Here is a 57,671-nt window from a genome sequence, read left to right as displayed (position 1 = left end):
TACTGGGCGCTGAACCAGCAGTTCGGGCCCGTCGTCGAAGGCACGCGCCGCGGCATCCGCTACCGCCCGGGCGACATCACGACGATCGCCGCGTCGGTCAGCAACGGCGGCGGCGCGGCGCTCGCGGCGGCCGAGCAGGATACGCGCGGCTGGATCACCGCGGTCGTCGTCGGCGAGCCGCAGATCAACGTGCGCCTGAGCTCCGGCGTGACGGTCGAGCAGGGCGGCGTGCCCGTGCCGTCGTTCGGCCGGCCGCTCGCCGATTACGCGACGCTCGCGAACCTGCTGCAGCCGTGCGCGGCCGCGGCGCCCGCCGCGACGGGCGCGCCTTATCTCAGCGCGCTGCCGACGGGCGTCACGCAGTCGATCCGCATCCAGCGCTGCGCGACGCTCGCCGCGGCCGGGCTCGTGTCGGGCGCGGATACGCAGAGCCAGGCGAACGACGCGCTCGCGCAGCTTCACGCGGCCGGCTATCTCGCTGACTCGGACCTGCTGCAGGCGCCGATGTGGGATTCGCAGGCGACGCCGGCGATCGCGGTCACGTACGCGAACGCGTACACGCGCTCGCGCGTCAGCGACAACCTGTGCAACTTCAGTTTCGCGACGACGAACCCGGCGACGGGCGCCGTCGCCGCGCCCGCCACGTCGCCGATGACGAACCTGTTCGGCGCGGGCAACGGCGTGCCGCCGACGAACGGCATCAATCTCGTGTTCAACGGCGCGTCGGGCGGCGTCGACCACCGGCTCGCGACGCCGGACGCGAGCTTCGCGGGCGCGTTTTGCCTGCGTCAGCTCTGGAGCGCGAACCAGCTCGGCATCGGCGCGAACGTCGACGCGGTGCGCGTGAACGCGAACCTGCAGCACAAGCCGGCGATCATCGTGCACGGCCGCAGCGACGCGCTCGTGCCCGTCAACCACGCGTCGCGCGCGTATGTCGCGCAGAACAGCGCGACCGAGGGCAACGCGAGCCAGCTGTCGTTCTACGAAGTGACGAACGGCCAGCATTTCGACGCGTTCCTGCCCGTGCCCGGCTTCGACACGCGCTTCGTGCCCGTTCACTACTACGACGAGCAGGCGCTCAACCTGATGTGGAACCACCTGAAGAACGGCGCGCCGCTGCCGCCGTCGCAGGTGATTCGCACGGTGCCGCGCGGCGGCGTGCCGGGGGCCGCGCCCGCGCTGTCGACGGCGAATCTGCCGCCCATCGTCCAGTCGCCCGGCGCGAACGCGATCACGGTGAGCGCGGGGGCGATCGACGTGCCGCTCTGACGCGGCGTCGCACGCACCTGATTGCCCGCGACGGCCGGCCCGCACGCACGTGCGGCCGGCCGTTTTTCATTGGCGAACCGCATCGGCCGGATCGCCGCGATTCGTCATTTTTCCTGTAACAAATTCTTACTTTACGTTGCAGACCGGCGCTTCTAATATGCGCCGATATTTGCTCATATTTTTAAAAATTACATGTGACTAATATATTTCTGTTTCATTAATTAATCCTTTCTGGAATATTTTTCGGTCCTCGAAAAATCGGATTCCGTTGGCGGATGATGATTAATCGAAAATCGGGTGGGGATTATTTTTTGTAAAAGAACAATGCCCGCGGCCGCTTGGCTGCTGGCAGTGGGGCGGGCTTGTCTGCTCGGAACGCAGGGGGCGTCCCGCGCGGTCGGCATTTCGATTGCCGATTTTATTCTGGAGTTGATTCCAGTGCGTCGAACCGGAAATTCGAGCGGGTAAATAATTCCGTGCGCCAATGCTGCGCATGGCGAAAATGCTCGGGTGCGCGTCGCATAACGGTCGCATTCCAAGCGAGGAACGTCGATGAAATCATCCGTTTCAATCGGCGGAATTTATCGTTCTATTCGAGAGGGCAATAATGAAGACACAGAAGTCCTTGAAAGACGGTTTCGCGCTCAGATTGGGCAGGGCGGCGCGACCGGTCGCCGCTGCCGCCCTTGCCGCGCTGTTCGTCGCCGCGTGCGGCGGCGATGACGGAGGCGGTGGCAGCCCGTCGCTCGCGGCCGCGAACGTCGCGAACTCGGCGACGTCCGCGAACGCGACGACGGCCGCCGACGCGACGACCAACGCCGCGCTGCCGCCCGATCAGCCGTACATCGACAACGACGTCTACGGCACCGGCCCGAACGATTCCGTGACGGACGCGACGGAAGGCGCGGCGCTCGTGCACCGGCAGGTGAAGCTCGGCGACCAGACCCTCACCTACACGGCGACGGCCGGCCACCTCGTGACGATCGATCCGATCACGTCGAAGCCGAACGCGAAGATGTTCTACGTCGCGTACACGCTCGACAATCCCGATCCGAAGAAGCCGCGCCCCGTCACGTTCTTCTACAACGGCGGCCCGGGTTCGTCGGCGGTTTACCTGCTGCTCGGCTCGTTCGGGCCGAAGCGGCTGCAGTCGTCGTTCCCGAACTTCACGCCGCCCGCGCCGTACCGGCTGCGCGACAACCCGGAGAGCCTGCTCGACCGCTCGGATCTCGTGTTCATCAACCCGGTCGGCACCGGCTACTCGGCCGCGATCGCGCCGGCGAAGAACAAGGATTTCTGGGGCGTCGACCAGGACGCGCACTCGATCGACCGCTTCATCCAGCGCTACCTGACGAAGTACGCGCGCTGGAACTCGCCGAAGTTCCTGTTCGGCGAATCGTACGGCACGGCGCGCAGCGCGGTGACGTCATGGGTGCTGCATGAGGACGGCATCGAGCTGAACGGGATCACGTTGCAATCGTCGATCCTCGACTACTCGAACGCGGTGAGCGCGATCGGCATCTTCCCGACGCTCGCGGCCGACGCGTTCTACTGGAACAAGACGACCGTCAGCCCGAAACCGGCCGATCTCGACGCGTACATGGCGCAGGCGCGCAGTTATGCGGACAACGTGCTCACGCCGCTCGCGCAGGCGCCGAATCCGCAGGACGGGGGCTTCGTCAACGTGCGCCTGAACCTGAACCTCGCGGCCGCGCAGCAGATGGGCGCATACATCGGCACCGATCCCGTCTCGCTGATCCAGACGTTCGGCAATCCGGCCGCGCTCGGCAACGTGCCGTCGTCGGACGACAACCCGCCGTACACGTTCTTCCTGACGCTCGTGCCGGGCATCCAGATCGGCCAGTACGACGGACGCGCGAACTACACGGGCAAGGGCATCGCGCCGTACATCCTGCCGAACTCGGGCAGCAACGATCCGTCGATCAGCAACGTCGGCGGCGCGTACACGGTGCTGTGGAACGACTACATCAACAACGACCTGAAGTACGTGTCGACGTCGTCGTTCGTCGATCTGAACGACCAGGTGTTCAACAACTGGGACTTCAGCCACACCGATCCGACGGGCGCGAGCCGCGGCGGCGGCAATACGCTGTACACGGCGGGCGACCTTGCCGCGACGATGAGCCTGAACCCGGACCTCAAGGTGCTGTCGGCGAACGGCTACTTCGATGCGGTGACGCCGTTCCATCAGACTGAGCTCACGCTACAGCAGATGCCGCTCGATCCGTCGCTCAAGTCGGCGAACCTGACGATGAAATACTATCCGTCGGGCCACATGATCTATCTGAACGATCATTCGCGGATCGCGATGAAGGCGGATCTCGCCACGTTCTACGACGGCGTCCTGGCGGACCGCACGGCGTTGCAGCGCGTGCTGCTGCGTCAGCAGAAGGCGCTGCAGTTGAAGCAGCAGAAGCAACAGCAGGGGCAGTGACGCGGGGCTAGCCGTTTTCGGCCAGGCCGCTCGCCGTCGTCTCGCGACGGCGGGCGGCCAACGCTAGGGGGCGGCGGCTTCGCGGCGATCGTTGCCTCGCGGGCGCATCGCGCTCGCGAGGTTTTTTTGCGTGGCGGTTGCGCGAAGGCTGAGTGGCTGCGTCGAGCCGCGTCGGAGACAGCGAAGGGACGAAGGGACGAGGGGACGAGGGGACGAGGAGACGACGGCTGCGAAGGGTGGCGAGGCGCAGCGATGGGCTGCGATGGCCGGCGCGGCACCGCACCGCGCGATCGCGGCGCGCCCGACCAACGCCTGGCGCGCGCGATGCGGGTCAGGAAAGCACGAGCTTCGCGCCGACCGCGACGAGCGTCGTCGCGAGAAGCCGGCGCAGCAGCCCTTCGGGCGCGCGCGCCGACAGATGGCTGCCGGCGACGATGCCCGGCACCGAGCCGATCAGCAGCGACACCAGCATCGACCAGTCGACCGAGCCGAGCATCCAGTGCCCGATGCCGGCGACGAGCGTGAGCGGAACCGCGTGCGCGATGTCGGAGCCGACGATGCGCGTCGTCGACAGCGCCGGGTACAGCAACAGCAGGACCGTCACGCCGATCGCGCCCGCGCCGACGGACGTCAGCGACACGAGCACGCCGAGCACGGCGCCCGTGAGCACGGTCGCGGCGAGCGTGCGCGCCGGGCTTGGCGGCAGCGCGCGCGTGCGCCGCGCGGCGAATGCGGCGAGTTGCGGGCGAAACAGCAGAGACAGCGACGTGAGGAGCAGCGCGGCGCCGAGCACGAGCTGGATCATCCGGCTCGTTTCCTGCGAGTGCATGCCGTGCGAATGCAGGAACCACAGCGTGATCGCGGCGGCGGGCACGCTGCCCGCCGCGAGGCGCCCGGTGATCCGCCATTCGACCGTGCCCTTGAGCCCGTGCACGAAGGTGCCCGTCGCCTTCGTGATCGCCGCGTACAGCAGATCGGTGCCGACTGCGGTTGCCGGATGCACGTTGAACAGCAGGACGAGGATCGGCGTCATCAGCGAGCCGCCGCCGACGCCCGTCAGACCGACGAGGAAACCGACGAGGAGGCCGGACAGGGAGTAGAGCGGATCGATATGAGGCAACGACATCGGCGGAGAACGTTAGGCGTTTGAAAGCGACGGCGCGAGGCGAATCCGACATTGTCGCAAAACTCGCGAGTCGATGCGGAAATGCGCAAAAAGATCGGGGAAGAACCGCGAGGGCGTCGAGCGGACGAAGGCAGTCAGCCGCGCGCGGCATGCGATGCGAGATCGGGCGTGAAGAGGGCGGCGGCGGACGGCGCGGCCGCACCCCGCCGCCCGCGCGAAGCCGCCGGCGCCGGAGCTCGATCGCCAGCCGCGAACGATGCGCTCGGAAGGTGTCGCGCGGCGGTGCGCTCGAAGGCGAGCACGCACGGCGCAACGCTTAACCGGCGACCGGCGACCGACAACCGACAACCGACAACCGACAACCGACAACCGGCGACCGGCGACCGACAACCGACAACCGACAACCGGCAACCGGCAACCGGCGACCGGCAACCGACAACCGACAATCGGCAACAGGCGAGCCGCACCCCGCCGCGAGCGATGCGCGCCGCCGGCGCAGCCCGCGTGTTTCGCGCCACTCAATGCGCTGCGCCGCGCAGCTCGGCCGCGGCGTTCGACTGCGCGCGGATGCGCAGCGCGAACGCGAGGCACGCGGCGGCGGCGGCGAACACGGCGCCGCACGCGAACGCGACGCGATAGCCGCCGTTGAGCGCGACGGGCAGCGCCGCGTGCGCGGCGACGAGCGAATCGGTGCGCGCGGACGCGACGCTCGCGAGCACCGCGAGGCCGAGCGCGCCGCCCATCATGAACGAGGTGTTGACGATCCCCGACGCGAGCCCCGAATCGCTCGGCGCGACGTCGCTCATCGCGGCGAGCAGCACCGGATTGAACGCGACGCCCGCGCCGATGCCGAGGAGCGCCATGCCCGGCAGCACGTGCGCGACGAAGCCGCCGTCGGCGGGCGCGCGCGCGAAGAGCGCGAGGCCGATCGCGGCGGCCACGAGCCCCGCCGCGATCGGGCCGCGGATGCCGAAGCGCATCACGATCTTCGCGGACAAGCCGAGCGAGAACGCGGCCATGATGAGGTTCGCGGGCAGGAATGCGAGGCCCACCTCGAGCGGCCCGTAGCCGAGCACGCGCTGCATGTAGAGCGCGGACAGGAAGAACCACGCGAACATCGCGGCCGCCCACAGCACGCCGATCGCGTTCGCGGCCGCGACGTTGCGCTTCGCGACGAGCACGAGCGGCATCAGCGGATGCGCGACGCGCGCCTCGATCGCGACGAACGCCGCAAAGAGCGCGGCGGCGCCGGCGAGGAGCGAGACCGTTTGCGTCGACAGCCAGCCGGCCTCGTTGCCGTTCACGACGCCGTAGACCGCGAGCATCAGCGAAGCCGTCACCGCGACGGCGCCCGCGACGTCGAGCCGCGCGTCGGCCGCCTGCGCGCGCGCCTTCGGCAGCAGCGCGGCGGACAGCGCGTAGACCACGACGCCGATCGGCAGGTTCACGAGGAAGATCCAGTGCCAGCTGAGCACGCTCGTGAGGAAGCCGCCGAGCAGCACGCCGAGGCTGCCGCCGCCCGCGCAGACGAAGCCGTAGACGCCCATCGCCCTCGCGCGCTCGCCCGGCTCGATGAACAGATTCATGATGAGCGACAGCGCGACGGCCGACACGACCGCGCCGCCGAGCCCCTGCACCGCGCGCGCGGCGATCAGCACGGCCTGCGTCTGCGCGAGCCCGCACGCGAGCGATGCGAGCGTGAAGAGCGTGAGGCCCGCGAGGAACATCCGGCGGTGGCCGTACAGGTCGCCGAGGCGGCCGCCCAGCAGCAGGCAGCCGCCGAACGTCAGCATATAGGCGTTCACGATCCAGACGAGTGCGGTTTCGGCGAAGCGCAGGTCCGCGCCGATCGACGGCAGCGCGACGTTGACGATCGTCGAGTCGAGCACGATCATCAGCACGCCCAGACAGAGAACGACGAGCGCGTACCAGCGCTTCGGGCCGTGCAGGCCGTGTGTCATGGGGAGGCCTCCGAAGGAAGGGAGGCTGCATTGTAAGCTCGCTGTGAGGCGTCTTGCTGCCGGTTGCTGACAGGCGACGCGTCGTTCGCGCGCGGGCCGCGGCGACGCGCGGCCCGCGCGCGCAGGCTCACCGGCGGAACGTGTCGACGGCGGCGCGGCCGACCGCGGGATCGTCGGTGAAGAAGCCGTCGATGCCCGCGCGCAGATACGCCTGGATCTCGCGCACCGAGCCCGCCGTGTTGCGCGCACTCGGCGCGCCGCCGTCCTTCAGCGAGCCCGGCAGGAAGTTGTTTTCCGGCCGGAACGTGTACGGATGCACGAGCAACCCCGCCTCGTGCGCGTCGCGCACATAGTTCGTCGGCTGCTGCAGCGCGCCGTCGGCGCCCACCGGAATGATCGAGGTCTTGTACGGCCCGAGCGCGTTCGCATACGTCGCGATCTCGCGCATCCCGCTTTGCGTCGACAGATCGCCGTAGGTGCGCGCATCGCCCGCCTTCACGAAGTCGTACGGCCGTTGCTTCGGCTCGTCCATCAGCTGCACGAGCTTCCAGTTCGGCTGGCTCGCGCCGATGCGGTTGCGGATCGCCTTCAGGTTCGCGACTTCGAACGACTGGATGTAGACGGTCGCGTCGCGCGCGGTGTACGGGTCCTGGCGCAGCGCGTCGACGAGGCGGTCCTCGAGCGGCAGGCCGATCGACTGGAAGTAGGTCGGGTGCTTCGTCTCCGGATAGAGATGGATCGTGCGGCCGACCTGCGCGGACATTTGCTTCGCGAGCGCGACGATCTCGTCGAACGTCGGGATCTCGAACTGATCGTCGTACGCGGTGTTCGCCGGACGGTACTGCGGGATGCGCTCGCGCGCGCGCAGCGTCTTCAGCTCGGCGAGCGTGAAATCCTCGGTGAACCAGCCGGTGAGCGGCACGCCGTCGATCGTCTTCGTCGCCTTGCGGCTCGCGAACTGCGGCAGCGCCGACACGTTCGTCGTGCCCGAGATCTCGTTCTCGTGGCGCGCGACGAGCACGCCGTCGCGCGTCGCGACGAGGTCCGGCTCGATCACGTCCGCGCCGTCCTCGATCGCCTTGCGGTACGACGCGAGCGTGTGCTCGGGGCGCAGCGCGCTCGCGCCGCGATGGCCGACCACCTGCACCTTCGCCGAGATCGGCTGCGTGGGGGCGGGGTCGTCGCCGCCGCAGGCGGCGAGCGCGAGCGTCGCCGCGCACGCGAGCGCGACCGGGGAGAAAGCGAACAAGCGCTTGAAGAACATGTCGTCGATCCTGTGAAACGAAAACGGGCTTCGAAAAAGGGTGGCGTCGGCGGCGGGCGTTTGCGCCCGCGCGCCGCATGCGAGCGCGGCGCATTCCGCGCGGCCTGGGCCGGCCGGGATGCGATCGTCGCAGCGAATGATTACATATGTATTACGTATTGCTGTCTATTTTCGTGCGCCGGGCTGATGGCGCAAAGCCGGGTGCCGCGCGCGTCGGAACCGGCGACGAAGGCGCGGCGATGCGGATGCGAGCACGTCGTCGGCGCGCGCGAACGCGCGATGGGCCGCCGATCGAAGCCGCGGCGTCGCGCTCCATGCGAGGGAACGCGCGCGATCCCGTCCGGCTGCCCGTGCAATGCCGCGTCAGCGCTCGACGATCGCGGCGACGCCGAGCGCGATGAAGAGCGCGCCCGCGAGATAGCGCCCGGCGATCATCGCCGCGCCGCCCGGCGTCGCGCGTGTGCGCAGCGGATGCGCGAGCGCGATGCAGGTCAGGTCGGCGAGCGAGAACAGCAGGTTCGCGCTCGCGCCGAGCAGGAAGAGCTGCCAGCCGACGCCGAGCGGCGCGGCCGGATCGACGAATTGCAGCAGGAACGACAGATAGAACAGCGCCGATTTCGGATTCGACGCCTCGATGAGCGCGCTCGACGAGATCACGTTCCTCGGCACGGCGGACGGCGCGCCGTCGTCGCCCGCGCGCGAGCGGATGCGCTCGACGCCGAGCCAGACCAGATACGCGCCGCCGGCGACGCGCAGCGCGTGATAGAGCCACGGCGACGTGTCGAAGACGACGACCGCGCCCACCGCGACCGCGCAGATCTGGACGAATGCGCCGAGATGGATGCCGAGCGCCGACAGCACGCCCGCGCGTCGGCCGTGCTGCAGCGTCAGCGAGACCGTTTGCAGCAGCGCCGGGCCCGGGATGAAGCCGAAGCCGAGACAGGTGACAATGAAGGCGAAAGTCGGGTTGACCGTCATGGGGAATCGCTCGTCGAGGAAACGCGGGACCGGCCCGGCGGCGATGCTCTGCGGCTCGAATCGGCCACGGCGCGTATCGACCGCGGCGCGCCGATGCCGCATGCAAGCGCGCCTGCGGCATGCGTGGCACGTGGTGCAATCTGCAGACGAAACGGCCGATCAGGCGAGCTTAAGGCACGGCGGCGTTGCCGGGCAATCGAAAGATGGCGGCGGGCACGGGACGGCTGGCGCAGGCGTCGCACGTGCGGCTGGCGCGGCGCGCGATCCCGGCGCCGCGGCTCAGACCCGCTTGTAGAAGAACGTCGTCGCGCACGGCGCGCCGTCGGGCATCAGCGCGTAATCGGGCACGACGCCGACGCGCTGCCATCCCGCGCGCCGGTAGAGCCGCTCGGCGTCGCCGCCCGTCACCGTGTCGAGCACGAGGACGGTCTTGCCGGCCGCGCGCGCGGCACCGTCGAGCGCGTCGAGCAGCCGCTGCGCGACGCCGCGGCGCCGCGCGTCGCGATGCACGAGCATCTTGGCGACGTCCGCGCGATGCGGCTGGTTTTCCGGCAAGCGCGTGATCATCTGGACCGTGCCGACGATGCGGCCGTCAGCGTGTTGCGCGACGAAGAGCGTGCGATCGCCACGCGCGACGCCATCGGCCACGTCGCGCCAGAACGCGCGCGCCTTGTCTCGCGCGAGCGGCGCCATGAAGCTCACCGACGCGCCGCCTTCGACGCAATCGATCAGCACGTCGGACAGCGCGTCGATGCACGCGGCCGCTTCGTTCGGCCCGACGCAGCGCACGTCGATCGAGTCGCTCATTCGATTCTCCCGGCACGGATCGCGTTCGCAGCGGCGAGCGCGACGACGTAGCGCGCGGCCTTGCGGCCCGGATTGAAGAAGAGGGTCGGGCGATCGACACGCATCGCGAGACAGTCGCCGGCGGCGACGCGCCACGTGTCGTCGCCGCTCGTGATGTCCATTTCGCCTTCGAGCATCCAGATCTGCTGATGCCAATCCGCGTCTCGCTCGCCGGTGTCGTACGCGACGCGCTCGCCGGGCGGGAACCTCACCTCGACGAGCTGCAGCGGCGACGCCACCGCGGGCGACAGGCTGCGGCGCACGTAGCCCGACGCCGGATCTTTCCAGACCGGCTGCTCGGCGGCGCGAGCGAGCGGCGACGCGGCGTGCGCGTCGCGATCGTCCTCGAACAGCGACGCGAGCGACACGCCGAGCGCATTCGCGAGCCGTTCGAGCACGACGGCCGTCGGGCTGCTTTGCGCGCGTTCGATGAGCGAGATGTTCGAGCGGCTCACCTTGCTGCGTTCTGCGAGCGCGTCGAGCGAGTAGCCACGAAGGTCGCGGAGGGCGCGCACACGGCGCGCGATCAGTTGGTTGACGTCCATGCAATCCAGTATATTGGATAAAAATCCAGAATACTGGATGACGTGTCGGGCGATGCGATCACGTGCGCATCGAAGGCGCGTTCGGCGGCCGGATCGAGCGGATCGCTCGCGCGGCGCGGCGCGTTGGCGAAGCGCCGCGCCGCTCGCACCGTCGTACGGCCGCACCGCTGCACCGCCGCCCCCGGCTCAGGCGGCCGGAGGTGCGACGCTCGGCTTTACTTCGCGTCCTCGAGGCGGATCGTCCCCTTCAGATGCAGGGACTCGCCGTTGCGATGCGCGATGTTCGTGTAGACGACGCCGTTCTCGAAATCTTCGACGTGCACGACGTTGTCACCGCTCTTCGGCTCGTGCCAATAGACCATGAATACTTGCGGCCGGATCTGCGTCGCCTTGTATTCGACGGTGTCGGTCGCGCCTTGGTACTGGCCGGACGTGCCGACGAACGTCATCGTGTGGTCGTCCTTGAAGTCGAGGCGAAAGCCGATGTCGCCGAACTGCACGAGCGCCTTCCTCCCCGCGGCCGGGAAGGCGGACGCCGCGCCGGCGACGGGCCATTGCATCTCGCCCTTGATGACCTTCGCGCTCATTTCGAGCGACGACACGTCGGCGAGGTTCGGATAGCGCGCCTTCATCGCGGCGATCAGCTCCGCGGAATTTTTTGCTTTCGGGGCTTCCGCGTCGAACGCGACCAGATAATCGCGCGTGAACTTCACGGACGCGAGCGTGTACGGTTCGCTGCCGTCCGAATTCGCGAGGTAGTGGCCGGGCACGACGAGTTTCGGATGCAGCGCCGCGATCCTGTCGAGCGTCTTGATCCAGTTGCGGCGCGATTCCGGCGTCTGCGTATCGGCGATCCACACGTGGATGTTCGCCGCGACCGGAATGCCGCCGATGACCGCGCGCGCGGACGGGATCGACACGAACGTGCGGTCGGGCGACGCGCCGTCGAGCCCGACGATGCGCAGCTCGTGACCGTCGAGCGTCAGCTTGTCGCCCTTGAGCGGCTGCGGCACGACGAGCGAGCGCGGCGCGTTGTCCTTCAGGATCGGCCCCCAGTACGCGAGTTTGTCGTCCTTGTTCGCCCGGATTGCGGCGACCGTCTGCGGCGTCGCGACGATCTTCGCATCCGGGAACGCGGCCTTGATCGTATCGAGGCCGAAGTAGTAGTCCGGATCGCTGTGGCTCACGTAGACGAGCTTGAGCGGCTTGCCGGTCGCCTTGATCTTGTTGACGAGGGCTTCGGCGTCGTTGCGCTGGAACTGTGCGTCGATGAGGATCGTGCCGGTCTTGCCGGTGACGATTTCCGACGACACGGGAAAGAGGCTTTTCTCGCCGGGGTTGTAGACGTCGATCTGAAGCGGTGCGGCGGCGTCCGCCGCATGAGATGGGCTTGCGCCGAACAAGGAAGCGGCTGCGGCGGCGAGCGCCACGAGGGAGCGCTTGAACATGAAGGATTCCCTGAGAGTATTGGTTTTGTGAAGGCGACGCGTGGGCAAGCGATGCGGCGTCGTCGAAGCAGGACGGTATCATCGAATCGGAATCTGGGCGCGTCACCTCGCTGAAAAGTTAGCAAAACGAATCGACAAATCGACACGGCACCGGCTGCATTGCCGGTCGTCCCGAAAACCGGAAGCCTTGCGCCGCGCGCGTCGCGCGACGGAAGCGAACCGTCGTGCAATTGGTGCTAGTATCTGCGGAACAGGTAGTTACCGGTGGAAACTATAGACTGGATGGCAACGATGAGGAAGAACGCACCGAAAGGTGAGCAGATTACCGAGAGGAAACCTTCGCTTCTCGACGCGCTGCGCAAGGGTAACGTGTACGCGTCGGAATGCCCGACGCGGCTCGTGCTCGATCGCATCGCGGACAAATGGACCGTGCTGATCCTCGCGCTGCTGTCGCATCAGCCGCTGCGCTTCAACACGTTGTTGCGGCACATCGAAGGCTTGTCGCAGAAGGTGCTGTCGCAAACGCTCAAGCGGCTGGAGCGGGACGGTCTCGTCGCCCGCACCGTTTACGCGACGGTGCCGGTATCGGTCGAATATGCGCTGACGCCGCTCGGCCACACGCTCGCGCATTCGATCTCGCCGATCATCGTGTGGGCGGAGACGCACATCGACGCCGTGCTCGACGCGCGCACGGCCTATGACGCCCAGAAAAGCGGCGCGACCGACTGAGCGATCGCAAGCGTTCGGCCGGCTCGTAATCGGCGCCGCGAAATATCGAGAAAAATAAATGCCGGCGCAATGTGATTTTTATTCCCGACTGATGTTTTTTCTGGCGAATCGAAACAACGCCATTGTTTCCTGCATCGTACGAAACGAGCGAAAAATGCGGAAAGGGTTGCTTTGATGCGCCGCGTCATTCATCATGCTTGCGAGAAAGCAACGCGAAAGCTGTTCGATCGGAATTTGACATCGCCAAGTACGGCGTTTGAAAAAACGTTGAGAACATTGAGTGGTCGAGGTTTGTCGTGGCTCGGATGTTTGGAACCATGTGTCGGTTTACACGGCCCATTCATCGGATCATAGTCATGGCAAATAAAGCAGCACGATAACTACGAGCGTACTTACGGAGACTGAGGATGATACGCACATACGAGGGGTCGGCGGAGCAGTTGTCTTTTCAAATTCCCATTCGGGCAGTCGTCGCGCGCATTGCTTTCCCGCGCAATCGCATCGCTAATTAGCCGTCGATATTCATTCAATTTCCGCTTGAGGGCGCCGCATCGCCATGCCGCGTCGCGAATCGGCGCGCGCATTGAATTCCGCGGGTCGATTCCGCACTGACCGCGCGTTCGCGGCCAAGCGTCGCGAATCGCCGCGTCGCCAGTCGGCGACACCGAGATACCAACCATCCGGCGGGCGGTAAGGTCACGCCGGACGAGACCGGATTCGATCAAAAAGGAGGGGTGATGTTTTGCATTCCTAATCTTCGCGCTGCCGTGTTGTCCTGTGTGGTCGCCGCGATGCCGTTCGTCGCCGGCTGCGGCGGCGGCGACGATCCCAGCCCGATACAGGTCGGGCAATGTTCGGGCGGCTCGTGCCCGCCGAGCGGCCCGAGCACGACGCCGCCTACGGTGACGAAGCTCTGCCCCGACGCACTCGATTACTCGACGACGTACACGGGCGGGTCGGGCAGCGGCGAATACGTGAAGGTCAAGTTCGATACCGCGAAGAAAACGTATCAGATGCAGTTCGTCGCGTCGTCGGTGCCGACGTCGGCGGGGCAGATCAACAACACGCGCGCCGGTCTCACGATCAACGGCACGTTCCACAACGCAACGGGCCTGCCGACCGCCGAGCAGAACCGTTGTGCGTTCGTGCTCGACAACGGCGCGACGAGCGACGGCGCCTATTCGGTGACGATCAACCGAGCCGATCCGCCGATGCTGTTCGTCGGCATGGGCGTCGTGGGCGGCGGCATTCCGGGCGCGACGGTCGCGTTCTCGGGCCTTCAGCTGTTTCCCGGCTTCACGATAGGCACGGTGCCGTCGCGCACGTTCGATTTCTATCCGTTCATCGGTTTTACGGACACCGAAACGGATTTCACGAAAGTAGCGGGCGCCTACAACGAAGTCGGCGTGCACCTGCTGCCGACGGGCACGTCGTTCCAGACGGCCGCGCCGCAAGGCTGGCAGCCCGATGTCGTGAACTGGACTCAGACGCTCAATGCGGACGGTTCGTGCACGATCACGCCGGGCAGCGACTACTCGTGCCGCACGACCGGCATGCCCTGGACGCTGCGCACGAACGCGGACGGCTCGCCCGACAACGTGTTCGTGAGCCATCCGCAACCGAACCAGCCGTATCCGTCCGCGGGGCAGGGGCAGCCGCTCGTGATCATCACGCCGAGCCAGGCGCAGGGCGTGATGATCGTCGGCAAGCTCAACGGCCGGCTCGTGCCAGTCGTCATTCGCGTCGGCTACGCGAACGTCAACGCGGGCAATCCGCTCGCGTCGGTCGCCGATGCGGAGATCGGCATCTCGGTGCTCGCGCCCGTCACGCCGCTCGCGGCGAATTCGCTGCAAGGCGGCTTCATCGGCGCGACGAGCGCGGTTGCGTGCGGCGTCGTGAGCTTCGGCGGCACTTCGAACGCGCCCGCCAACAGCGGCTCCGCGTTCGACAACACGACGCCTCATCCCGAATTGCCCGGCACGTATCACGACGGCTTCTTCTATCCGTCCGCCGGAAACTGCACGGACGGCTCGGCCGTGTCGACGCTCGCGGCGAACTATACGTCGACGCTGTTCCAGGGCGCGACTGCGGCATTTCTCGATCCGATGACGTCGTCCGTGAGCTCGCAGTTCTCGCTCGATTACACGCAGACGACGCCCGGCAAGATCAAGGTGACGGCGACGCGCGACTTCAATGCGCAAGGCAGCACGGGCGCGGTCGCGATCTTCAAGAAAGGCGACTACGGCTGGCTCATCAAGGTCGGCGACGTGTACGGAATGGTCGTCAACAACAGCCAGTACAACCCGTTCTTCACGGTCGGCGCATTCGTTCAGTAACGCATGACATGGCGGCGGCGCCGGGCGCCGCCGCGGACTTCACGATATCGAGGATTCCTATGTATTGGAGAAAATCGCTGGCCGCCGCCGTACTGGCTCCCGTCCTGACCGCCTGCGGCGGCGGGGACGATCCGCCGCCCGCGCCCGTCGTCCGGCTGTGCCCGAAGACGATCGATTACAACACCGTGTTCACGGGCGGCTCGGGCTCGGGCGAACTGGTCCGCGTGCAGCTCGACACGACGAAGATGACGTTTCAGATCACGTATCTGGCGTCGCCGGTGCCGGCGGCGACGGGCACCGTGCAGCCGACGCGCGATACGCCGCCGAACAACGTCGTGACGGGCACGCTGACGGACGAAACGGGGCTGCCGACCGAAAAGCTGAATCAGTGCACGTTCCGGCTGAACAACGCGAGCCTCGATCCGAACCGTCCGGCGCGCGTGTTTCTCGGCGAAGGCGTGCTGGGCGGCGCGATACCCGGCGCGACGATCCAGTTCGGCGGCGTGATCGGCGTCGGCCAGATTCCGAAGACGACGTTCCCTTACTACCCGTTCATCAGCTTCTCCGATCAGGAGACCGATCTTTCGAAGATCGCGGGCAACTACAACCAGCTCGGCTATCACCAGGTGCCGTCCCAAAACTTCGCGCCGGCGGCGGTCGACGCGAAGGTCACGATCAACGCGGACGGCACGTACGTCGAGACTGACAACTTCGGCAAGAAGAACGGCGGCCAGCCGCTCGCATCGAGCGCGACCGTCAATCAGAAACTGACGCTGCGCGCGGACGCGCCGGCGTTCCAGTCGCTCAACTATCAGCCGCAGATTGCGGCGACGCTGCCGTCGCTCGATCCGACGAAGGCGGGCAAGGGCATCCTGATCGTTGGCAAGCTGCGCAATCAGCTGGTGCCGATCTTCATCCGCACCGGCGCGGCGAATGCCGACCTGACGCAAGGCTCGCCCGTCGCGGACGACGAATCAGGGATCTCGATCCTCAGCCCGCAGGCGACGATCGCGTCGGGCTCGCAGAACGGCGAGTACACGGGGGTCGACAGCGTGCTCGACTACCGTGCGACGGCGCTCGTCGGCGCGCAGGCGACGCTGCTCGATCCGTTCCATGCGTCGCAGGTCGCGCTCACGCGCTCGCTCGATCTCGATTACACGCAGGCCGTGCCGGGCGTCGTCACGACGGTCCAGACGAATGCCGCGTCGGGGCCGCCTACCGGCAAGTTCATCTTCACGGGCGGCGTGTTCGGCTTTCTCGACATGAGCGACGTCAACAACCCGTATTTCACGGTGGGCGCGTTCGTGCAGTGAGCGCCGCGCGCAACAGGAGACACACGGCGACGCGCGGCTTGCAGCCCGCGTCGACCGACCGGAGTATCAGGAGACTTCATGAAGAAGCTGATTGCCGCGTGCGTCGTTGCCGGTGCATCGACGAGCGCTTTCGCGCAGGGGGCGGGCGATTTGGTCGCGACGCTCGGCTGGCTGCACGTGATGCCGCAGGATTCGACCAACGGCCTCACCACCAACGTCGTCAATTCGCCGATCAACGGGCCGCTGCGGCTGCCGGGATCGTTCACGTCACCGGGCACGAGCCTCACGGTCAACAACGCGGACACGGTAGGCCTCACGTTCACGTACTTCTTCACCGACCATATCGCGGTGACGTCCGTGCTCGGGATTCCGCCGGAGTTCGCACTGACGGGGCATGGCGTCATCCGGCCGCCCGGTCCGTCCGGATCGCTCGGCAGCGTCGATCTCGGCAATCCGGCGAATCAGCCCGCCGTGAAAAATGCGCGGCAATGGAGCCCGACGATCATCTTGAACTACTACTTCAATTCGCCGACCGCGAAGTTCCGGCCGTTCGTCGGCATCGGCGTGGCGTACAGCTGGTTCTCGAACATCGAGCTCAACGGCAATTTCGCGAAGGACATCAACGACAACCTCGGCAGCGTGCTCGCGGCGGGCGCCGGCAAGCCGGGGCCGACGTCGGTCGAGGGGAAGGCTTCGTCGTCGTTCACGCCGGTCTACAACCTCGGCGCGAGCTATGCGTTCGCGAAGAACTGGGCGCTGACGGCGACGCTGTCGTACATGCCGCTCAAGACGTACTCGTCGCTCGTCATCAAGGCGGCCGACGGCACGACGCTCGCGACGACACGCACGCGGCTGAAGGCCGATCCGCTCATCACGTTCGTCGGGATTTCCTACAAGTTCTGAGCCATGGGCGCGCGGCGCCGGCGCCCGGGCTTCCTGTGACCGAGCGGTCGCGATTCGTCGGCTGCGACGTCACGTCACTGGCGGCATGCCGCCATTCGTCAAGTGAGGCAGACCCATGCGTAACCGTAAATTTGTTCCGTTCGTTGTCGCGTTGGCATTCGCAGCGGCCGCAGCTACGCCAGCGCTCGCCGTCACCGTATCTCGCGTCGACGGGCAGCCGATGAATCCGAACGGCGAGCCGTTCTCGGCGACGTCGTCTCCCAACGAAACGCTGCTGACCAAGGGCTCGATTTCCGCGAACTGCGTCGCGACGTTCAACGGCACGATCACGCCCGCGGGCATCGTCAACATCACGTCGACGACGTTTACCGGCAGCAACAGCCTGTGCGGGCTCATCAAGGGCAGCGCGAGCGGCACGAGTCCGTGGACGGGCCAGGCCGACAGCGCGACGCAACTGACGATCAACAACGCGCAGGTCAACGTGACGCTGCTCGGCCAGTGCGGCCCGAGCAAGATCGTCACGACGTGGAGCGATGCGAATTCGTCGCTGACCTTCAGCAATGCGGTGCTGACGCCGGACTGCAAGGTGACGGGGACGGTCGTGACGTCGCCGAAGTTCCGCGTGCAGTAATTCGCGTTCGTCGGGGTTCCTGCGTGCGGCGGCTCGTCGATCATGAGCCGCTGCGCGTGCATTGCGCGAACGCGGCCGCCAGGAGCCGCCGCGTTCGCGAGACGAAATGCGACCGAAAGGCCGCCTGACGCGAGGGCAGCCGCGCATGCCGTTATGCCGGGATGCGCGGCCCGGCGAGCATCGCGATCGCGCTGAAGGGGTAGGCGCGTGGGGCCGCGATGCGCGTCGCGCGATGCGTGCGCGGGTGGCGCGCAGGCGCGCGAAACGGGTGCGAAGGCGAAACAGCCGTCGCGCCGGCGTTTCGGAGCCCGATCGAAAGTGGGGCGGCCGTCGTCGAAAAGAATGGGGCGACGCGTTCGCGCATCGACGCGGCGCGCGGAGTCGAGCCTTCGACGCATGGGCGAAGGCGGCTCGTGCGCGACGTGCAGCGACAGTTGCCGTCGCCCGAGTGCGGACACGATCCGCATCGCTATTTCTCGGATGACCCATGCCTGACAATCATAATCATCGCGTCGACGCCCAAGGCCTGTCGCTCGGCAGCTTGCGCACGGCAGCATGGCTTCGGCATATCCTCGATCATGCGGAGTGCTTCGCATCCTCGGCGGCGGCGAGCCGCGAGGCGCGCATCGCAACCGCCGCGCGCGACACGCTCGCGCGGGCGGGCGCGAACGCGCGACACGGCCCGGCGGCCGCCGCCGATCTTCTGAACGAACTGCTCGCGGCGCTGCAAGGCGGCGTGTCTGCGGACACGGCGCTCGCCACGGCTTTCGGCACATTCGAGCGCATGCCGACGAAGCGGCTGCTTGCGGCCGTGGATCGCCATCTGCCCGGTTCGAAAGCCGTGTTCGACGGCGCGTATGGCGTTGCCGACGCGTGCGGCTACGTCGGTCCCGAAATCGGCTGGGCCGCGCTCGACTCAATCGAGTTCGGCGTCGGGCGCGGGCTCGCCACGGACAGCGAAGTCGCCGAAGACGCGATGCGCGGTCTGGTGCGCTTCGACGGACGGGCGGCGGGCCGCGTGATCGACCGTGCGATCGGACGCATGTGGGGCGCGGACGAAAAGAGCATCGACGCGATGGCCGCACTCGCGGCGTTTTCGGCAACGCTCGCGGCGAACGTGCCCATCACGCTCGCCGCGTACGGCGGCGAACACAATGGCGTTGCGGCCGCGATTCGCGGCGAGCGACAGGATCTCGCTTCGACCGAGGGGCTGCTCGCCGCGCTCGCCGTCTGCCGGCTCGATCGCCTGACGGGCGCCGGCAGCTTCTGGGCGTGCTACCTGCTCGCGGGCGTGATGATCGCGGCGCCCGACATCGTGACTGCGATGGCTCGCCGCTTTCATGGCGACGCGCTGAACGCGTGGCTCGCTGCGCTTCTCGCCTCGCCCGCGCACAGCGAGGTCGGCGGTGCGGGCGCGGCTGCGCTTGCGCGGTTGTCCGCAACGATGAGCTTCACGTCGCGGTACAACCCGATCGTTCACACGAAGCGCAGATCGATGCGCTGAGTGCCGAGCCGGCCGCGCGGGCGGCCCACGCGGTTCGCGCTCAGATCGACGGGCCGATCTTGCCGAAGTGTCTGCCGGCCGCTTGGCGGCGAAACGCGCCGGCGATGTCGTCGAGCGCGAACGTGCGATCGATCGCCGGCTTGATGCCGGTCGCATCGATCGTGCGCGCCACGTCGATCTGATCCTTCGTGCTTCTCGCGAGCCCTGTCGTCGGATCGCCGGGTGCGATGTTCGGCGCGCGATCTTGATGAAGATGTCCGTTTCGTGAACGGCATCGAATTCGTTCGATTTTTTTTGAGCGAAATCACGAACCTTGGGAGGAGTCAAGTCGACATTTTTTATTCAATTCAAAGTGCATTTCATGTGGAAGAAGAAAGAATGTCGAGCGAATGAAATCGATATTTCATTTCGACATGAAAGATGATGGCTGGCGGTCGCCGATTGAATGTGTGCGGGCGAGTGGGCGTGCAAACGTCGCCGCATGTGCGGCCGTGCCTGACCATGTCGTAGATCGTCTGGGCGACGGAGCCGTGAGGAAGAGGCAGGGATGTTCGAGTCTCCGGATCTTTCTGGCCGCGCGGGAAGGAGTTTTGCTTCGCTCCGAGTGCCCTGCCATCCCCAACGGATCTGCGCAATGAGAGGCCGATCCTCGATCCTGACGATGATCGCACGTCGTCGTCTCGAGGGAGTGGCGAATGACATATTTTTCATGAAATATCAATGCAATTTTTTATTGAATTTTCATTGGATTTTTAAGGAATTTATGTATGCATTGAATAATGACATTTCTTGAGATTGAATGTAACGGAATGCAATGCATTGTTACGTTACGGCGTTCGTAACGACTGTATGGCGACACGTTAACTATGCTGCCCGTTCGGCATATCGAGCAATTAAATTCGCCGACGATTTGTGTTTTTGAAGAAAACAGTGCGCGATCGACTCGGCGCACATGCTGGCATGCTCCGTGCGATGACCTCCGCGCCGTAATGACGGCGGTACCTATCCACACGAGGTCACATATGAAACAAAACTTCAAGTTGACGAGCATTGCACTGTCCGCAGCAGTCGCGTTTGGGGTCGCGGCTGCGACGCCGGCCGTCGCAGGGGGGCTGAATACTCTTCCGGTCTCCGCATCGACCGGCGATCTCGGCGGCGCCGGCTCCGGCGGCGCGACATTGGCGTTCGCAGGCGACGCGCAGCATGGGGCGATCCATGCCGGCGCGCTCGGTTCGGCCGACGCGTCGATCAGCAGCGGCGCACTCGACAGCTTGGCGGGCGCGCTCGCGAACGCGGTGAGCCACAACCCCGTTCAGGGCGTCGTGAGCAACGCGGCCGGCACGCTGACGAATCTGGCGAACAACAACCCGCTGCCGGGCGCGCTGAGCAACGCCGCAAGCACGCTGCAAAACGCGGTGGCGAACAACCCGCTGCCCGGTGTCGCGAGCAACGCGGTGGGCACGCTGACGAATCTGGCGAACAACAATCCGCTGCCGGGCGCACTGAGCAACGCCGCAAGCGCGCTGCAAAACGCGGTGGCGAACAACCCGCTGTCCGGTGTCGCGAACAACGCGGTGGGCACGCTGACGAATCTGGCGAACAACAATCCGCTGCCGGGTGCACTGAGCAACGCCGTGGGAACGTTGACCGGGCTTGCAAGCAATAATCCGCTCGCAGGCGCGATCGGTGGACTGAGCAACACGCTGCCCGGCGCCCTTGGCAACACGGCCGGCGCATTGGCGGGCGCGGCGAGCAACGGCGCGGGCGCATTGGCCGGGGCCGTCGGCAACGTGACGGGTGTGCTCGCAGGCGCGGGCAGCAACGTGGCCGGCGCGCTCGCCGGCGTGGCGGCCAACAACCCGCTGCCGGGCGTCGTGAACAACGTGGCAGGTACGCTCGCGAACGCGATCGGCAGCAATCCGATCACGCCGATCACGACCGTCGTGAGCGGCCTGATTAACGCGCTGCCCGTCGCCAATCCGACGGGCGTGTTGACGGGCGCTGTCAACAACGTCGCGGGCACGCTCGCGCGAGCGGCGAACGGCAACCCGGTTACGGGCGCGGTCGCTGGCCTTGTGAGCGCGCTGCCCGTCAGCAATCCGGCTGGCGCGCTGACGAGCGCAGCGAACAACGCGGCAAGCGCGATCGCGACGGTCGCGGGCGGCAGTCCGGCTGCTGTGATCGGCGGCGCCGTCGGCGGCGGCGCGAGTGCGTTGACGGGAGCCTTGACGGGGGCGGCCGGCACGGGCGTCGCGACGGGCTCGCAACTCGGAAGCGTCGGCTCCGCCCTGATGGGTTCGGGCGCGAACTCGGCAGGGAAGGTCCTGACGTCGGGCGGCAACGCGTTCGGCAGCACGGCCGCCTCGACCGGCTCGCTGCTGTCGACGGGCGCCGCCGCCGCGAGCACGGTCGTCAACTCGGTGAGTTCGTCAGTCGGTGCGGTGGTGGGGTCGTTGCCGAACCTGACGGTCTCGTCGTCGAAGTCGACGGCACCCGCGTCGAGCCCGCTCGCTCCGGTCGCGTCGTCGATCGCGACGCTCGCCGGCGCGCTGCCGAAGTAATGGCGCGCGGCGCGTCCGGGCGATGCTGCGGGACGCGCCTTCGCTCTCCTTTCTATATAGGGGGCAGCGGCAGGCGGTAACCGGCCGGAAGGTGGTTGGCTAGAAGGCGAGGCAAGGCGGCATGGCGAAGAGGCCATGCCGCCTTGTCGTTTCGGAGCGAGATGCGTCGCGAAGCGCCACGGGGCGGGGCGCGGCGGCGGTTCGTCGCCGGCATTGGCCGTGCTGGCCGCCAGATCCGCGACCTGCCGTCACGGCGAATCGGCTTGGCCGTAAGGATTTCGTATGCGATGATTTTGTGCTCCGCATCGACCGAGTCGGCGCGGCAGATGCGCTGTCGATCCGCTCGGGAAATCCACGATGTGGCGCGCGACGCGTCCCGTCGCATCACGCGATGTTTTTGCAAGTATTTGTTTTTGTTGTAATTTGTGTGCGGCGCGATGTCGCCGTGCAGCCGTTTTCCCGGCCTTCCCACCCGCCGGATCGTCCCCGAATCGCGCGCGATTCCACTTCTTGAATTTGTCAAAACCCGTCCATATAATTAGCACTCGCTGCACGAGAGTGCTAACAATTCCTGCCGGCCGGCGAGCCGTCCGGTAGTTTCCCTCAGCGTTCTTCAGTCTCAATCAAGAGAGGAGTGAGTATGAACCTTCGTCCGTTGCACGATCGCGTGATCGTCAAGCGCCTGGATCAGGAAACCAAGACCGCCTCGGGCATCGTCATTCCCGACGCAGCCGCTGAGAAGCCGGATCAGGGTGAAGTTCTGGCCATCGGCCCGGGCAAGCGCGATGACAAGGGCGCACCGATCGCTCTCGACGTAAAGGTCGGCGATCGTGTTCTGTTCGGCAAGTATGCTGGCCAAACCGTCAAGGTCGACGGCCAGGAACTGCTGGTGATGCGCGAAGAAGACATCATGGCCGTGGTCAACGCTCAGTAAGCGTTCACCAACGGATCACAATCTCAGAGATTTCAAGGAGTTAGAAGATGGCAGCTAAAGACGTCGTATTCGGCGATTCCGCCCGCGCGAAGATGGTCGAAGGCGTGAACATTCTCGCCAACGCAGTGAAGGTCACGCTGGGCCCGAAGGGCCGCAACGTCGTGCTCGAGCGCAGCTTCGGCGGCCCGACGGTCACCAAGGACGGCGTGTCGGTCGCGAAGGAAATCGAGCTGAAGGACAAGCTCCAGAACATGGGCGCGCAAATGGTCAAGGAAGTCGCTTCCAAGACCAGCGACAACGCCGGCGACGGCACGACGACGGCAACCGTCCTCGCGCAATCGATCGTTCGCGAAGGCATGAAGTACGTCGCATCGGGCATGAACCCGATGGACCTGAAGCGCGGCATCGACAAGGCTGTCGCGGCAGCGGTGGAAGAGCTGAAGAAGATCAGCAAGCCGTGTACGACGAACAAGGAAATCGCACAGGTCGGCTCGATCTCGGCGAACAGCGATTCGTCGATCGGCGATCGCATCGCTGAAGCGATGGACAAGGTCGGCAAGGAAGGCGTGATCACCGTCGAAGACGGCAAGTCGCTGGCTGACGAACTCGACGTCGTCGAAGGCATGCAATTCGACCGCGGCTACCTGTCGCCGTACTTCATCAACAACCCGGACAAGCAAGTCGCCGTCCTCGACAACCCGTTCGTGCTGCTGCACGACAAGAAGGTGTCGAACATCCGCGATCTGCTGCCGGTGCTCGAGCAAGTCGCGAAGGCAGGCCGTCCGCTGCTGATCATCGCTGAAGACGTCGAAGGCGAGGCGCTTGCGACGCTGGTCGTCAACAACATCCGCGGCATCCTGAAGACCGTTGCGGTCAAGGCGCCGGGCTTCGGCGATCGTCGCAAGGCGATGCTGGAAGACATCGCGATCCTGACCGGCGGTCAGGTCGTCGCGGAAGAAACCGGCCTCACGCTCGAGAAGGCGACGCTGGCCGAACTGGGCCAGGCGAAGCGCATCGAAGTGGGCAAGGAAAACACGACGATCATCGACGGCGCAGGCGAAGCCGTGAACATCGAAGCGCGCGTGAAGCAAATCCGCACGCAGATCGAAGAAGCGACGTCGGACTACGACCGTGAAAAGCTGCAAGAGCGCGTGGCGAAGCTGGCTGGCGGCGTGGCGGTGATCAAGGTCGGCGCTGCGACCGAAGTCGAAATGAAGGAAAAGAAGGCACGTGTCGAAGACGCGCTGCACGCAACCCGCGCTGCCGTTGAAGAAGGCATCGTCCCGGGCGGCGGCGTCGCGCTGATCCGCGCACGCACCGCGATCGCGGCTCTGACCGGCATCAACGCCGACCAGAACGCCGGCATCAAGATCGTGCTGCGCGCGATGGAAGAGCCGCTGCGCCAGATCGTCACGAACGGCGGCGAAGAAGCGAGCGTCGTGGTCGCGGCGGTTGCTGCCGGCCAAGGCAACTATGGCTACAACGCAGCGACGGGCGAGTACGGCGACCTGGTGGAAGCCGGCGTCGTCGATCCGACCAAGGTTACGCGCACCGCGCTGCAGAACGCGGCATCGGTCGCCGGCCTGCTGCTGACGACGGACGCAGCCGTCGCGGAACTGCCGAAGGAAGACGCTCCGATGCCGGGCGGCATGCCGGGCGGCATGGGCGGCATGGGCATGGACATGTAATTGGCCTGAGGCCGATTACATCGAAGGACGCGCGGCGACGCGCGTTCTCCCAAACGAAAACACCCGCAGCGATGCGGGTGTTTTCGTTTGGGGCGACGGTATCGGGCGACGGTATCGGGCGACGGTATCGGGCGACGGTATCGGGCGACGGTATCGGGCGACGGTATCGGGCGACGGTATCGGGCGACGGTATCGGGCGACGGTATCGGGCGACGGTATCGGGCGACGGTATCGGGCGACGGTATCGGGCGACGGTATCGGGCGACGGTATCGGGCGACGGTATCGGGCGACGGTATCGGGCGACGGTGGCGGAGTTTGAGGTACGAAGTCCGAGGGCTGGCGCCAACGATCCGGGGTTCGAGCTCAGAAGCTGGGGGAGGCGAAGCCAGAAGCTAAAAGCCCCCGCCGCTCGCCGGCACCGTCCGGATCTCCCGGGCGCCGCCAATGCCGCGCCCGGGCATCGCCACTTCAGTTCGCGCGCTTGCCGACCCCGGTCGGCGCGGGCGATTCGTCCTCATTGCTGCGCGCCCAGAAGAAGCGATCCGGCAGGTACGCGCCCATCCCGGGCCGAAACGCGTCGCGCGCCGCCTGATAGAGATACTCCTGCGCCTCGCGCACCGCCTCCGGCGGCTCCTGGCCGTTCGCGAGCAGCGCCGCGATCGCCGCGCCGAGCGTGTCGGTGATGCCCATCAGCCGATGCGGCGTGCGCTCCCACAAATCCTGCCGGATCTGGCCTTCCTCGCTGTACAGCGAATTGACGAGCCGGTGGGAGCCGGTCTCGGTCGCCAGGATGTATTCGCAGCCCTGGCTGAGCAGATGCGACAGCGCGGCGTCGAGATTCGGCGCTTCGGCGTCGCCGTCCGGCTGCGCGAGCGCGATGAGCGTCGCTTGATCGGCGACGAGGAGCGTCGTTTGCGGCGCGAGCAGATCGGCGATCGATTCGCGCAGGTCGTCGGCGGCTAGCACATGCTCGTCGTCGAGCGTGAAGTCCGGTGCGAGGACGAGCGGCACGCCGTCGTAATCGGCGACCACTTCCGCGATCGCGCTCACGACTTCCGCCCGCGTCGCCGCGCCGATCTTGAACGCGGCAACGGGCATGTCTTCGAGCAGCATGCGAGCCTGGGCGGCGACGGTGTCGGGATCGAGTCCGGTGACTTCGTCGCAGGCGGCGGAGTCGCGCACGGTGTAGCCCGTCAGCACGGACACGCCGTGGCAGCCCATGCTCGCGAGGGTCATCAGGTCGGCTTGCAGGCCGGAGCCGCCCGTCGGATCGGACAGGCCGAAAGTGAGGACGATCGGAGGGGTGTTGCTGGACATGGAAATGGAAAGAGGAAACGATGAAGCCGGTTGGCGGATGCACCAGCCAGGTGCGCCCGCGCAGTCAATTATGCGGCGGATTCCGTTCGTTCGAAGCGTTTTTTTATCGCGTCGCAGCGAGCAAACGTGTCTAGAGGCCGATTGCTAGGCAGTCCGGCGCCGACACGGTACCATCATGGCTCTTCAAATCAACGGACTTTCCTTTACGCGGCTTAAGATGGAATATAAAAGCTGGATGTGCCTGATCTGCGGCTGGATTTACGACGAAGAAGCTGGGTTGCCGGAGGAGGGCATTGCCCCAGGCACACGCTGGGAAGACGTTCCCATTAACTGGACATGCCCCGAGTGCGGCGCGCGCAAGGAAGATTTCGAGATGGTCCAGATCTGACCGTCTCGCGCCGCCGGTTCGCGAGCGAGCGAGCCGGCGGCGTCGGCGCGGCGGCATCGACGGGTTGAGGCGCCGCTTGCGGCGCGGCTTCGTTTCAGGTGCTGACGCTCGTGGCCATCATTTCTGAAATCGCAACGGTTCCGATCCTCGACGCCTTGCCCAATCCGCGGGGCGGCGCCGTCCCCACGGCCGAGGCGGCGCTGCGCGCCGCGCAACAGGCGTTCGAGCGGCGAGCCGATCCGGCCGAGCCGCTTGCCGTCGCTTCCGCGGCGCTGCACGAGGCGGGCTGGCTCGCCGCGCAGCGCTTCACCGTCGCGCTTGCGCATGCCGCGCCGCTTGCGGCGACCGAAGTTCAGCCGATCGCGTTCGAGTCCGCGTTGCGGGATTTCCGCGCCGCGCTCGAGCGGCACAATCTGCGTGAGCTCGCGTGCTCGCCGCTGCTGTTCGAGCATTACGGCGCGCTGTGCGCGCAGGCCGCGAGCGACTTGCGCGCGGATACGCCGCGCGACGCGCTCGCGCTCGCCGGCCGGGCGGTGCCGCCCGCGACGCTGTATGCGCTGTCGCCGCATGCGCTTGCGCACCTGCGCGCGCGCTACGAGCAGGCGCTTCTCGGCGCGTTGCGCGCGTCCGAGGCGGCGACCGACACGGCGCTCGACGGGCTCGCCGAATGCACGGCCGAACTGGCTGGCCCGTTTCCGTACGACTTTTGGCGACTCGCCGGCGCGTGCGTGCGGGTGCTGCGCGTGCACGGCGGCGTCGAACTCAAGCGCTTTCTCGCGCGCTGCAATCTGCTGCTCGGCGAGCAGGCACGCGGCTTGCGGATCGCGCCGGCCGCACTCGTCCGGGAGGCGCTCGCGCTTTTCTGGCGCGACTATGCGCTTTACGGCGCGGCGGCCGAGGACGTGAGCGACGTCGAGCTGTTGCATGACTACGGGCTGACCGTCGCGTGGCACGTCGCGGCTACGCAGGCGTCCGAGGCGTTGTGGGAGGCGGGCGCCGCGCGCGCCGAGGCCGAAGCGGTGCGCGCCGCGCCGACGCGAGAGCTCGGCGTCGTCACCGTCAACGGCCATGCATATGAAGATTTTCTGCAGACGGCCGATGCGTCGATGGCCGAACTGGCGCTCGATCCGCGCGCGGCCGACGCGGGCGCCGCATGGCAGGCGGCGGAGGCTGCGTATCGTGTCGGCTCTGCCGCGTGTGCGCTCGGGCTCGGGCACACGGCGCTGCTCGCCGATGCGCTCGGGCTCGCGTGGCGCCGCCGCGCGCATCTCGGCGCGACGGACGAGGCCGGCGCGGCGGCGTGCCGGCAGGCCGCGGAAGCGCTGCGCGCCGCGTTGCACAGGATCGCGGCGGGCATCGCGCCGCCCGACTTGACGGACGCGTGCGCGGCGCTCGCGGGCGCATTGTCGGGCGCGGCCCGGAACGCATGACGGGACGGGCCGCGAGTGAACTGCTCGGCTGGCTTCTTGCTTTCGGCCGATGTGGCGCAATCACGCGCGGCGCGCATGCCGATTGGCCGCGAACGCGTGATAGAGTAAGTGATATGTCGTGTCGACCCGCGCGGCGTACGAGGCCGCGATACGCGGCGTCCGTCGCGCCGCGAGGTCTTTGCTAAAATTCAAACCATGTCAAAGAGTTCCGATCGCATCAACCTTACCAACCAGTTCCTGATCGCCATGCCGAACATGGCGGACCCGACGTTTTCAGGAACGGTGGTCTATCTTTGCGATCACAGCGAGCGCGGTGCGCTCGGCCTCGTCATCAATCGCCCGACCGACATCGATCTCGAGTCGCTGTTCAACCGCATCGACCTGAAGCTCGAGATCGAGCCCCTCCTGCATATCCCCGTCTACTTCGGCGGCCCGGTGCAGACCGAGCGCGGCTTCGTGCTGCACGAGCCGGTCGCGGGCAGCGCGTACAACTCGTCGATGACGGTCGAAGGCGGGCTCGAGATGACGACGTCGAAGGACGTGCTCGAGGCGGTCGCGACGGGCACGGGCCCGAAGCGTTTCCTGCTGACGCTCGGCCATGCCGGCTGGGGCGCGGGACAGCTCGAAGAAGAGATTTCGAAGAACGGCTGGCTCACGGTCGCGGCCGATCCGCGGATCGTGTTCGACACGCCCGCCGAGGAGCGCTTCGAAGCGGCGCTCGGGTTGCTCGGCGTGAGCCCGTCGATGCTTTCCGGCGAGGCAGGGCACGCATGAGCGCGGCGCTTGCGCGCGACGCGACGCTCCTGGCGTTCGACTACGGCGAAAAACGCATCGGTGTGGCGGTCGGCAATGCGCTGACGCGCACGGCCCGCGCGCTCGTCATCGTTCCCAATCTGAACCGCGAGCACCGCTTCAAGGCGGTCGGCGAGCTGATCGCGCAATGGAAGCCGGACGCGCTCGTCGTCGGCTTGCCGCTGCATCCGGACGGCGCGCCGCACGAGATGACGCAGCGGGCATTGCGCTTCGGCAATCAGTTGAACGGCCGCTTCAACCTGCCGGTGAGCTGGGTCGACGAGCGCTATTCGTCGGTCGAAGCGCGTGCGGGCCTGCGCGCGCGCGGCGCCGGCGCGGATCGCGTCGACGCCGAGGCCGCCCGTGTCATCCTCCAACAATACCTCGACGAACTGCCCGATCATCATGAGTTCAATTGACGCCGAGGCGCTTTACCGCGTCCTGCTCGACCAGATTCGCGGCGCCTATGGCGAAGCCGCGTTCGCCGAAGCGGGCGGGCCCGTGCTCGCCGGCATCTACAGCGGCGGCGCATGGCTCGCCGAGCGCCTCGCGCGCGATCTTGCCGCGCCGGGTTTCGGCGTCGTCAACGTCGCGCTGCATCGCGACGATTACGCGAAGAAGGGGCTGCACAGCCAGGCGAGCCCGACGTCATTGCCGTTCGAGGTCGAAGGGCGGCGCATCGTCCTCGTCGACGACGTGCTGTACACCGGGCGCACGGTGCGCGCGGCGCTCAACGAGCTGTACGACTACGGGCGGCCCGCCGCCGTCGAGCTCGCGGTGCTCGCCGATCGCGGCGGGCGCGAGCTGCCGATTGCGGCGCGTTTCGCCGGGGGCACGCTCGCCGTGGACGCCGACGCGACGCTCGTGCTCGAGCGCACCGACGCGGGACAATTCACGCTTCGCACCGAGGCGCGCGCCGGCTGACGCGCGCGACACGCATTCCGGCCGCCCGCGCGCATCGCGCATCCGGGCGCCGTTTGGCAACACGTTGGAATCACGCACATCATGACGACCGACACCACCGGCCGCACCGGCAACCCCGCCGCGGCCGCCGAGCGCTTTCGCTACGGCTTCCTGAAGGGCAACCCGCAGCTCACGAAGAACGGCGAGCTCAAGCATCTGCTGACGATCGAGGGGCTGCCCCGCGCGATCGTCAACCAGATCCTCGACACCGCCGAGCAGTTCGTCAGCGTGACCGACCGCGAAGTGAAGAAGGTGCCGCTCCTGCGCGGCAAGTCGGTGTTCAACCTGTTCTTCGAGAATTCGACGCGCACGCGCACCACGTTCGAGATCGCCGCGAAGCGGCTGTCCGCCGACGTGATCAACCTGAACATCAACGCGTCGTCGACGAGCAAGGGCGAATCGCTGCTCGACACGATCAACAACCTGTCGGCGATGCACGCCGACCTGTTCGTCGTGCGCCACGCGTCGAGCGGCGCGCCGTACCTGATCGCCGAGCACTGCGCGCCGCACGTGCACGTGATCAACGCGGGCGACGGCCGCCATGCGCACCCGACGCAGGGCCTCCTCGACATGTACACGATCCGCCACTACAAGCGCGATTTCACGAAGCTGCGCGTCGCGATCGTCGGCGACATCCTGCATTCGCGCGTCGCGCGCTCGGACATCCATGCGCTCACGACGCTCGGCGTGCCGGAAGTGCGCGCGATCGGCCCGCGCACGCTGCTGCCGGGCGGGCTCGAGCAGATGGGCGTGCGCGTGTTCCACAACCTCGACGAAGGCCTGAAGGACGTCGACGTGATCATCATGCTGCGTTTGCAGAACGAGCGGATGAGCGGCGCGCTGCTGCCGTCCGCGCAGGAATATTTCAAGAGCTGGGGCCTGACGCCCGAGCGCCTCGCGCTCGCCGCGCCCGACGCGATCGTGATGCACCCGGGGCCGATGAACCGCGGCGTCGAGATCGACTCGCAGGTGGCCGACGGTCCGCAATCGGTGATCCTGAACCAGGTGACGTTCGGCATCGCGGTGCGGATGGCCGTGATGGGGATAGTCGCGGGCACGAACGACTGACGGAACGACTGACGCATCGCGCCGTCCAGGCGCCGCGGGCGCCCCGCGCCGCGTGCCGGACCCGACGAAATCAACGCATTCAACGCATCAACAGACAGCGCATGAAGATTCATATCAAAGGCGGCACGCTCATCGATCCGGCGGCCGGCATAGAGCGGCAGGCCGACGTGTTCGTCGCGGCCGGCAAGGTGGCCGCGATCGGCGCGGCCCCCGCCGATTTCAACGCGGCGAAGACGATTGACGCGGCCGGGAAGATCGTCGCGCCGGGCTTCGTCGATTTGTCGGCGCGGCTGCGCGAGCCGGGCTACGAGCACAAGGCGACGCTCGAATCCGAAATGGCCGCGGCGGTCGCGGGCGGCGTGACGAGCCTCGTGTGCCCGCCCGACACCGATCCCGTGCTCGACGAGCCGGGCCTCGTCGAGATGTTGAAGTTCCGCGCGCGCAACCTGCACCAGGCGCACGTGTATCCGCTCGGCGCGCTGACGGTCGGCCTGAAAGGGCAGACCATCACCGAGATGGTCGAGCTGACCGAAGCGGGCTGCATCGGCTTCACGCAGGCGGATGCGCCCGTCGCCGATACGCAGGTGCTGCTGCGCGCGCTGCAGTATGCGAGCACCTACGGCTACGCCGTGTGGCTGCGGCCCGTCGACGCGTTCCTCGCGAAGGGCGGCGTCGCGGCGAGCGGGCCTGTCGCGTCGCGGCTCGGCCTGTCGGGCGTGCCGGTCGCGGCCGAGACGATCGCGCTGCACACGCTCTTCGAGCTGATGCGCGTGACGGGGGCGCGCGTGCACGTCGCGCGGCTGTCGTCGGCGGCGGGCGTCGCGCTCGTGCGCGCGGCGAAGGCCGAGGGCCTGCCCGTGACCTGCGACGTCGCCGCGAACCACCTGCATCTGATCGACGTCGACATCGGCTACTTCGACGCGCAGTTCCGCCTCGATCCGCCGCTGCGCACCGAGCGCGACCGCGAAGCGATTCGCGCCGCGCTCGCCGATGGCACGATCGACGCGATCTGCTCGGACCATACGCCCGTCGACGACGACGAGAAGCTGCTGCCGTTCGCCGAGGCGACGCCGGGCGCGACGGGCCTCGAGCTGCTGCTGTCGCTGACCGTCAAATGGGCGCGGGAAGCCGGCGTGCCGATGGCGCGCGCGCTCGCGAAGATCAGCTCGGCGCCCGCCGGCGTGCTGAAGCTGCCCGCGGGGCGCGTCGAAGAAGGCGCACTCGCCGACCTGTGCGTGTTCGATCCCAATGCGCACTGGCGCGTCGAGCCCCGCGCGCTGAAGAGCCAGGGCCACAACACGCCGTTCCTCGGCTACGAGCTGCCCGCGCGCGTGTGCGCGACGCTCGTCGGCGGCCAGGTCGCGTTCGAGCGCCGCTGACGCGAGCCCCATCATGAGAGCCCTACGCAAGACGCGCCTCGTCCTGCATCTGCTGCGCGGGATGGCGGTCGTCGCATTGTTCTTCGAGCGCGTGACGCCCGCGCGCCGCCTGGACATCACGCGGCGCTGGACCGTGAAGATGCTGCAGCTTTGCGGAATGCGGCTCGTCGTGCACAACGACGCGGCGCGGCTCGACGAGCGCGCGCTCGTCGTCGGCAATCACGTGTCGTGGCTCGACATCTACGTGATCAACGCGTGGCGGCCGACGCCGTTCGTGTCGAAGGCGGAGGTGCGCGCGTGGCCCGTCGTCGGCTGGCTCGCCGAGCGCCTCGGAACCGTGTTCATCCAGCGCGAGAAACGCAGCGAGGCGAAGCGGATCATGCACGAGCTTGCCGAGCGCCTCGACAAGGGCGAGCTGATGTGCGTGTTTCCGGAAGGCACGACGTCCGACGGCCTCGGGCTGCTGCCGTTCCATTCGAACCTGTTTCAGGCGGTGGTGTCGGCCGGCTGCGCGGTGCAGCCGATCTGCCTGATGTATGAAGACGGGCGCGGGCGCCAGTCGGTTGCGCCGGCATACGTCGGCGATCTGTCGCTTGCCAGGTCGCTCGACATGGTGCTGAGCGGCGGGCCGCTCACCGCGCATCTCTACGTGTGCGAGCCAATCGCCGCGACGGGCGACCGGCGAGAAATGGCCGCGCGCGCGCGCGCGGCGATCGCCGATGCGCTTGCACGGATGCAGCGAGACGTCGAGCGGCCGCTCGATGCGGATCTCGCGCGGCTTGCCGCCGCCGCGCATCCGACGCCCGCCGAGCCGGCCGGCGAATCCGAGGGCGAGGCCGAGCCGGAGGTAAGCGTCGACGCGATGCCGCGCCGCGAAGGGTAGGCGCAATGAGGCATCGATCGGCGGGAGGCGGCGGCGCCCGCCGGCCGCATTCCCGCACGGTCGGGCTTGCCGAGACGGTTGGTTATTCGTCCGCCGCCCCGCAGCGTTCGCACGCGACCTGCGTAACCGCGCGCTCGGCCGGCTCGTGCGCGAGCCGCACGGCCGACAGCCGATTGCCCCATACGCATCCCGAATCCAGCGCGACCAGGTTGTCGCGCAGCATCAGTCCCAATGCGGCCCAGTGGCCGAAGACGACCGTGACGTCCGCGCTCTTTCGCCCGGGCGCGTCGAACCACGGCAGATAGCCGGCGGGCGCGGCCGCCGGGCCGCCGTTCGCCCTGAATTCCATCGCGCCTGCGGGCGTGCAGAAGCGAATGCGCGTGAACGCGTTGAACGCGACTCGCAACCGATCCGTCCTCTTCAGGTTCGGGCTCCAGCAATTGGGGTCGTTGCCGTACAGGTTGCGCAGCGTGTCGTGCCAGTTCGGCGCGCGCAGCGCGCGCTGCAGTTCGTCGGCGAGCTCGAGCGCGAGCGTCGCGTCCCATTGCGGCAGCACGCCGGCATGCACCATCAGCATGCCGCGCTCGAAATGCGCGAACGGCCGGTGGCGCACCCATTCGATCAGATCGTCGGCGTCGGGGGCGTCGAGGATCTCGCCGATCGTGTCGCCCGGCTTCAGCGTGCGGATGCCGGCCGCGACCGCGAGCAGGTGCAGATCGTGATTGCCGAGCACCGCGACCGCGCGCTCGCCGAGCGCGGCGATCTCGCGCAGCGTCGCGAGCGACGCGGGGCCCCGGTTGACGAGGTCGCCTGCGAACCAGAGCGGCGTGTCGGCCGCCGGGGAGAGCTTGTCGAGGAGCCGCCGATAGGCGTCGTGGCAACCTTGGAGGTCGCCGAAGGCGATCGGCGGGCCGCTGGAGATAGATGTCATTCCTTTGCATTCGAGACCAAACCGGGTTCACGGTATCACAAGAAACCCCATCGATCCGGGCGGATCGGTGGCAGAAAAAATGCGATCCGGCATTGGCCGCTGCGGTAGAAACGTTCTCGAAAATATCGAGTTGCAAGCACACTTCCCGAGCTGTTTCAAGATGTTAGAGGGATGTTTTTTCACTTCCTTGCCCGTATAATTGCGGCCTTGTGGGGCAGTAGCTGTGCGCTGCCGACTTGGGCGCATGGTTCGATCGAGCCTCGCGGCCGCAACCGGCGGTGACACTCGAGCGACCAACGGCATTCTCCCGAACATGCCGGCCATGCTGACATCACGCCGGTTGTTTGACCGACTCCCAATTTCAGCAAAGGAATCCCATGATCTTGGTAACGGGCGGCGCCGGTTTCATCGGCGCCAACTTCGTGCTTGACTGGCTGGCACAATCCGGCGAAGCGGTGCTGAACGTCGACAAGCTGACGTACGCGGGCAACCTCGGCACGTTGAAGTCGTTGCAGGGGAATCCGAAGCACGTATTCGCGCGCGTCGACATCTGCGATCGCGCTGCAATCGACGCTCTGTTGGCGCAGCACAAGCCGCGGGCCATCGTGCACTTCGCGGCGGAGAGCCACGTCGACCGATCGATTCACGGCCCGGCCGATTTCGTGCAGACGAACGTGGTCGGCACCTTCACGCTGCTCGAGGCCGCGCGCCAGTACTGGGGCGCGCTCGACGCCGATGCGAAGGCCGCGTTCCGTTTCCTGCACGTGTCGACGGACGAAGTGTTCGGCTCGCTGTCCGCGACCGATCCGCAGTTCTCCGAAACCACGCCTTACGCGCCGAACAGCCCGTACTCGGCGACGAAGGCGGGCTCCGATCATCTCGTGCGCGCGTACCATCACACGTACGGGTTGCCGACGCTCACGACGAACTGCTCGAACAATTACGGTCCGTATCAGTTCCCCGAGAAGCTGATTCCGCTGATGATCGCGAACGCGCTCGGCGGCAAGCCGCTGCCCGTCTACGGCGACGGCCAGAACGTGCGCGACTGGCTCTATGTCGGCGATCACTGCAGCGCGATTCGCGAAGTGCTCGCGCGCGGCGTGCCGGGCGAGACGTACAACGTCGGCGGCTGGAACGAGAAGAAGAACCTGGACGTCGTGCACACGCTGTGCGATCTGCTCGACGAAGCGCGGCCGAAAGCCGCGGGGTCGTACCGCGATCAGATCACGTACGTGACCGATCGCCCGGGCCACGATCGCCGCTATGCGATCGACGCGCGCAAGCTCGAGCGCGAGCTCGCCTGGAAGCCGGCCGAGACGTTCGAGACGGGCCTCGCGAAGACCGTGCGCTGGTACCTCGACAACCAGGAATGGGTCGACGAGGTGGTGTCGGGCGATTACCGCAAGTGGGTCGAAACGAACTACGCGCAACGCGCGTAAAGGTTGAATCGATGGCACGCAAGGGCATTATTCTCGCCGGCGGTTCCGGCACGCGGCTGTATCCGATCACGCACGCCGTGTCGAAGCAGCTTCTGCCGGTCTACGACAAGCCGATGATCTATTACCCGCTGTCGACGCTGATGGTGGCGGGCATCCGCGACGTGCTGATCATCTCGACGCCGCAGGACACGCCTCGCTTCGAGGCGATGCTGGGCGACGGCAGCCAGTGGGGGATGAACATCCGCTATGCGGTGCAGCCGTCGCCGGACGGGCTCGCGCAGGCATTCATCATCGGCCGCGAATTCGTCGGCCGCGATCCGTCGACGCTGATTCTCGGCGACAACATCTTCTACGGCCACGATCTCGCGAAGCAGCTCGACCGGGCGTCGGAGCAGGAATCGGGCGCGACGGTGTTCGCCTACCACGTGCACGATCCGGAGCGCTACGGCGTCGTCGAGTTCGACCGCGATTTCCGCGCGCTGTCGATCGAGGAGAAGCCCGCGAAGCCGCGTTCGAACTACGCGGTGACGGGGCTGTACTTCTACGACGACCAGGTGTGCGACATCGCGGCGGACATCAAGCCGTCCGCGCGCGGCGAGCTGGAGATCACCGACGTGAATTCCCGCTATCTCGCCGCGGGCGCGCTCAACGTCGAAATCATGGGGCGCGGTTATGCGTGGCTCGATACGGGCACGCACGATTCGCTGATCGAAGCGGCGACGTTCATCGCGACGCTGCAAAAGCGCCAGGGGCTCGTCGTCGCGTGTCCCGAGGAGATCGCGTACCGCCGGCAGTGGATCGACGCGGAGCAGGTGCTGAAGCTCGCGCAGCCGCTCGCGAAGAACGGCTACGGACAATATCTGAAACACATTCTCACGGATCAAGTCGCATGGCCATCCAAGTAACGCCGACGGCGCTGCCTGAAGTCAAGATCATCGAGCCGAAGGTGTTCGGCGACGCGCGGGGCTTCTTCTTCGAAAGCTTCAACGCGCGGGAATTCGCCGAGCAGGTGGAGGAGGGCGTCGAGTTCGTCCAGGACAATCATTCGCGCTCGGCGAGGGGCGTGCTGCGCGGGCTGCACTATCAGATCCAGCATGCGCAGGGCAAGCTCGTGCGCGTGGTCGAAGGCGAAGTGTTCGATGTCGCGGTCGACATCCGCAAGAGCTCGCCGAATTTCGGCAAATGGGTGGGCGTCGTGCTGTCGAGCGACAACCATCGGCAGTTGTGGGTGCCGCCCGGTTTCGCGCACGGCTTCGTCGTGCTGTCGGAGGCTGCGCAGTTCCTCTACAAGACGACCGATTACTGGTATCCCGAATTCGAGCGGAGCATCGTGTGGAACGATCCGGCGATCGGGATCGAATGGCCGATCGATTTCGAGCCGCTGCTTGCGGCGAAGGATGCGGCGGGCAGGCTGCTTGCCGATGCCGAACATTACGCATGAGGTGGGCATGACGGTACGCGAGCGGGTGATTCTGCTGACGGGAATCAACGGGCAGGTCGGTCACGAACTAGCTCGTAGTTTGCAAGGCCTGGGTCGAGTCGTCGCGTTTGATCGGTGCGAACTCGACTTGTCGGATCTGGACGCGACGCGTCGGGTCGTGAGGGACGTTGCACCTGACTGGATCGTGAATCCGGCGGCTTACACTGCGGTCGACAAGGCGGAAGCAGACGTGGCTGCGGCAATGCGCCTGAATGCAGAGGTCCCCGGCTTGTTGGCCGAGGAAGCGAAGCGTCTCGGCGCCGCGCTCGTCCATTACTCGACCGATTATGTATTCGATGGCACGAAGGTGGGTGCCTACGTCGAGGATGATCGCGTCAATCCGCAGAATGTTTACGGCAAGGGCAAACTGGCCGGCGAGCAGGCCGTCGTGGCTTCCGGCTGTCATCACTTGATTTTCCGCACAAGCTGGGTGTATGGAACCCGCGGTCGGAATTTTCTGCTCACGATGCTGCGACTCGGGGCGGAGCGCGAGGAGTTGAGCGTCGTGGCCGACCAGTTTGGCGCGCCGACATGGTCGCGCACGATCGCGGAGTTGACCGCACATGTGCTCGCACAATCGGTAGTAACAGGTGCCCAGCAAGTCGATTGGTGGGGAGAACGTTCCGGCGTATATCACCTTACGGCGGGAGGCGTGACATCCTGGCATGCGTTTGCCGAGGCGATCTTCGCATTTTCCGATTTGATGAATAAGCCGGTTGTGCGTGCGATTCTGTCGTCGTCCTACCCAACGCCGGCGGTGCGGCCGCTCAATTCCCAGCTTTCGAATCAAAGGTTGGCCGAGACTTTTGGCGTGTCTGCACCAGATTGGCGCGACGCGCTGCGACTATGCCTGGAAACGGATTGAGCGACGCTGTCGGTGATTGGCCGCGTACTGGTGCGGTGATCGTTTTTTTTCATCCCGACGAAGTATGCATTGCGAGGGTCAATCGTCTTGCTAACGCGATGCATTGTGTGGTCGTCGACAATACGCCCGTCGCCCGGAAGCGCGATGCAATTGGCTTGTCCGAGTCGATCGAGTACGTGGCGAACGGCGAGAATCTGGGCATTGCAGCCGCGCTGAACCGAGGTGTCGGCGCACTGATTCGCGGCGGTTTCGAGATAGCTATTCTTTTCGACCAGGACAGCGATCCGCCGATGAACCTGCTCTCGGAGTTGCCGCGCGTCTTGATGGGCACGAATGCTACGGGTCTGCAGGTGGCGCTTGCCGGTCCGGCTTACGAGGATCGCCGGTTGCGCGGCGTCGCGCCGTTCGTTCGCTTCGGGTGGGGCAAGCTCAAGCGTATTCCGCCCGTCGGCGATGTGCCCATTGATGTCGACTTTCTCATCACGTCGGGCTCTTGCATCAATCTTGCTTGCTGGTCGGACATTGGCGTGATGGACGAAGCACTATTCATTGATTTCGTCGATCTCGAATGGTGCGTGCGAGCCAAGCAAAAGGGGTATCGGGTCGTCGGAGTGCCATGGCTTCGGATGACTCATGAACTCGGCGGTGAGCCGGTTCGCGTGCTGGGCCGCGCCTATCCGATGCACGGACCGTTGCGGCACTATTACCAGTTCCGCAACGTGGTCGCATTAGTCAAGCGGGCGTCGATGCCGCTGACGTGGAAGACGACGGAACTCGTCAAGTTGCCGGTCCGTCTGCTGGTTTACTGCTTTTTTCCCACCGATAGGAAAGCACACCTGAAGATGGCATGGCGCGGCATTGTTGACGGTTGGCGCGGCCGACTCGGAGCGTACCGCGCCCATTGATTTTCTCGAGAATCGACTGACCGACGCAGTTCAGTCGAACATGCGCACGCGCGGCGGATCGGCGAGCGTGAAGGGTAAAACGTCAGTGCCTAGCGATAGATTCGGGTTGTAGGCAGGATCGCGTTCGAGCGCGGCCCCCCAGCGTTGCTCCATCCAGTCGACTTCCCTTGCAAAGCGTGCGTACTTCTCCGGCGCCATGTCAGAGCCGCGCGTCGCCGATTCGTGGTGATAGAGCTCGGCGTAAGGCGTCCACACGTTTGCGTAACCTGCTTCGCGAACCCGCAAGCAGAAGTCGACATCATTAAATGCGACGGCGAGTTCCTCGTTCATCCCGCCGACTTCGTCGAATACAGACTTTCGAATCACGAGGCAGGCGGCGGTGACCGCAGACAGATTCTGCATCGTCACTGCACGATTGAAATATCCGAGATGCCCACGCCTCAACATGTGATGCATATGACCAGCGATGCCGCCGAGGCCGAGCAGAACACCGCCGTGCTGGAGCACGTCGTTCGGATACCAGAGCGCAGCGCCGACCGCGCCGTTGCCAGGCTGTGACGCGAGGCCCACCATCTCATCAAGCCAATCGGGCGAGATAACCTCGGTATCGTTGTTCAGCAGGCAGAGATAGGCACCGGTCGACACGGCCGCCGCGCGATTGTTCAACGCGGAAAAGTTGAATGGTGAATCGTCGCGCAGAATCCGGACGTTCGGCCGCTGTCCGATTTCGGCGAAGTACGCGAGCGTTTCGTTTTCGAAACTGCCGTTATCGACAACAATGATCTCATAGTTGGGGTAGAGCGTTTTTTGCAGGACGCTGTCAATGCACTGCCGCACGAGGGCGACGCCATCCCGAGTCGGAATGACGATCGAAACTCGTGGCGCTGGGCTTGGAATCGTATAGCGAATACGCAGGATGCCGAGCGAATCGAATGGCTGTTCGACCGTGGCCGCAATGCTGGTCCGCTTCAGATGCTCGTCGACGGCGCGAAGCGCCGCTTGCGCTGCGTAGGGTTTTGCGTCACGGGTCCCGGCGGTACTGCTCGGCGTGATCCGCCAGTGATAGAGCACATGCGGAATATGGACCACCGTGGCGTGCCCGGCGATTTCGACACATCGCCACGCCAGGTCGTAATCCTGGCTGCCCTCGAAGCCCGGGCGAAAGCCGCCTGCGGCTTTGACCAGCGCCGTCTCAATGACGCCGAGGTGAGAGAACATGTTCTGCGTCGCAAACATCGCCGGATTCCAATCGCTCTTGAAATACGGCATCGTCCGCTTGCCGTCCTCGGTGAGCTTATCCTCGTCGCTATAGAACATGCGTGCGTCGGGGTGGCGATTCATGTATTGGGCGACGACGAACAGCGCATGGGCGGGCAGGATGTCATCGTGATCGAGCAGCGCAATGTACTCGCCTGTCGCAAGCGTCAGCGCACTGTTGCTGGCTTCAGAGATATGGCCGTTCGTTTCGCGGAACACGGCCTTGATTCGCACATCTTCGGCTTGGTGCTGGCGGATGATCCGACCAGGCGCGTCACTTGTCGACGCGTCGTCGGCAAGGCAAAGTTCCCAGTGCGGATAGATTTGTGTGCGCACCGACCGGATCATCGCGTCCAGCAGCGACGGGTCGCTGTTGTATGTCGGCACGACGATCGAAATCACCGGTTTGCGCTTGAAGGCCTGCATCAGCATCTGTGCTTCCAGGCGCTGCGCATCACCGAGCGTGTCGTATTTGTCGATCCATGCGTGATAGACAGCTTCGGACGGCGGGGCGTCAGCAAATCCCATGCCGCCGCGCAAACGTCGAAGGCGAGCGAAAAAGCCACCAAGGCCTTCGCGGCGAAGCGCTTTGCCGTAGTACATGAACGCGCCCGCATAATTCCCCTGAACGTTTGCTTGCCGCTGAATTGTCTCGCTGACGATGCGCACGATTCGCGCGACGGCCGCGATCTGCCTCAATGGTGCGGTGATGCGCCAGGATACGGATTGGCGCAGCGTAGCCAATTCGCGTTCCAATTGCTCGCGTTTGCTTTCCGCCGACAGGTGGCGCACGAGGTCCGCGCGAAGGGTGACGAGTTCGTGCTCGAGTTCGGCGATGCGTTGAATTGCATTGCTTCGTTCAGGCTCGTGCTCAGCGCCCGCACGCGTATCGCTATGAGTTGGCGCGGTGGCCTGGAGATTGGAAGGTTGGCCGGATGTCATGTATGTTGGGCTGCATACGCAAGTCGAGTTGGACGGAGCGCTTCGCCGCCGCGCCGCTCAAATTTCCCCAGCGGACTCGCGAACGTAGAGATCGATGCGGCTCATCGGTACGCCGATGAGGCCGGTCGCCACGCGGGACGCTTCGGACTTCACGATCAAAGCGTCGTGAATGCAATCGGCGACCTCGATTGGCCCGTTTTTGCAGGTCGTGCAGAAAACGGAGAATGCGTATTCGCCAGGAGGCAGAATCGGCATGTCGAACCGAAACTCGGCCATGATCGCGGGGCTCGCGTGTGCGTCAGCCTCGTCCGCAACCTGTGCGAACGAAGTGTCGTCGCCGAAAAGCGGTTCGCCGAGCCTATCTTTGACAAAAAACGCAATGGTGGGCGTTGAGCCGCAGTTGGGGCGTCGTACGAGGATACGAAGCACGACGTGCTCGCTGCCGATTACCCACGCGATAGGCGCGCCGTTTTCGTTGGTCAGGTGTGCCGATTCGATAAGCTCGCGAGTGCGGTGGATGGGAAGCGTATGCGGATCGATGCATATCCCTGTGTTTTGCGGGACAGGGACTGTTTTGCGCAACGGAAAAAGCAGCCGTTGATCCGCCGTCGCGATGTCCGAGTCGCGCTCGGCCTGATCAACCGACGCCTTCGCGCTCACTTTCTCGTCATGCTGCCATGTGACGCCTTCGCCTTGCTGCTGCTTGTAGAACGCCTCGAAGTAGTGAGTGCATACTGCCTTGGCGCTACCCGATTCAAGTATCTGACCGCGATCGAGCCAAATGACGCGGTCGCACAACCCGCGGATCGCCGACGCGTCGTGACTCACGAAGAGTACCGTTCCGGTTTGCTGGAAACGCCGCAGAAAGCGCATGCACTTCTGGGTGAAGAAGGCATCGCCGACCGCCAACGCTTCGTCGACGACGAGAATGTCGGCGTCGACGTGCGCGATCACCGCGAACGCGAGGCGCACGAACATGCCGCTCGAATAAATCTTGACCGGTTGATCGATGAAGTGTCCGATGTCGGCGAACGCGATGATGTCTTCGACGCGGGCGTCGATCTGCTCACGCGTCAACCCGTGAAGCTGGCCGTTGATGTAGATATTCTCGCGGCCCGTATATTCGGCGTCGAAGCCGGAGCCGAGTTCCAGCAACGCGGCAATGCGACCATTCGTGCGCACGTCGCCTGTCGTTGGCGCGAGCGTTCCGCACACGATCTGTAGCAGAGTACTCTTGCCGGAGCCGTTGCGTCCGATGATCCCAACCGTTTCGCCACGGGCGATCTCGAAGTCGACGTCCTTGAGTGCCCAGAACATGCGAACGCAAGATCGTGCGTGCGTGAGCAGCCTGCGCCTTAGCGTGGCTAGCGGCGCGATGCCGCCCAGCAATCCGTAGACGCTTCGCTTCAGGCGATCGGCCGGCTTGTTGTACGACTCGAAACCCTTGCTCAGCGAAGTAGCGCGGATGACGACTTCAGATGACATCTGCAAAGCCCCTGCGGGTTTTTTGGAACCAGGCAAATCCGATCCAGGCGATGATTGCCGCCATCACCGAATAAGAAATCCAGTGATTCCAGTCGATCATGCGACCCCAGACGAGCACATCGCGACTTTGCTCGATCGGGAACGTCATGGGATTTAAATAGACGAATCCTCGAAACCGCTCCGGCAGAGAGGAAACCGGAAAGAAAACCGGTGACAGGAACATCAGCGCGGTGATGGCGATGCCGACCGTTTGGCCGATGTCGCGCAAATAGACCCCCGTCGCGGCAAGCATCCAGCTCACGCCCATGATGAAGACGCAAAGGGGGGCGAGGACGATTGGAAACAGCAAGGCGGTTGTGGGTACGGTGCCAACGATGAACCATTCGGCAACGAGGAGAATGAGCACGCTGACGCAGAGGTGGAACAAAGCTGACAGTAGAGTCACACATGGCAGGACTTCGAGCGGAAACACGATTTTCTTGACGAAGTTCGTATTCGACAGGATCTGCGACGGCGCACGGTTGATGCATTCCGAGAACAGGTTGAACATGATCATGCCGGCGAATAGTACGACTGCGAACTCGCCTTTCGACGCGCTGTGCGCGGAATCGCTCCAGCGCGACTTGAAGACCTCGCTGAACACGAATGTATAGACGCTTAGCATCATGATCGGCGTGAGCAACGACCAGAGTATGCCGAGGAACGATCCTTTGTAGCGTCCGACGGCGTCGCGCCGTGCAAGATCGAACATCAGACGCCGGTTCTTCACCAGCGATGCGGCGAGGTATCGCGGCGAAACGCTAAAGCTTTGCATAGATTCGATTGGCTATCTCAGCGGAAATGACAAAGGATGTCGGGCATTTAAGCGATCGGCGCGACGGCTGGTCGCAACTTCGCGGGCATGGAGCAAGGGCGCCGGCATCTGTGTTGACTATCTCGAGGCGGCGTTGCGGGGCGAGGGCTCACTCGGCACGCGCAATTATCTCACACTGGATTTGCAGTTGATCGGGCGGGGCTTCGACACTGTTTGTGTCGAAGTGTAAATGCTGAAATCGGTTGCGCATGCCGGAGGGGCCGGATTGTGCACCGACGTGGCAATGTCACAGTCGCAATAGCCCGTGGGATTTGGATGCCCGGCGCGTAGCCGCGAGCAGCGAACGAGGCCTACGCAGAATTTCCCATATTGTGAAATGGAGAAACGAGGTAGAATCACGGCCTATTTGCCATCGGCGTCGTTTCCCACGGCCGAAGCGTCACCTTTCGCGGGCGAGCATGTCGCACTCGGTTCGCCTTGCGACGCGCGAAGCCGCCTCGGGACCAACAGTTTACATGCCTGAAAACATAGCAATCGAAGCTATCCAGATCAGCAAGGGGTTCGCGTCATACGAACGGCCTGCCGATCGGCTGAAAAGAAGTGTGCTTGGAGCCGCAGCCAGGTTCGCGCCGAATGCGGCCGCGCGCAGTGCGGCACATCGCCGTGCGGACACGCTTTCAAACATGTTTTGGGCACTGCGCGACGTGAGCTTTTCCGTGGCCGCAGGCGAGACGGTCGGCATCATCGGTCGCAATGGCTCGGGCAAGAGCACGCTTTTGCAGATCGTGTGCGGGACGCTGGCGCCGACGGCAGGAGACATCGTGGTTCGCGGAAAGGTGGCTGCGCTCCTCGAACTCGGCTCCGGCTTCGACGTCGAATACACGGGCCGCGAGAACATCTATCTGAACGCGCAGTTGTACGGGCTGTCGCGTCAGCAGATCGACGAGCGCTACGATTCGATCGTGGCGTTCGCCGACATTGGCGACTTCATCGATCAACCGGTCAAGACCTATTCGAGTGGCATGTTCGTGCGCTTGGCGTTCGCAGTGATTGCACACGTCGATGCGGACATCCTGATCATCGACGAGGCGCTTGCCGTGGGCGACGCCTTCTTCAATCAGAAGTGTTACCGGTTTCTTCATGTCTTCAAGAAGCACGGAACCATTCTGTTCGTCAGCCATGATACGTCGACGATCAAGAAACTGTGCTCGAAGGTAATCTGGATCGATAGCGGACGAATCGTTGCCGAGGGCGACCCTGCTGAAGTCTGTACTGCGTACTTGGAGGCGCGACATGGGGCGTCGAGTGCGCGGACTGCCAGCGGTGTGCAGCGTGTCGAGCCGAAGCAGGTGCCCGCTGCGCACGACCAGCGTCGAGACATCATTAATGCATCGCCGCTGCGCAATGACATTCAGGTGCTGCCATTCGATCACCATGCACGGGCGTTCGGCTCCGGCGGCGCGCAGATTGTCGACGTCTCGTTCGTCGATGGCGAGAAGCGGCGGCTCGAGTGGATCGTCGGTGGCGAGGCCGTGACGTTGCGCGTCGCCATCAAGGTGGACGATGCACTCGTGTCGCCCATCGTTGGCTTCTTTCTGAAGAATGAGCGGGGGCAGGAACTGATCGGAGATAATACCTACGCGAGTTACGCAGACAGGCCGGTTCGCTGTGACGGGGACACTACGCTTTGCGCGGAGTTTTCGTTCTTGATGCCCGTCTTGCCCGTAGGGCGTTTCTCGATCAATGTGGCCGTGGCGGAAGGCACGCAATACGATCACATCCAACTCCATTGGATTCATGATGCGCTGCCGCTCGACGTGCATACGTCGAGGGTCAGGCACGCGCTCGTCGGTGTGCCGATGGTGCACGTCGAAGTTTCGCCGGCATCGTAGTGACGGGCGGATCCGATCGCGTCGCGTGATTGTCGCCGCTACCAGCGGAGGACGGCGGAGCAAATAATGAGATCAGTTCATCCAGGCTACGCCAGTTAGTAGAGCAGGATTTTTCAACATGACAATGCAAGCCCGAAGGTTTCGATTCAAAGGTGCAGAAAACGGTCACGAGTTTACCGGTGAGCGTTATCTGCCTGGGGTGGGCGGCCCGATTCAATACGAGCACTATCATCGCTATCTCTTCTCGACGGGGCTCTGCGCGGGCAAGGATGTGCTCGACATCGCGTCCGGGGAGGGCTATGGGTCGGCACTGCTCGCGCAAGCTGCGAAGTCCGTGATCGGCGTCGATATCGACGCGCGAGCCGTACAGAACGCACGCGTCAGGTATGGCGACCAGGCCAATTTGCGATTCGAATACGGTAGCGCGACAAGCATCCCGCTGCCGGATGCTTCGGTCGACATACTCAATTCGTTCGAGACGCTAGAGCATTTCCGTGAGCACGAGGCTTTCATGCGCGAGGCCCGTCGCGTGCTGAAACCCAATGGTCTGATGATAATTTCGACGCCCAATCGACCGATCTATTCGCCGCCGGGTGCGCCGCCGAACGAATATCACGTACGCGAACTCGATCGCGACGAGTTCGTCGAATGGTTGAAGAGTGGATTCAAGCATTTCGTTCTCTTCGAGCAGAAGCCGATCGCGGGTTCCGTGCTGCAGCGAGAAGGGAGGGTGGGCGCACGTGAGATCCATTGCTGGTCGGAAACTTCGATCGGCGAATATCGTTCGACGCTCGGCGTCGTGGATCCGGTCTATTTCATCGCGATCGCATCCGACGGCCCGATTCCGGAGCCGGACGACGATCTCCTGGACGGCGGCGTGTCATTCGGCCGTTACGACAACGCCCGCAACGATCAGATCGGCGCCCAAGGCGCCGAGATCGTGCGCTTGACGACCGAGACGATGAGCCGTGCTGACGAAATCGGCCGTCTGGTGGCCGACACTGTCAGACTGACCGAAGAGGTGCTAAAGCGCGATGCGGAAATCGGTCGTCTAACGGTCGAAACCGTGAGACTTAATGAAGTCATCATCGAGTGCAACGCGCAGATCGCGAAGCTCACGAGCGAACTGGGCCGCCTGAGGGGGGGGGATGTGCCTCGGGCGGTTATCGCCGCGCAGCCTGCCGACGCAATGCCCGTTCGGGAAGTGCTGAATGCGCTCGCTGAGCAGAAAGAAGTGTCGAGGCAGCTGCTGTCGCAAGTCGACGAAATGGCGGGGTATGTGAAGCGCGCGAACGCGGGTGGGGTTGGTTCGCTGCACGCGTTTGCTGCCGGGCCGGTGGCTGAACCCGCGATCGAGCCTTCGATAGCGGCGCTGCTGCGTGAGAACGAAGATCTGCGCCAACAAGCCGACATGATTTTCCGCTCGGCCTCTTGGCGCGTCACGAAACCGTTGCGTTTTGCTGCGCGGCGTCTGCGCACGGCTCGCCAGCGGCAAGCTTCGGCACGTTCGGATGCTGTTCCGGGAGGCCGTGTCGCCGAGGCCGTCATATCCACCGCCGTATCGGCGAGCACGCTGCGTCGATTCGAGCAATCTGCCGTACCGCGCGCGATCGTGGTCGTTCAATCGACCGGTCGCGGCAAGGCGCTCGACCACTGTCTCGCTGCGTTGAGTCAGCATACGACGTCGGTTCCGTTCCAGGTATTGCTGGCCGGTCCGGCAGACGCGCGGCTCGTGGCCGACAGTGGGGTCCGCGCACTTGCGATCGTGGAGGCGGGGATGTCGCTCGCCACGCTGGCCGAGTTCATCGCGTCGCCGGACGAGGCATTTGTCGTGTTGATTTCGGAAGATCTTGCTGCACATCCCGGTTGGCTTGAGGCGATTGACGAGGTCTTCGCGCGCTTTCCCGATGCGGCGGCCGTGACTGGGCTCGTGCTCAACAGGCACGGGCAGGTGCGGGCGGCAGGCGCCGTTGTCGATGCGAGCGCTCGGATGAAGCCGTTCGGCGTCGGCTTGGCGGCGGACAACCCGTTGATTCGCACCGTCGTTCCGGTGAAGGCGGCGAGCCCCGGGATCATCGCAATCCGCAAGCGCATCTGGGACGATATCGCAAGCGCGTTCGATCACGTGCCGCCGGTTTCGACTGGTCTTGTGTTGATTGCGCTCGAACTCGCCAAGCGCGGTGCGAATACGTATCTGCAGCCGTTCGCGCGGTTTACCGCACATGGTCCGGACGAGTGCGCCGACGTTCCCGTCAGTTCTACATGGGATGATGCGCATCAACGCTGGTCGCTTCGGCAGCGTTACGAAAAATTGTTCCGCGCTGATCGGGCGTTCGGTGACGTGCTGCCGCTGTCGCATCGTCCGAAGATCGTGATCGTCGATGCGTTCGTGCCGAAGCCCGATCAAGACTCCGGATCGGTCGACGCGTACTGGTACATGCGCATCTTCCGCGAGTTCGGATTCGACGTAAGTTTCATCGCGGCCTTCGAGCAGACGCCAGTCGAAAGCTATGCGGACGCGCTTCGGCGCTGGGGCGTGCGCGTGCAATATGCTACCGATCTTCCGTCGCTCAATCGTCTCGTGACAGAAGAAGCGAAGGGCGCCGCGGTTGTGATCGCACAGCGCATCATTGTCGCGCGACACGTGATCGAGCCGCTTCGCCATGATGTGCCGGGTATCAAGATCGTGTTCGGCACAGTCGACTTGCATTATCTGCGGGAAGAGCGAGCGGCGATTCTCGAGCGTTCGCCGGAGGCTCTCGAAGAGGCGCTGCTGTTGCGGCGAGCGGAGATTCAGGCGGTGTCCGAGGCCAACGCGACGATCGTCGTCAGCCGCCTCGAGGGCGACATCCTCAGAGACATCGTGCCGGACGCGAACGTACATCGAATTCCGATTCCGCGCTTGCCTACTCGGTCGACCCGTTCGTTCGACGAGCGCTCGGGCGTGCTGTTTGTCGGCGGTTTTGCTCACCGTCCCAACGTCGATGCCGTGAAGTTCCTGGTAAAGGACATTTGGCCGCTCGTGCGCCGGCGTTTGCCGGATGCGGAATTGCGCATCGTGGGTAGCGGCACGACAGATGAAGTGCGCACGCTCGATAACCCTGTCGCCGGCGTGACGATCGTCGGTTTCGTGGAGAACCTTGGAGAAGTGATGGACGCCGCGCGAGTTTCAGTCGCGCCGCTGCGTTTCGGTGCAGGAATCAAAGGCAAGGTTGTGTCCAGTCTATTGCACGGGCTACCGTGCGTACTGAGCAAGGTGGCGAGCGAGGGGATGGGGCTCGTCGCTGGCGAGCAGGTGCTCGAGGGCGACGGCGCGGAGGAGATCGCCGATGCGATCGTGAAACTGCACGAAGATCGCCAGCTTTGGCAGCATGTCGCCGATGCCGGCTTTGTGGCGGCTGCCGCCGAGTATTCCGTGGAGAGCGTCGCGAACCTGTTGTCGGGTTTGCTCGACTCCATCGGAGTCAAGGCGGGCTCCCGCAAACTCCGGTCGAACGCGTTCGATATTCACTGACGAAATCACTGGACTTCATTCAAATTCATGTTGCGCTCCTTGCTTTCAATGTTTCGTAAGCCGCCGCAGCGTCGCCCGCGTTCGGACGGCCGACTCGGCGTCGTGATCGAATTGGCGTCGTTCGATAAAGGCGGTCTTGAAAAAGTGGTGCTCGACTCGGCGATCGCATTCGATAGAAACCGATTCGACGTAACGATCGTCACGCCGGGCAAGGTTGGGCATCTCGGCGCTGTTGCGCGCGACGCGGGTTTGACGGTGGTCGGTCTGCCGTCTTCGAACACGCTTGCGGCGTACGAGCGCGTGCTCCGTGAATTGACCGCAGATGTCTCGATGTCGCACTTCTCGGATACCGGTTATCCGCTGTTCGCGCGGCTCGGCATTCCGAACATCACGTTCATCCACAATGTTTACGCGTTCTTTTCGGACGCGCAGGCGCAGTCGTTCGCGAGCAACGACCGGTACGTGGATCACTACGTGTCGGTCTCGAAAAATGCGACGCGTTACGCGGTGCAGAAGCTCGGCGTATCGGAGAGCAAGGTCGTGACCGTGCCGAACGGGTTGATCCTTTCGGAGCACGAAGCGAGGGAGAGGAAACCGGCAAAGCTGACACGCGCGCAGCTAGGTCTCGCCGACACGGATTACGTCTTCGCGAACGTTGCGTCCTACAATTTGCACAAGGGGCACTACGTGATGGCGGATGCGATGCGCCATTTGCTGACGCGCCGACAGGACGTAAAGATACTGTGCGTTGGCAATGTTATCTTCCCGCCGCACGTTGACGCGCTGCGCCAGTATCTTGTCGAACATGGACTCGAGCAGCATATTCTGATGCCGGGTTATTTCCCCGATGTCGAGGACGTGCATCGAATGGCGGATGCTTTTCTTCTGCCGTCGTTCATCGAAGGGTGGAGCATCGCAATGAACGAGGCGATGTTCTATCAAAAGCCGATGATACTGACCGACACCGGCGCGTCGGCGGAAGTGATCGAGAACGGCGATGTTGGCATACTGATTCCAAACGAATACGGCGATACGCCGAACCTGAACTCGAAACTGCTGGATGAACTTGCCTATGTGCCTCGGCAGTATGCGATCGCTCCGCGCCTTGCCGATGCGATGGACGAGATGGCATCGAATGCCGACGTGTGGCAAAAGCGCGGCATGCTTGGTCGTTGCAAGATCTATGAGCGATTCGATTTCGCGAATATCGTCAAGCGGTACGAGGAAATCATCGAGGGCGCAGTGAAAGCCGCGAATCGCTGAGCGGCGTGAGAGGGGGCACATGATCCATTCGTTGAAGTCGTTCTGCCGTTTCGTCCGCTGGCGTTTCAAGCCGGCAGTGTGTTTTTATCTCGGCAATCACCTCTTCATGAACTACATGCCGTATCGCATCCGGCATTGGTTTTTGCGGCGATTCTGCCAGGTGCGGATCGGCCGGGATTCGAGCATTGCGATGGGATGCTTCGTTACCGGCTATCACATCTCGATCGGCGACAACACCGTCGTCAACCGCTACACGTATCTCGACGGCCGCGTGCCGCTGACGATCGGGAACAACGTCAACATTTCACACTACACGTTGATCCAGACCTTGACGCACGATCCGCAGAATCCGGATTTCGTGTGTCTATGCAAACCGGTGGTGATCGAGGATCACGCGTGGATCGGCGCGCGCGCGATCATTTGTCCCGGCGTACACATCGGCGAAGGGGCGGTTGTCGGTGCGGGGGCGGTCGTGACGCGTGACGTGGCGCCTTATACGATCGTCGGCGGAAATCCCGCGCGCTTCATCAAGGAACGAACGAGAGATTTGCACTACCGATCGCGCTACTTCCCGTTCTTCGATACCGATATTCAATGAACGAAGCACCGGCCGCTTGCGACCGGTCAGCATATACTGATTGACGAATATGTCGATTTTCCGATTCTGTCGTGCGACCTCTGCGGGAGCAGTAGAGGCCGCCACCATCTCGGTCGTGATCCCTCTCTACAATCATGCCCGTTACATCGAAAGCGCGCTGGATAGCGTGCTGTCGCAGACGTCGCAGGCCGACGAGATCATTCTGATCGACGACGGTTCGTCCGACAACGGCTTTGACGTCGCGCAGCGCGTGCTGTCGAAGATTCCAAAGGCGAAGGCGTATCGACAAGACAACGCTGGAGCGCATAACACGATCAATCGCGCGATTGGCTTGAGCCGCGGTGACTTTGTCGCCGTTCTCAACTCCGACGACGTTTTTGTACCTACCAAACTCGCGCGTTGCAGAGCGATCGTGCGCGAGCAACCCGGCGTCGGTCTCATTGCGGGGCGAGTCAGCATCATGGATGACAACGGCGTTAGGCAGCATAGCGGCGCCGCGATCGATTGGCTGAGGCGGGCGCAGCAGTTCCTCGACGACACTAAGCTTGCTCAACTGGCGCTCCTGAACGAGAATTTTGTCGCGACGACGTCGAACATGGTGTTCGACCGTGCGCTGTGGCAAGCTGCTGGTGGTTTCCAGCCGTTGCGGTACTGCCATGATCTCGATTTCCTGATGTTTGCGTTTGCACACAGTTCAGTGTGTGTCGATGGCGATCGTGAGCATATTGTCTACCGAGTGCACGAGCGCAATACGATCAAGGAAGATCTGAGCAAAGTACGGATCGAAATTGCGGCCGTGATTGCCCAAGCATTGGCAATGTCCGGTCCGAGGCTCTTTTCCACCGAGTTGGGCGCGGCGGATCTGGCCGCGTTCAAGCGTTTTCTCGACAACAAGGGCATGACGGAACTGCTGTGCTTCTTTCAGACGACGCTGCCCGCCTTTCCGACACGGGCGGCATTCTACGAATACGCCATCGACCCGCGTCACGCGGAAGCCTTTGGATCGACGGTGATTGGTTGACGATTGGAGCGTGATCGATGCCGTCGGCTCGTGAGCGTAAACGGTGTCATTGGTGGCGCAGCAAGGCGAGGGCGCGTTGGCGCCGTGGCCTTGCCAACGCGCACGCTCAGAGGTAGCCGAATGCTGCCATTGCCTCGGCCGCCGTGGTGACGCAATGGCGGTTGATCTCTGGCGGGAGTTCGTTTTGCCAGGACTGCGCCCGTTCCTTGAGGAAGGGCTGCGACAGGTTCAGATGGCTCTGATCGTTGCGCAACACAGGCGCTCGTTGCGTATTGTCGAGCATGTTTTCCTCGAACGGCAGGCCGAGGAAAAACGAAGTGCAAGACAGTGCGATGCGCGGATCGGACACGAGGTCTTCGTAGCGAACGAGCAGATAGTTCGTTCGCCCCTGCATCGCTTTGAAAAGATGCAGGTTGGTGTAGTTCCAGAGGCGGGGAAAGTACTCGTCGATCCCCTGAGGGGCCCACGTCACATTTCTCAGCGATGCCATCGCGCCGCGAACGTCGCGGACGATGTGGATGAACTTGAGATTTGAGTTGAGCAGGCCGACCTGTTCGAGCTTACGGATGGACAGCAGGTCGTCCGGGGTCTTGTCGCCGCAGACGTGTTTGCCCGTGTTGCTTGCGATGCGGCCGTAGATCGCTGACAGGACGCCCGCGAGCGTCGGTTCGGCTTGCGCAAGCACGGCTTCGACTTCCTGAACCGAGATGTACGGTTCAAGCACTTCGCGGTAGTCATCGGTCGAGACAATGATCTCGGCGATGATTTTGCGCGCGGCCGACCAATCGCTGATGCAGCTGATGACGTGAGCGACCGGGCTGATGAACGTGGTTTGATTCGGAATGAATATCGCACTGTGGAGATTGAGGGATTCTTTGAAGAGGGTGGTGCCCGATCTCGGCGAGCCGAACAGGATGAACATTATGTTGCTGACTATCTAGAGGGATATGGGGATGGGATTCGATCTCCGGCGCGGGGAGCGCTTCGGGCGAACGGCGCAGCCGGAGGCAGCTTGCTTCGTAAAAGTCGGGATGGCGCAAATTCCAACCGACACCGCAGACATGTCCGCTCGGAAGCGCGCCGCTCGACGCGGCCGTGTCGAGCGACATGACGTTCCGGAGTTGGGCATGCTGAACGAGTGACGTGCAAGCCTAATCCACTTAACTGCGCCGCCGAGACATGGTGACCATAGCGCCCAGTCCTTACGGCGGGCGGCGCCCGATGGTGTTGAAGCTAATCGTTTTCGTAGTGTAGCGCGGTTGGAGAGATGATGGCATTTTGTAATTTTTCATAATGAAATTCGCGGATTGTAACAACTGTAACGGTTTTGGAATTTGTGTCGGCATCCGGTGCGGGCGTATGGCGTGTAATCAATCGTGAGCGGGCTCGTGCGATGTTCTGACGAGCGCTTACGAGATTTCTTGCCACTGGACTGGGTGCGTAGAGGGCGCTTGTCGAGCGTGAGCCGGCTTGCTCGTTTCGCGACTTTTCATCAAACTTGCATTTTCGATGCATGAATCGCCTGCCAATTGGCAAGGGGCGAGTTTTCCTGATTCTGAAATGACTGTCTCCACGTTGCAGCCCGGATTTGGGCGGGGATTGACCATATCGATCGTCGTGTACCGGCCGGACATGACAGTGTTGATGCGGACCGCGTACAGTCTGTGCGTTGCCGTCGACAGACTTCGCAGCCGGTGGCCAGCATTGCCGATCTTCGTCTACCTCGTGAACAACGGCGGCGCACATGATCTCTCTCCGGCGTCAGATTTGCTGCGCGATTACGGCATCGGCAGCGCAGTCCTGTCAGGACACGGCAATGTCGGCTATGGATGCGGGCACAATCTTGCAATCGATCAGATCGACAGCGGGTATCACCTCATCCTGAATCCGGATATCGATCTCGATAACGATGCGCTGGCGTGTTCGCTTGACTTCTTCGACCGTCATCCCGCTCTCGGCTTGTTGTCCCCTTTCATTGCAGGCGAGGACGGGCACATTCAATATCTTTGTCGACGTGTTCCGACCGTCCTCGATCTTTTTGTGCGCGGTTTCCTGCCGGTTCGTTTGCGAAAGCCATTCGGCGCGCGTCTTGCGCGGTATGAGATGCGTGATCGGATCAACGAGCGGGACGTCGTTTGGGAACCGCCGATCGTCAGCGGTTGTTTCATGTTGTTTCGAACGGACGTGCTCAAATCGCTTGCTGGCTTCGATGCGCGCTACTTCCTTTATTTCGAGGACTATGATCTCAGCTTGCGCGCGCACGACGTGACGCGCGTCGCCTATGTTCCCGACGTGCGCATCGTGCATTACGGCGGAGGGGCGGCTCGTAAGGGATGGTTGCACGTCCGCTTGTTTGTCGCGTCGGCATTTAAGTTCTTTAATCGTTTCGGCTGGAGATGGTGGTGAGTCGAATTCTCGTGACTGGCGCGAACGGTTTTGTGGGGCGTGCGGCGTGTGAGTCCCTTCTGAATCGCGGACATCACGTGACAGGACTCGTCAGACGGGCGGGCGGTTGCGTTCATGGCGTAGTGGAATGGGTTGACGATCGCGCCGATTTCGTCGGTCTCGATGACAATGCATTTCGGTCGGGCGAGGTGATCGACTGCGTCGTCCACCTAGCTGCCCGTGTACATGTCATGCGGGATGGCGTGCGCGATCCACAGGCAGCTTTCGACGCGACCAACGTGACTGGAACATTGCGGATCGCACGTGCTGCTCGTCAGCTGGGCGCGCGCCGCTTCGTGTTCGTGAGTAGCATCAAGGCGGTGGCGGAACGCGACGGCGGCGTGCCGTTGACCGAAGACGCCGAGCCGCGCCCCGAAGATGCCTATGGGCATTCGAAGTGGAAAGCGGAAGAGGCGCTGCGACAGCTCGGGCGAGCGTCCGGAATGGAGATTGTGATCATCCGTCCACCACTCGTCTATGGGCCGGGCGTGCGGGCGAATTTCTTGAGTCTCATGCGTGTAGTTGCGCGTGGCGTTCCACTGCCGCTTGGAATGATCAGCGCACGACGCAGCCTCTTGTACGTTGGTAATCTCGCCGATGTGCTGACATGCTGCGTGGACGATCCGAGAGCAGCCAATTGCACCTTTCATGTGGCCGACGACGACGCACCGACGGTAACGGATCTGCTGAAAGTTATTGGCGAGCAGTTGAACAAGCCAGCACGACTCTTTCCAGTGCCAACGCGAGCGCTGTACCTGTTGGGGCGCGTGATGGGACGCACGCCGCAAATCGAGCGGCTGACCGGCAGTCTTCGCGTAGATGCATCGCTGATACGTCGCACGCTCGACTGGCGCCCCCCATTTTCTACACGTGAAGGTTTGTGTGCGACCGCTCGATGGTATCGAACCACTTGTTCTCCCGAGTAGAATTCCGTCATGCTGAATGGTTTGGTTTCTCCGTGGCTGGGCGCCATCGGAATTTTCCTGTGCGCAGCGGCGGTGTGCGCTGCGATCTTGCGTGGTTTGCTGGCGACCGGTCTTGCGTGGCGCTTGGCGACCGACGTCCCCAATGACCGTTCGCTTCATGTTCGTCCGACGCCGCGCGTTGGCGGATGGGGGGTCGTGCCGGTGTCGGTTGCGGCCATGATGCTCTTCACCCCCGAACTTTGGGTGATCGCCTTGCTCACATTGGGACTCGCAACCATGTCTCAAGTCGACGATCGACGAGGCTTGTCGGCGCGCGTGCGATTCGCTGGACATCTCTTGGCTGTGGCGATATTGATGCTCGCGTATCCGGCTTTGGCGCCGTGGTGGTGGCTGACGCTCGTTGCTTTTCTGATGTTATGGCTCATCAATCTCTATAATTTCATGGATGGCGCGGACGGACTGGCGGGTGGCATGACGCTGTTCGGTTTCGGCGCTTATTCAGCCGCGGCGTTTCTGGCGCCGAATTCGTCACCGGGACTTGCGCTCGCATCCGCAGCGATCGCGGGAGCGGCAGGGGGGTTCCTGTGGTTGAACTTTCACCCGGCGAAACTCTTTCTCGGCGATGCCGGATCTATTTCCGTCGGCTTCCTCGCGGGCGCGTTCGGCTACTGGGGGTGGCGCACGGGTGCATGGCCGATCTGGTTTCCGGCCATCGTGTTTGCTCCCTTTATATGTGATGCATCCGTAACATTACTGAGACGTTTGTTACGAGGTGAGAAGTTTTGGCAAGCGCATCGCGAGCATTACTATCAGCGGGTGATTCGTTCGGGCGTCGGACATGCGCGTATGGCGGAGTGTGCATACGTCATCATGTGCGCCGGTATCGCCGCGGCACTGTGGGCGTTGGGCCGATCGACATGCAAGCAATGGGCCGTGTTCTGCCTGTGGTACGGCGTACTGGCGATTGTCGGTGCCGCGATTGATCTCCGATGGCATCACGTATCCGCAGCGAAAACAAAATAGCTATACGAGGTTTGCCACTTATGATTAGACCAAAAGCATCGTGGCTGTCGCTAAGCGCATTCTTGTTCGACTTGACGGCAGTTTGCGGCGCATGGCTGATTGCTTATCTTGTCAGATTCAATGGTTCCGTTCCGGGAGAGTTCCTGTCTGGTGGACTAATCGCGCTCGCCTGGATCATCCCTGTGTATGGGGTGATGTTTCATGTGTTTGGGCTCTATCGTGGCCTTTGGGTGTTCGCGAGTTTGCCCGACTTGGTACGGATTTCCAAAGCGGTCATATTCGGCAGCTTGATTGTGATGATCGGTGCCGTCATGTTGCAACCTGCGCCGATCATCCCGCGTTCGGTGCTCGTGCTGACGCCGATGCTGTTGTTCCTGGCAATGGGTGGTGCCCGTGCGCTTTATCGCACGACGAAGGAGTTTTACCTGTACGGCGGACTCGTGGGCCAGGGTAAGCCGGTCCTCGTGCTCGGTGCGGGTTCTGCGGGCGCGAGCCTCGCGCGCGAGCTGTCGCGCTCCGGCGAATGGCGTCTCGCCGGCCTGCTCGACGACGATCCCGCGAAGCACGGGCGCGAAGTCTACGGCTACAAGGTGCTCGGCCCCATTAGCGAAGTCGCGCACTGGGCCGAGACCGCGAAGGCCGAATACGCGATCATCGCGATCCCGTCCGCTTCGGTCGAAGCGCAGCGCCGCGTCGCCACGCTCTGCGTGCGCGCCGGCGTCAAGGCGATGGTGCTGCCGTCGCTGACCGCGCTGATGCCGGGCCAGGGCTTCCTGTCGCAGATCCGTCAGATCGACCTCGAGGATCTGCTCGGCCGCGAGGCCGTGACGATCGACACGCCGCACGTCGAAGCGCTGCTGCGCGGCCGCGTCGTGATGGTGACGGGCGCGGGCGGCTCGATCGGCTCGGAGCTCTGCCGCCAGATCCTGAAATTCCAGCCCGCGCAACTGATCGCCTTCGATTTGTCCGAATACGCGATGTATCGCCTGACCGAAGAGCTCCGCGAGCGCTTTCCCGATCTGCCCGTCGTGCCGATCATCGGGGATGCGAAGGATTCGCTGCTGCTCGATCAGGTGATGTCGCGCTATGCGCCGCACATCGTGTTCCACGCGGCCGCGTACAAGCACGTGCCGCTGATGGAGGAGCTCAACGCGTGGCAGGCGTTGCGCAACAACGTGCTCGGCACGTATCGCGTCGCGCGTGCGGCGATCCGCCACGACGTCCGGCATTTCGTGCTGATCTCGACCGACAAGGCCGTGAACCCGACGAACGTGATGGGCGCGAGCAAGCGCCTCGCGGAGATGGCCTGTCAGGCACTGCAGCAGACGAGCGCGCGCACGCAGTTCGAGACGGTGCGCTTCGGCAACGTGCTCGGCAGCGCGGGCAGCGTGATTCCGAAATTCCAGCAGCAGATCGCGAAGGGCGGTCCGGTAACGGTCACGCATCCGGAGATCACGCGTTTCTTCATGACGATTCCCGAGGCGTCGCAGCTCGTGCTGCAGGCGTCGAGCATGGGGCAGGGCGGCGAGATCTTCATCCTCGACATGGGCGAGCCGGTGAAGATCGTCGATCTCGCGCGCGATCTGATCCGCCTCTACGGCTTCACCGAGGATCACATCCGCATCGAGTTCAGCGGGCTGCGTCCGGGCGAGAAGCTCTACGAGGAACTGCTCGCCGACGACGAGACGACGACCCGCACGCCGCATCCGAAGCTGCGCACCGCGCGCGCGCGCGAGGTGCCCGATCACCTGCTCGACGAGCTGCTGCCGTGGCTGATGCAGCACCGTGTGCTGAGCGACGACGAAGTGCGGCGCGATCTGCGGCGCTGGGTGCCCGAGTATCAGCCGGCTGCCGGGCCGACGCTGCAGAGCGTGCCGACCGGCAACGGGCTCGTCGCCGGCATCGGCCGCGAGGCGTGACGCCGGCCGAGAAGCAGGGCCGCGGGCGGGGCCGGCGTATAGGCGCGCGCCCGGCCGAGAACGTGCCCGTTCGGGCCTGCCGAATCGTTCAGCTCCGCGAAGCGGGCAAGTTGGGCAGTCGGTTTCGGCCGGGAGGAATTCGGCGGCGGCGAAGCGTGAAGGCAGAGGTGGCCTCACTCGTTCGGACAGTTTTCTGAGATTTTTAAGTGGAACGTCCGAGGCAATCATGCTGCCGATTTG

General features: G+C 64.3%; 46 protein-coding genes and 1 pseudogene (1 of these 47 running past the window's edge). 33 read left to right on the top strand and 14 right to left on the bottom strand.

The features are described from left to right. Nucleotides 1-1,269: the 3' portion of a D-(-)-3-hydroxybutyrate oligomer hydrolase gene (locus WS91_RS25295; RefSeq protein ID WP_038751850.1), read on the top strand. Its footprint begins 831 nt before the window's first position; 1,269 of the gene's 2,100 nt are visible here — the last part of the coding sequence; the start codon falls outside the window, past its left edge; it ends in the stop codon at nt 1,267-1,269. A gap of 607 nt (nt 1,270-1,876) precedes the next feature. Then, nucleotides 1,877-3,724, top strand: coding sequence for a S10 family peptidase (locus WS91_RS25290; RefSeq protein WP_059583554.1), 1,848 nt, complete (start codon nt 1,877-1,879; stop codon nt 3,722-3,724). A 331-nt stretch (nt 3,725-4,055) separates the two neighbouring features. Here WS91_RS25290 and WS91_RS25285 read toward each other — a convergent pair whose 3' ends face one another. The 7 genes from WS91_RS25285 to WS91_RS25255 form a co-directional block, all read right to left on the bottom strand. Next, nucleotides 4,056-4,850: a sulfite exporter TauE/SafE family protein gene (locus WS91_RS25285; RefSeq protein WP_038751855.1), complete on the bottom strand. Its 795-nt coding sequence runs from the start codon at nt 4,848-4,850 to the stop codon at nt 4,056-4,058. Between the two features lie 518 nt (nt 4,851-5,368). Beyond that, nucleotides 5,369-6,811 (bottom strand): DHA2 family efflux MFS transporter permease subunit, encoded by a 1,443-nt coding sequence (locus tag WS91_RS25280; protein WP_038751857.1) that lies wholly within the window; start codon nt 6,809-6,811, stop codon nt 5,369-5,371. A gap of 127 nt (nt 6,812-6,938) precedes the next feature. Beyond that, the gene (locus WS91_RS25275) at nt 6,939-8,075 is read right to left on the bottom strand and encodes a glycerophosphodiester phosphodiesterase (protein WP_038751860.1); all 1,137 of its coding nucleotides are present in this window, start codon (nt 8,073-8,075) and stop codon (nt 6,939-6,941) included. A gap of 363 nt (nt 8,076-8,438) precedes the next feature. After that, on the bottom strand, nt 8,439-9,053 hold the full coding sequence (locus WS91_RS25270; RefSeq protein WP_038751861.1) for a LysE family translocator: 615 nt from the start codon (nt 9,051-9,053) through the stop codon (nt 8,439-8,441). Nucleotides 9,054-9,332: 279 nt separating this feature from the next. Continuing rightward, on the bottom strand, nt 9,333-9,860 hold the full coding sequence (locus WS91_RS25265; protein ID WP_059583560.1) for a GNAT family N-acetyltransferase: 528 nt from the start codon (nt 9,858-9,860) through the stop codon (nt 9,333-9,335). Then, nucleotides 9,857-10,444, bottom strand: a complete 588-nt coding sequence (locus tag WS91_RS25260; RefSeq protein WP_038751867.1) for a helix-turn-helix domain-containing protein — start codon at nt 10,442-10,444, stop codon at nt 9,857-9,859. The genes WS91_RS25265 and WS91_RS25260 overlap by 4 nt, the downstream gene beginning before the upstream one ends. A 215-nt stretch (nt 10,445-10,659) precedes the next feature. Beyond that, entirely contained in the window at nt 10,660-11,892 is a 1,233-nt protein-coding gene (locus tag WS91_RS25255) for an MBL fold metallo-hydrolase (RefSeq protein WP_082717245.1), read from the bottom strand. Between the two features lie 282 nt (nt 11,893-12,174). Here WS91_RS25255 and WS91_RS25250 point away from each other — a divergent pair, with 282 nt between their 5' ends. From WS91_RS25250 to WS91_RS25225, 6 genes are all read left to right on the top strand, one after another. Beyond that, nucleotides 12,175-12,621, top strand: coding sequence for a winged helix-turn-helix transcriptional regulator (locus tag WS91_RS25250; RefSeq protein ID WP_059583564.1), 447 nt, complete (start codon nt 12,175-12,177; stop codon nt 12,619-12,621). A gap of 737 nt (nt 12,622-13,358) precedes the next feature. Beyond that, nucleotides 13,359-14,957 carry a DUF2957 domain-containing protein gene (locus WS91_RS25245; protein ID WP_059671248.1) on the top strand — a complete coding sequence of 533 codons (1,599 nt, stop codon included), beginning with the start codon at nt 13,359-13,361 and terminating at the stop codon, nt 14,955-14,957. Between the two features lie 59 nt (nt 14,958-15,016). After that, nucleotides 15,017-16,270, top strand: coding sequence for a DUF2957 domain-containing protein (locus WS91_RS25240; protein WP_038751897.1), 1,254 nt, complete (start codon nt 15,017-15,019; stop codon nt 16,268-16,270). Nucleotides 16,271-16,348: 78 nt separating this feature from the next. Then, nucleotides 16,349-17,173 (top strand): OmpW/AlkL family protein, encoded by an 825-nt coding sequence (locus tag WS91_RS25235; protein WP_059583566.1) that lies wholly within the window; start codon nt 16,349-16,351, stop codon nt 17,171-17,173. A 115-nt stretch (nt 17,174-17,288) separates the two neighbouring features. Further along, complete coding sequence (locus WS91_RS25230; protein ID WP_038751877.1) at nt 17,289-17,804, top strand: hypothetical protein; 516 nt, start codon at nt 17,289-17,291, stop codon at nt 17,802-17,804. Between the two features lie 487 nt (nt 17,805-18,291). Next, nucleotides 18,292-19,308 (top strand): hypothetical protein, encoded by a 1,017-nt coding sequence (locus tag WS91_RS25225; protein WP_059644455.1) that lies wholly within the window; start codon nt 18,292-18,294, stop codon nt 19,306-19,308. A 40-nt stretch (nt 19,309-19,348) separates the two neighbouring features. Here WS91_RS25225 and WS91_RS37615 read toward each other — a convergent pair. Continuing rightward, nucleotides 19,349-19,501 (bottom strand): annotated as a pseudogene (locus tag WS91_RS37615) (zinc-binding dehydrogenase); the annotation flags it as partial. 829 nt (nt 19,502-20,330) lie between these two features. Here WS91_RS37615 and WS91_RS25220 point away from each other — a divergent pair. The 3 genes from WS91_RS25220 (at nt 20,331) to groL (ending at nt 24,491) form a co-directional block, all read left to right on the top strand. After that, entirely contained in the window at nt 20,331-21,869 is a 1,539-nt protein-coding gene (locus WS91_RS25220; RefSeq protein ID WP_082758336.1) for a hypothetical protein, read from the top strand. 640 nt (nt 21,870-22,509) lie between these two features. Next, a complete protein-coding gene (gene groES / locus WS91_RS25215; protein ID WP_009889537.1) occupies nt 22,510-22,803 on the top strand; it encodes a co-chaperone GroES in 294 nt (97 codons plus the stop codon). Between the two features lie 47 nt (nt 22,804-22,850). Further along, entirely contained in the window at nt 22,851-24,491 is a 1,641-nt protein-coding gene (gene groL / locus WS91_RS25210) for a chaperonin GroEL (protein ID WP_038744520.1), read from the top strand. Between the two features lie 469 nt (nt 24,492-24,960). Here the strand turns inward: groL and WS91_RS25205 are convergent, their stop codons facing one another. Next, nucleotides 24,961-25,809, bottom strand: coding sequence for a hydroxymethylpyrimidine/phosphomethylpyrimidine kinase (locus WS91_RS25205; RefSeq protein ID WP_038752949.1), 849 nt, complete (start codon nt 25,807-25,809; stop codon nt 24,961-24,963). Nucleotides 25,810-26,026: 217 nt separating this feature from the next. Between WS91_RS25205 and WS91_RS25200 the strand changes: the two genes are divergently transcribed. The 8 genes from WS91_RS25200 (at nt 26,027) to WS91_RS25165 (ending at nt 32,712) form a co-directional block, all read left to right on the top strand. Next, nucleotides 26,027-26,197 (top strand): rubredoxin, encoded by a 171-nt coding sequence (locus WS91_RS25200; RefSeq protein WP_004186709.1) that lies wholly within the window; start codon nt 26,027-26,029, stop codon nt 26,195-26,197. Nucleotides 26,198-26,316: 119 nt separating this feature from the next. Then, the gene (locus tag WS91_RS25195; RefSeq protein ID WP_226377229.1) at nt 26,317-27,627 is read left to right on the top strand and encodes a hypothetical protein; all 1,311 of its coding nucleotides are present in this window, start codon (nt 26,317-26,319) and stop codon (nt 27,625-27,627) included. A gap of 195 nt (nt 27,628-27,822) precedes the next feature. Further along, nucleotides 27,823-28,401, top strand: a complete 579-nt coding sequence (locus WS91_RS25190) for a YqgE/AlgH family protein (protein WP_038752945.1) — start codon at nt 27,823-27,825, stop codon at nt 28,399-28,401. Then, nucleotides 28,398-28,838: a Holliday junction resolvase RuvX gene (gene ruvX, locus WS91_RS25185; protein ID WP_038752943.1), complete on the top strand. Its 441-nt coding sequence runs from the start codon at nt 28,398-28,400 to the stop codon at nt 28,836-28,838. Before WS91_RS25190 ends, ruvX begins: the two co-directional genes overlap by 4 nt. Continuing rightward, nucleotides 28,825-29,343 (top strand): bifunctional pyr operon transcriptional regulator/uracil phosphoribosyltransferase PyrR, encoded by a 519-nt coding sequence (gene pyrR, locus WS91_RS25180; protein ID WP_038752940.1) that lies wholly within the window; start codon nt 28,825-28,827, stop codon nt 29,341-29,343. Before ruvX ends, pyrR begins: the two co-directional genes overlap by 14 nt. Nucleotides 29,344-29,424: 81 nt before the next feature. Continuing rightward, nucleotides 29,425-30,450, top strand: coding sequence for an aspartate carbamoyltransferase catalytic subunit (locus WS91_RS25175; protein WP_059671247.1), 1,026 nt, complete (start codon nt 29,425-29,427; stop codon nt 30,448-30,450). Nucleotides 30,451-30,551: 101 nt separating this feature from the next. Continuing rightward, a complete protein-coding gene (locus WS91_RS25170; protein WP_038752936.1) occupies nt 30,552-31,829 on the top strand; it encodes a dihydroorotase in 1,278 nt (425 codons plus the stop codon). A gap of 13 nt (nt 31,830-31,842) precedes the next feature. Continuing rightward, a complete protein-coding gene (locus tag WS91_RS25165; protein WP_038752935.1) occupies nt 31,843-32,712 on the top strand; it encodes a lysophospholipid acyltransferase family protein in 870 nt (289 codons plus the stop codon). 82 nt (nt 32,713-32,794) lie between these two features. Here the strand turns inward: WS91_RS25165 and WS91_RS25160 are convergent, their stop codons facing one another. Further along, a complete protein-coding gene (locus WS91_RS25160) occupies nt 32,795-33,643 on the bottom strand; it encodes a symmetrical bis(5'-nucleosyl)-tetraphosphatase (protein ID WP_059583570.1) in 849 nt (282 codons plus the stop codon). Between the two features lie 377 nt (nt 33,644-34,020). Between WS91_RS25160 and rfbB the strand changes: the two genes are divergently transcribed. From rfbB to WS91_RS25135, 5 genes are read left to right on the top strand one after another with little or no spacing between them, the layout of a single operon-like run. Further along, nucleotides 34,021-35,082 (top strand): dTDP-glucose 4,6-dehydratase, encoded by a 1,062-nt coding sequence (gene rfbB / locus WS91_RS25155; RefSeq protein ID WP_059583572.1) that lies wholly within the window; start codon nt 34,021-34,023, stop codon nt 35,080-35,082. Between the two features lie 11 nt (nt 35,083-35,093). Beyond that, nucleotides 35,094-35,987 (top strand): glucose-1-phosphate thymidylyltransferase RfbA, encoded by an 894-nt coding sequence (gene rfbA / locus WS91_RS25150; RefSeq protein WP_038752929.1) that lies wholly within the window; start codon nt 35,094-35,096, stop codon nt 35,985-35,987. Further along, complete coding sequence (rfbC, locus tag WS91_RS25145) at nt 35,972-36,523, top strand: dTDP-4-dehydrorhamnose 3,5-epimerase (RefSeq protein ID WP_059671246.1); 552 nt, start codon at nt 35,972-35,974, stop codon at nt 36,521-36,523. Before rfbA ends, rfbC begins: the two co-directional genes overlap by 16 nt. A 7-nt stretch (nt 36,524-36,530) precedes the next feature. Then, nucleotides 36,531-37,427 (top strand): dTDP-4-dehydrorhamnose reductase, encoded by an 897-nt coding sequence (rfbD, locus tag WS91_RS25140; protein ID WP_059583683.1) that lies wholly within the window; start codon nt 36,531-36,533, stop codon nt 37,425-37,427. After that, nucleotides 37,424-38,332: a glycosyltransferase family 2 protein gene (locus WS91_RS25135; RefSeq protein ID WP_231752093.1), complete on the top strand. Its 909-nt coding sequence runs from the start codon at nt 37,424-37,426 to the stop codon at nt 38,330-38,332. The genes rfbD and WS91_RS25135 overlap by 4 nt, the downstream gene beginning before the upstream one ends. A gap of 30 nt (nt 38,333-38,362) precedes the next feature. On the opposite strand, the gene WS91_RS25130 is transcribed toward WS91_RS25135, so the two are convergent. From WS91_RS25130 to WS91_RS25120, 3 genes are all read right to left on the bottom strand, one after another. Next, nucleotides 38,363-40,288 carry a glycosyltransferase family 2 protein gene (locus tag WS91_RS25130; protein ID WP_082717248.1) on the bottom strand — a complete coding sequence of 642 codons (1,926 nt, stop codon included), beginning with the start codon at nt 40,286-40,288 and terminating at the stop codon, nt 38,363-38,365. A gap of 300 nt (nt 40,289-40,588) precedes the next feature. Then, the gene (locus WS91_RS25125) at nt 40,589-42,016 is read right to left on the bottom strand and encodes an ABC transporter ATP-binding protein (protein WP_059583578.1); all 1,428 of its coding nucleotides are present in this window, start codon (nt 42,014-42,016) and stop codon (nt 40,589-40,591) included. Continuing rightward, a complete protein-coding gene (locus WS91_RS25120; RefSeq protein WP_059583580.1) occupies nt 42,006-42,830 on the bottom strand; it encodes an ABC transporter permease in 825 nt (274 codons plus the stop codon). The genes WS91_RS25125 and WS91_RS25120 overlap by 11 nt, the downstream gene beginning before the upstream one ends. Nucleotides 42,831-43,345: 515 nt before the next feature. Here WS91_RS25120 and WS91_RS25115 point away from each other — a divergent pair. The 5 genes from WS91_RS25115 to WS91_RS25095 all read left to right on the top strand — a co-directional run bounded on the left by WS91_RS25115 (nt 43,346) and on the right by WS91_RS25095 (nt 51,118). After that, a complete protein-coding gene (locus WS91_RS25115) occupies nt 43,346-44,722 on the top strand; it encodes an ABC transporter ATP-binding protein (RefSeq protein WP_059583688.1) in 1,377 nt (458 codons plus the stop codon). 118 nt (nt 44,723-44,840) lie between these two features. Continuing rightward, nucleotides 44,841-48,236: a glycosyltransferase gene (locus tag WS91_RS25110; protein WP_059583582.1), complete on the top strand. Its 3,396-nt coding sequence runs from the start codon at nt 44,841-44,843 to the stop codon at nt 48,234-48,236. 27 nt (nt 48,237-48,263) lie between these two features. Then, nucleotides 48,264-49,499 (top strand): glycosyltransferase family 4 protein, encoded by a 1,236-nt coding sequence (locus WS91_RS25105; protein WP_059583583.1) that lies wholly within the window; start codon nt 48,264-48,266, stop codon nt 49,497-49,499. 19 nt (nt 49,500-49,518) lie between these two features. Continuing rightward, nucleotides 49,519-50,097 (top strand): acyltransferase, encoded by a 579-nt coding sequence (locus WS91_RS25100; RefSeq protein ID WP_006025513.1) that lies wholly within the window; start codon nt 49,519-49,521, stop codon nt 50,095-50,097. 115 nt (nt 50,098-50,212) lie between these two features. Next, on the top strand, nt 50,213-51,118 hold the full coding sequence (locus WS91_RS25095) for a glycosyltransferase family 2 protein (protein WP_231752092.1): 906 nt from the start codon (nt 50,213-50,215) through the stop codon (nt 51,116-51,118). Between the two features lie 106 nt (nt 51,119-51,224). Here WS91_RS25095 and WS91_RS25090 read toward each other — a convergent pair whose 3' ends face one another. Then, nucleotides 51,225-52,040 (bottom strand): sulfotransferase family protein, encoded by an 816-nt coding sequence (locus WS91_RS25090; RefSeq protein WP_059583587.1) that lies wholly within the window; start codon nt 52,038-52,040, stop codon nt 51,225-51,227. Between the two features lie 638 nt (nt 52,041-52,678). Here WS91_RS25090 and WS91_RS25080 point away from each other — a divergent pair. The 4 genes from WS91_RS25080 to WS91_RS25065 are packed head-to-tail and all read left to right on the top strand — an operon-like array spanning nt 52,679 to nt 57,431. Further along, on the top strand, nt 52,679-53,524 hold the full coding sequence (locus tag WS91_RS25080) for a glycosyltransferase (RefSeq protein ID WP_059583592.1): 846 nt from the start codon (nt 52,679-52,681) through the stop codon (nt 53,522-53,524). Beyond that, nucleotides 53,521-54,489: a UDP-glucose 4-epimerase family protein gene (locus tag WS91_RS36335; protein ID WP_063889479.1), complete on the top strand. Its 969-nt coding sequence runs from the start codon at nt 53,521-53,523 to the stop codon at nt 54,487-54,489. Before WS91_RS25080 ends, WS91_RS36335 begins: the two co-directional genes overlap by 4 nt. Nucleotides 54,490-54,498: 9 nt before the next feature. Continuing rightward, nucleotides 54,499-55,512 carry an MraY family glycosyltransferase gene (locus WS91_RS36330; protein WP_059671244.1) on the top strand — a complete coding sequence of 338 codons (1,014 nt, stop codon included), beginning with the start codon at nt 54,499-54,501 and terminating at the stop codon, nt 55,510-55,512. 20 nt (nt 55,513-55,532) lie between these two features. Further along, complete coding sequence (locus tag WS91_RS25065; RefSeq protein ID WP_059583599.1) at nt 55,533-57,431, top strand: polysaccharide biosynthesis protein; 1,899 nt, start codon at nt 55,533-55,535, stop codon at nt 57,429-57,431. Nucleotides 57,432-57,671: the final 240 nt, after the last annotated feature.

This window comes from Burkholderia sp. MSMB1498 (genome assembly GCF_001526245.1).
Classification (GTDB): Bacteria; Pseudomonadota; Gammaproteobacteria; order Burkholderiales; family Burkholderiaceae; genus Burkholderia; species Burkholderia savannae.
Note: the sequence above shows the minus strand (reverse complement) of the source record. Positions and strands in the feature narration are given on the sequence as shown.

Excerpts from the sequence above, each read along its gene's own strand:
- WS91_RS25290 (WP_059583554.1), top strand. The coding sequence starts at position 1,877 with ATGAAGACACAGAAGTCCTTGAAAGACGGTTTCGCGCTCAGATTGGGC.
- pyrR (WP_038752940.1), top strand. The coding sequence starts at position 28,825 with ATGAGTTCAATTGACGCCGAGGCGCTTTACCGCGTCCTGCTCGACCAG.
- WS91_RS36330 (WP_059671244.1), top strand. The coding sequence starts at position 54,499 with ATGCTGAATGGTTTGGTTTCTCCGTGGCTGGGCGCCATCGGAATTTTC.
- WS91_RS25160 (WP_059583570.1), bottom strand. The coding sequence starts at position 33,643 with ATGACATCTATCTCCAGCGGCCCGCCGATCGCCTTCGGCGACCTCCAA.
- WS91_RS25110 (WP_059583582.1), top strand. The coding sequence starts at position 44,841 with ATGACAATGCAAGCCCGAAGGTTTCGATTCAAAGGTGCAGAAAACGGT.
- WS91_RS25230 (WP_038751877.1), top strand. The coding sequence starts at position 17,289 with ATGCGTAACCGTAAATTTGTTCCGTTCGTTGTCGCGTTGGCATTCGCA.
- WS91_RS25115 (WP_059583688.1), top strand. The coding sequence starts at position 43,346 with ATGCCTGAAAACATAGCAATCGAAGCTATCCAGATCAGCAAGGGGTTC.
- WS91_RS25275 (WP_038751860.1), bottom strand. The coding sequence starts at position 8,075 with ATGTTCTTCAAGCGCTTGTTCGCTTTCTCCCCGGTCGCGCTCGCGTGC.
- WS91_RS25250 (WP_059583564.1), top strand. The coding sequence starts at position 12,175 with ATGGCAACGATGAGGAAGAACGCACCGAAAGGTGAGCAGATTACCGAG.
- rfbA (WP_038752929.1), top strand. The coding sequence starts at position 35,094 with ATGGCACGCAAGGGCATTATTCTCGCCGGCGGTTCCGGCACGCGGCTG.
- WS91_RS25285 (WP_038751855.1), bottom strand. The coding sequence starts at position 4,850 with ATGTCGTTGCCTCATATCGATCCGCTCTACTCCCTGTCCGGCCTCCTC.
- rfbC (WP_059671246.1), top strand. The coding sequence starts at position 35,972 with ATGGCCATCCAAGTAACGCCGACGGCGCTGCCTGAAGTCAAGATCATC.
- WS91_RS25165 (WP_038752935.1), top strand. The coding sequence starts at position 31,843 with ATGAGAGCCCTACGCAAGACGCGCCTCGTCCTGCATCTGCTGCGCGGG.
- rfbD (WP_059583683.1), top strand. The coding sequence starts at position 36,531 with ATGACGGTACGCGAGCGGGTGATTCTGCTGACGGGAATCAACGGGCAG.
- ruvX (WP_038752943.1), top strand. The coding sequence starts at position 28,398 with ATGAGCGCGGCGCTTGCGCGCGACGCGACGCTCCTGGCGTTCGACTAC.
- WS91_RS25260 (WP_038751867.1), bottom strand. The coding sequence starts at position 10,444 with ATGGACGTCAACCAACTGATCGCGCGCCGTGTGCGCGCCCTCCGCGAC.
- groL (WP_038744520.1), top strand. The coding sequence starts at position 22,851 with ATGGCAGCTAAAGACGTCGTATTCGGCGATTCCGCCCGCGCGAAGATG.
- WS91_RS25240 (WP_038751897.1), top strand. The coding sequence starts at position 15,017 with ATGTATTGGAGAAAATCGCTGGCCGCCGCCGTACTGGCTCCCGTCCTG.
- WS91_RS25255 (WP_082717245.1), bottom strand. The coding sequence starts at position 11,892 with ATGTTCAAGCGCTCCCTCGTGGCGCTCGCCGCCGCAGCCGCTTCCTTG.
- WS91_RS25175 (WP_059671247.1), top strand. The coding sequence starts at position 29,425 with ATGACGACCGACACCACCGGCCGCACCGGCAACCCCGCCGCGGCCGCC.
- WS91_RS25280 (WP_038751857.1), bottom strand. The coding sequence starts at position 6,811 with ATGACACACGGCCTGCACGGCCCGAAGCGCTGGTACGCGCTCGTCGTT.
- WS91_RS25125 (WP_059583578.1), bottom strand. The coding sequence starts at position 42,016 with ATGTCATCTGAAGTCGTCATCCGCGCTACTTCGCTGAGCAAGGGTTTC.
- WS91_RS25205 (WP_038752949.1), bottom strand. The coding sequence starts at position 25,809 with ATGTCCAGCAACACCCCTCCGATCGTCCTCACTTTCGGCCTGTCCGAT.
- WS91_RS25105 (WP_059583583.1), top strand. The coding sequence starts at position 48,264 with ATGTTGCGCTCCTTGCTTTCAATGTTTCGTAAGCCGCCGCAGCGTCGC.
- WS91_RS25065 (WP_059583599.1), top strand. The coding sequence starts at position 55,533 with ATGATTAGACCAAAAGCATCGTGGCTGTCGCTAAGCGCATTCTTGTTC.
- WS91_RS25245 (WP_059671248.1), top strand. The coding sequence starts at position 13,359 with ATGTTTTGCATTCCTAATCTTCGCGCTGCCGTGTTGTCCTGTGTGGTC.
- WS91_RS25120 (WP_059583580.1), bottom strand. The coding sequence starts at position 42,830 with ATGCAAAGCTTTAGCGTTTCGCCGCGATACCTCGCCGCATCGCTGGTG.
- WS91_RS25270 (WP_038751861.1), bottom strand. The coding sequence starts at position 9,053 with ATGACGGTCAACCCGACTTTCGCCTTCATTGTCACCTGTCTCGGCTTC.
- WS91_RS25190 (WP_038752945.1), top strand. The coding sequence starts at position 27,823 with ATGTCAAAGAGTTCCGATCGCATCAACCTTACCAACCAGTTCCTGATC.
- WS91_RS25220 (WP_082758336.1), top strand. The coding sequence starts at position 20,331 with ATGAAACAAAACTTCAAGTTGACGAGCATTGCACTGTCCGCAGCAGTC.
- WS91_RS25170 (WP_038752936.1), top strand. The coding sequence starts at position 30,552 with ATGAAGATTCATATCAAAGGCGGCACGCTCATCGATCCGGCGGCCGGC.
- WS91_RS25080 (WP_059583592.1), top strand. The coding sequence starts at position 52,679 with ATGACTGTCTCCACGTTGCAGCCCGGATTTGGGCGGGGATTGACCATA.
- WS91_RS25225 (WP_059644455.1), top strand. The coding sequence starts at position 18,292 with ATGCCTGACAATCATAATCATCGCGTCGACGCCCAAGGCCTGTCGCTC.
- WS91_RS25090 (WP_059583587.1), bottom strand. The coding sequence starts at position 52,040 with ATGTTCATCCTGTTCGGCTCGCCGAGATCGGGCACCACCCTCTTCAAA.
- rfbB (WP_059583572.1), top strand. The coding sequence starts at position 34,021 with ATGATCTTGGTAACGGGCGGCGCCGGTTTCATCGGCGCCAACTTCGTG.
- WS91_RS25265 (WP_059583560.1), bottom strand. The coding sequence starts at position 9,860 with ATGAGCGACTCGATCGACGTGCGCTGCGTCGGGCCGAACGAAGCGGCC.
- WS91_RS25235 (WP_059583566.1), top strand. The coding sequence starts at position 16,349 with ATGAAGAAGCTGATTGCCGCGTGCGTCGTTGCCGGTGCATCGACGAGC.
- WS91_RS25100 (WP_006025513.1), top strand. The coding sequence starts at position 49,519 with ATGATCCATTCGTTGAAGTCGTTCTGCCGTTTCGTCCGCTGGCGTTTC.
- groES (WP_009889537.1), top strand. The coding sequence starts at position 22,510 with ATGAACCTTCGTCCGTTGCACGATCGCGTGATCGTCAAGCGCCTGGAT.
- WS91_RS25200 (WP_004186709.1), top strand. The coding sequence starts at position 26,027 with ATGGAATATAAAAGCTGGATGTGCCTGATCTGCGGCTGGATTTACGAC.